The 57671-nt window shown below is 42.8% G+C and carries 48 protein-coding genes, 2 pseudogenes and 1 riboswitch (2 of these 51 cut by a window edge); of the genes and pseudogenes, 34 read left to right on the top strand and 16 right to left on the bottom strand.

The genetic code is table 11. From position 1 onward, the window contains the following. Window positions 1–1378, bottom strand: partial view of an N-acetylglucosamine-binding protein GbpA gene (gene gbpA, locus AC3CIA_RS16660; protein WP_488519299.1) — the 5' portion only. It extends 89 nt beyond the left edge of the window; the window shows 1378 of its 1467 coding nt (coding positions 1–1378); the start codon lies at window positions 1376–1378; the stop codon falls past the left edge of the window. Between the two features lie 72 nt (window positions 1379–1450). Further along, window positions 1451–1540, bottom strand: a riboswitch (cyclic di-GMP riboswitch). Window positions 1541–1862: 322 nt separating this feature from the next. On the opposite strand from gbpA, the gene AC3CIA_RS16655 reads away from it, so the two are divergent. The 7 genes from AC3CIA_RS16655 (at window position 1863) to AC3CIA_RS16625 (ending at window position 8301) form a co-directional block, all read left to right on the top strand. Further along, the gene (locus AC3CIA_RS16655; RefSeq protein WP_017066796.1) at window positions 1863–2216 is read left to right on the top strand and encodes a hypothetical protein; all 354 of its coding nucleotides are present in this window, start codon (window positions 1863–1865) and stop codon (window positions 2214–2216) included. A gap of 314 nt (window positions 2217–2530) precedes the next feature. Further along, entirely contained in the window at window positions 2531–2752 is a 222-nt protein-coding gene (locus tag AC3CIA_RS16650) for a DUF3820 family protein (RefSeq protein WP_488519298.1), read from the top strand. Next, complete coding sequence (locus AC3CIA_RS16645) at window positions 2742–4607, top strand: recombinase family protein (RefSeq protein WP_488519297.1); 1866 nt, start codon at window positions 2742–2744, stop codon at window positions 4605–4607. The genes AC3CIA_RS16650 and AC3CIA_RS16645 overlap by 11 nt, the downstream gene beginning before the upstream one ends. 187 nt (window positions 4608–4794) lie before the next feature. Beyond that, a complete protein-coding gene (locus AC3CIA_RS16640; RefSeq protein WP_488519296.1) occupies window positions 4795–5082 on the top strand; it encodes a hypothetical protein in 288 nt (95 codons plus the stop codon). 173 nt (window positions 5083–5255) lie between these two features. Further along, window positions 5256–6140 carry a hypothetical protein gene (locus tag AC3CIA_RS16635; RefSeq protein WP_488519295.1) on the top strand — a complete coding sequence of 295 codons (885 nt, stop codon included), beginning with the start codon at window positions 5256–5258 and terminating at the stop codon, window positions 6138–6140. 38 nt (window positions 6141–6178) lie between these two features. Continuing rightward, a complete protein-coding gene (locus tag AC3CIA_RS16630; RefSeq protein ID WP_488519294.1) occupies window positions 6179–6454 on the top strand; it encodes a hypothetical protein in 276 nt (91 codons plus the stop codon). A 68-nt stretch (window positions 6455–6522) separates the two neighbouring features. Beyond that, the gene (locus AC3CIA_RS16625) at window positions 6523–8301 is read left to right on the top strand and encodes a DUF7380 domain-containing protein (protein WP_488519293.1); all 1779 of its coding nucleotides are present in this window, start codon (window positions 6523–6525) and stop codon (window positions 8299–8301) included. A gap of 93 nt (window positions 8302–8394) precedes the next feature. Here AC3CIA_RS16625 and AC3CIA_RS16620 read toward each other — a convergent pair whose 3' ends face one another. After that, window positions 8395–9423, bottom strand: coding sequence for an AAA family ATPase (locus AC3CIA_RS16620; protein WP_488519292.1), 1029 nt, complete (start codon window positions 9421–9423; stop codon window positions 8395–8397). A 447-nt stretch (window positions 9424–9870) separates the two neighbouring features. Here AC3CIA_RS16620 and AC3CIA_RS16615 point away from each other — a divergent pair, with 447 nt between their 5' ends. The 4 genes and pseudogenes from AC3CIA_RS16615 (at window position 9871) to aroG (ending at window position 13955) form a co-directional block, all read left to right on the top strand. Beyond that, window positions 9871–10725 carry a hypothetical protein gene (locus AC3CIA_RS16615; protein WP_488519291.1) on the top strand — a complete coding sequence of 285 codons (855 nt, stop codon included), beginning with the start codon at window positions 9871–9873 and terminating at the stop codon, window positions 10723–10725. Between the two features lie 2 nt (window positions 10726–10727). Then, complete coding sequence (locus tag AC3CIA_RS16610) at window positions 10728–12452, top strand: RNA-directed DNA polymerase (protein WP_488519290.1); 1725 nt, start codon at window positions 10728–10730, stop codon at window positions 12450–12452. A gap of 19 nt (window positions 12453–12471) precedes the next feature. After that, window positions 12472–12588, top strand: a pseudogene (locus tag AC3CIA_RS16605) (putative quorum-sensing-regulated virulence factor); the annotation flags it as partial. A gap of 314 nt (window positions 12589–12902) precedes the next feature. Further along, complete coding sequence (aroG, locus tag AC3CIA_RS16600; protein WP_488519289.1) at window positions 12903–13955, top strand: 3-deoxy-7-phosphoheptulonate synthase AroG; 1053 nt, start codon at window positions 12903–12905, stop codon at window positions 13953–13955. A gap of 121 nt (window positions 13956–14076) precedes the next feature. On the opposite strand, the pseudogene AC3CIA_RS16595 reads toward aroG, so the two are convergent. The 3 genes and pseudogenes from AC3CIA_RS16595 to AC3CIA_RS16585 form a co-directional block, all read right to left on the bottom strand. Further along, a pseudogene (locus tag AC3CIA_RS16595) lies at window positions 14077–15500 on the bottom strand (phosphohexomutase domain-containing protein). Window positions 15501–15516: 16 nt separating this feature from the next. Then, window positions 15517–17052: a mannose-1-phosphate guanylyltransferase/mannose-6-phosphate isomerase gene (locus AC3CIA_RS16590; RefSeq protein WP_488519288.1), complete on the bottom strand. Its 1536-nt coding sequence runs from the start codon at window positions 17050–17052 to the stop codon at window positions 15517–15519. Between the two features lie 87 nt (window positions 17053–17139). Then, complete coding sequence (locus AC3CIA_RS16585) at window positions 17140–18309, bottom strand: mechanosensitive ion channel family protein (RefSeq protein WP_061023261.1); 1170 nt, start codon at window positions 18307–18309, stop codon at window positions 17140–17142. A gap of 184 nt (window positions 18310–18493) precedes the next feature. Between AC3CIA_RS16585 and AC3CIA_RS16580 the strand changes: the two genes are divergently transcribed. Together AC3CIA_RS16580 and AC3CIA_RS16575 are read left to right on the top strand one after the other, a co-directional pair. Then, window positions 18494–19150, top strand: coding sequence for a potassium channel family protein (locus AC3CIA_RS16580; protein WP_488519287.1), 657 nt, complete (start codon window positions 18494–18496; stop codon window positions 19148–19150). Window positions 19151–19176: 26 nt separating this feature from the next. Continuing rightward, window positions 19177–20544, top strand: a complete 1368-nt coding sequence (locus AC3CIA_RS16575) for a TrkH family potassium uptake protein (RefSeq protein WP_488519286.1) — start codon at window positions 19177–19179, stop codon at window positions 20542–20544. Window positions 20545–20674: 130 nt separating this feature from the next. Here the strand turns inward: AC3CIA_RS16575 and msrB are convergent, their stop codons facing one another. Next, entirely contained in the window at window positions 20675–21817 is a 1143-nt protein-coding gene (msrB, locus tag AC3CIA_RS16570) for a peptide-methionine (R)-S-oxide reductase MsrB (protein ID WP_488519285.1), read from the bottom strand. A 200-nt stretch (window positions 21818–22017) separates the two neighbouring features. Here msrB and AC3CIA_RS16565 point away from each other — a divergent pair, with 200 nt between their 5' ends. Continuing rightward, entirely contained in the window at window positions 22018–22416 is a 399-nt protein-coding gene (locus tag AC3CIA_RS16565) for an OsmC family protein (RefSeq protein WP_108086995.1), read from the top strand. A gap of 160 nt (window positions 22417–22576) precedes the next feature. Here AC3CIA_RS16565 and AC3CIA_RS16560 read toward each other — a convergent pair whose 3' ends face one another. The 4 genes from AC3CIA_RS16560 to phnW all read right to left on the bottom strand — a co-directional run bounded on the left by AC3CIA_RS16560 (window position 22577) and on the right by phnW (window position 27502). Continuing rightward, a complete protein-coding gene (locus tag AC3CIA_RS16560) occupies window positions 22577–23644 on the bottom strand; it encodes an OmpA family protein (RefSeq protein WP_054547091.1) in 1068 nt (355 codons plus the stop codon). A gap of 351 nt (window positions 23645–23995) precedes the next feature. Next, complete coding sequence (gene phnX / locus AC3CIA_RS16555) at window positions 23996–24814, bottom strand: phosphonoacetaldehyde hydrolase (RefSeq protein ID WP_488519284.1); 819 nt, start codon at window positions 24812–24814, stop codon at window positions 23996–23998. Window positions 24815–24941: 127 nt separating this feature from the next. Then, window positions 24942–26399, bottom strand: coding sequence for an aspartate aminotransferase family protein (locus tag AC3CIA_RS16550; protein WP_372243508.1), 1458 nt, complete (start codon window positions 26397–26399; stop codon window positions 24942–24944). Then, window positions 26399–27502, bottom strand: coding sequence for a 2-aminoethylphosphonate--pyruvate transaminase (gene phnW / locus AC3CIA_RS16545; protein ID WP_488519283.1), 1104 nt, complete (start codon window positions 27500–27502; stop codon window positions 26399–26401). Before phnW ends, AC3CIA_RS16550 begins: the two co-directional genes overlap by 1 nt. A 325-nt stretch (window positions 27503–27827) precedes the next feature. Between phnW and AC3CIA_RS16540 the strand changes: the two genes are divergently transcribed. The 12 genes from AC3CIA_RS16540 to gntR all read left to right on the top strand — a co-directional run bounded on the left by AC3CIA_RS16540 (window position 27828) and on the right by gntR (window position 41746). Beyond that, on the top strand, window positions 27828–28838 hold the full coding sequence (locus AC3CIA_RS16540) for a putative 2-aminoethylphosphonate ABC transporter substrate-binding protein (RefSeq protein ID WP_017094998.1): 1011 nt from the start codon (window positions 27828–27830) through the stop codon (window positions 28836–28838). A 143-nt stretch (window positions 28839–28981) separates the two neighbouring features. Beyond that, window positions 28982–30403, top strand: a complete 1422-nt coding sequence (locus tag AC3CIA_RS16535; RefSeq protein ID WP_488519282.1) for an FAD-dependent oxidoreductase — start codon at window positions 28982–28984, stop codon at window positions 30401–30403. A gap of 227 nt (window positions 30404–30630) precedes the next feature. Continuing rightward, window positions 30631–31740, top strand: a complete 1110-nt coding sequence (locus tag AC3CIA_RS16530) for a putative 2-aminoethylphosphonate ABC transporter ATP-binding protein (protein WP_488519281.1) — start codon at window positions 30631–30633, stop codon at window positions 31738–31740. Window positions 31741–31761: 21 nt separating this feature from the next. Further along, window positions 31762–33471: a putative 2-aminoethylphosphonate ABC transporter permease subunit gene (locus tag AC3CIA_RS16525; RefSeq protein ID WP_488519280.1), complete on the top strand. Its 1710-nt coding sequence runs from the start codon at window positions 31762–31764 to the stop codon at window positions 33469–33471. A gap of 68 nt (window positions 33472–33539) precedes the next feature. After that, window positions 33540–34244, top strand: coding sequence for a phosphonate utilization transcriptional regulator PhnR (phnR, locus tag AC3CIA_RS16520; protein ID WP_017075809.1), 705 nt, complete (start codon window positions 33540–33542; stop codon window positions 34242–34244). Between the two features lie 137 nt (window positions 34245–34381). After that, window positions 34382–35284, top strand: a complete 903-nt coding sequence (locus AC3CIA_RS16515) for an EamA family transporter (protein WP_488519279.1) — start codon at window positions 34382–34384, stop codon at window positions 35282–35284. Window positions 35285–35484: 200 nt separating this feature from the next. Next, window positions 35485–36501: a TRAP transporter substrate-binding protein gene (locus AC3CIA_RS16510; RefSeq protein WP_016797095.1), complete on the top strand. Its 1017-nt coding sequence runs from the start codon at window positions 35485–35487 to the stop codon at window positions 36499–36501. 65 nt (window positions 36502–36566) lie between these two features. Then, the gene (locus AC3CIA_RS16505; RefSeq protein WP_488519278.1) at window positions 36567–37124 is read left to right on the top strand and encodes a TRAP transporter small permease subunit; all 558 of its coding nucleotides are present in this window, start codon (window positions 36567–36569) and stop codon (window positions 37122–37124) included. After that, window positions 37117–38439 carry a TRAP transporter large permease gene (locus tag AC3CIA_RS16500; protein ID WP_010428786.1) on the top strand — a complete coding sequence of 441 codons (1323 nt, stop codon included), beginning with the start codon at window positions 37117–37119 and terminating at the stop codon, window positions 38437–38439. The genes AC3CIA_RS16505 and AC3CIA_RS16500 overlap by 8 nt, the downstream gene beginning before the upstream one ends. Before the next feature lie 118 nt (window positions 38440–38557). Further along, window positions 38558–39055, top strand: coding sequence for a gluconokinase (locus AC3CIA_RS16495; protein WP_473577873.1), 498 nt, complete (start codon window positions 38558–38560; stop codon window positions 39053–39055). A 3-nt stretch (window positions 39056–39058) separates the two neighbouring features. Then, window positions 39059–40567 carry an NADP-dependent phosphogluconate dehydrogenase gene (gene gndA, locus AC3CIA_RS16490; RefSeq protein ID WP_488519277.1) on the top strand — a complete coding sequence of 503 codons (1509 nt, stop codon included), beginning with the start codon at window positions 39059–39061 and terminating at the stop codon, window positions 40565–40567. Between the two features lie 177 nt (window positions 40568–40744). Beyond that, window positions 40745–41746 (top strand): gluconate operon transcriptional repressor GntR, encoded by a 1002-nt coding sequence (gntR, locus tag AC3CIA_RS16485; protein ID WP_488519276.1) that lies wholly within the window; start codon window positions 40745–40747, stop codon window positions 41744–41746. A gap of 96 nt (window positions 41747–41842) precedes the next feature. Here gntR and AC3CIA_RS16480 read toward each other — a convergent pair whose 3' ends face one another. The 3 genes from AC3CIA_RS16480 to AC3CIA_RS16470 form a co-directional block, all read right to left on the bottom strand. Next, entirely contained in the window at window positions 41843–42625 is a 783-nt protein-coding gene (locus AC3CIA_RS16480; RefSeq protein WP_488519275.1) for a siderophore-interacting protein, read from the bottom strand. A gap of 185 nt (window positions 42626–42810) precedes the next feature. After that, complete coding sequence (locus AC3CIA_RS16475; RefSeq protein ID WP_488519274.1) at window positions 42811–44289, bottom strand: peptide MFS transporter; 1479 nt, start codon at window positions 44287–44289, stop codon at window positions 42811–42813. Window positions 44290–44804: 515 nt separating this feature from the next. Beyond that, complete coding sequence (locus AC3CIA_RS16470) at window positions 44805–46175, bottom strand: L-serine ammonia-lyase (RefSeq protein WP_054547076.1); 1371 nt, start codon at window positions 46173–46175, stop codon at window positions 44805–44807. A 311-nt stretch (window positions 46176–46486) separates the two neighbouring features. On the opposite strand from AC3CIA_RS16470, the gene AC3CIA_RS16465 reads away from it, so the two are divergent. Beyond that, a complete protein-coding gene (locus tag AC3CIA_RS16465) occupies window positions 46487–47365 on the top strand; it encodes a YdcF family protein (protein WP_054547075.1) in 879 nt (292 codons plus the stop codon). A gap of 4 nt (window positions 47366–47369) precedes the next feature. Here the strand turns inward: AC3CIA_RS16465 and AC3CIA_RS16460 are convergent, their stop codons facing one another. Both AC3CIA_RS16460 and AC3CIA_RS16455 read right to left on the bottom strand, forming a co-directional pair. Then, window positions 47370–48047, bottom strand: coding sequence for a hypothetical protein (locus tag AC3CIA_RS16460; RefSeq protein WP_054547074.1), 678 nt, complete (start codon window positions 48045–48047; stop codon window positions 47370–47372). Window positions 48048–48277: 230 nt separating this feature from the next. Continuing rightward, window positions 48278–48532 carry a putative hemolysin gene (locus AC3CIA_RS16455; protein ID WP_054547073.1) on the bottom strand — a complete coding sequence of 85 codons (255 nt, stop codon included), beginning with the start codon at window positions 48530–48532 and terminating at the stop codon, window positions 48278–48280. A 370-nt stretch (window positions 48533–48902) separates the two neighbouring features. Here AC3CIA_RS16455 and AC3CIA_RS16450 point away from each other — a divergent pair, with 370 nt between their 5' ends. From AC3CIA_RS16450 to AC3CIA_RS16420, 7 genes are all read left to right on the top strand, one after another. Then, complete coding sequence (locus AC3CIA_RS16450) at window positions 48903–49421, top strand: NUDIX hydrolase (RefSeq protein WP_017059522.1); 519 nt, start codon at window positions 48903–48905, stop codon at window positions 49419–49421. Between the two features lie 520 nt (window positions 49422–49941). Next, window positions 49942–52053, top strand: coding sequence for an LruC domain-containing protein (locus AC3CIA_RS16445; protein ID WP_488519273.1), 2112 nt, complete (start codon window positions 49942–49944; stop codon window positions 52051–52053). Between the two features lie 13 nt (window positions 52054–52066). Next, a complete protein-coding gene (locus tag AC3CIA_RS16440) occupies window positions 52067–52567 on the top strand; it encodes a hypothetical protein (protein ID WP_065205915.1) in 501 nt (166 codons plus the stop codon). A gap of 211 nt (window positions 52568–52778) precedes the next feature. After that, a complete protein-coding gene (locus AC3CIA_RS16435) occupies window positions 52779–54542 on the top strand; it encodes an ABC transporter ATP-binding protein (RefSeq protein WP_488519272.1) in 1764 nt (587 codons plus the stop codon). Continuing rightward, a complete protein-coding gene (locus AC3CIA_RS16430; RefSeq protein WP_054547070.1) occupies window positions 54536–56320 on the top strand; it encodes an ABC transporter ATP-binding protein in 1785 nt (594 codons plus the stop codon). The genes AC3CIA_RS16435 and AC3CIA_RS16430 overlap by 7 nt, the downstream gene beginning before the upstream one ends. 234 nt (window positions 56321–56554) lie before the next feature. Then, window positions 56555–56821: a hypothetical protein gene (locus AC3CIA_RS16425; RefSeq protein ID WP_054547069.1), complete on the top strand. Its 267-nt coding sequence runs from the start codon at window positions 56555–56557 to the stop codon at window positions 56819–56821. A gap of 152 nt (window positions 56822–56973) precedes the next feature. Next, window positions 56974–57405: a hypothetical protein gene (locus AC3CIA_RS16420; protein ID WP_488519271.1), complete on the top strand. Its 432-nt coding sequence runs from the start codon at window positions 56974–56976 to the stop codon at window positions 57403–57405. A gap of 138 nt (window positions 57406–57543) precedes the next feature. On the opposite strand, the gene AC3CIA_RS16415 is transcribed toward AC3CIA_RS16420, so the two are convergent. Next, on the bottom strand, window positions 57544–57671 hold the end of the coding sequence (locus AC3CIA_RS16415) for a cytochrome b (RefSeq protein WP_081008990.1). The gene runs 364 nt beyond the window's last position; the window shows 128 of its 492 coding nt (coding positions 365–492); the start codon falls outside the window, past its right edge; the stop codon is at window positions 57544–57546.

Genomic DNA, 57671 nt, shown 5'->3' with positions numbered 1-57671 from the left:
CAGAGTATGGGAACTCTTTACACTGATAAACGCCGCCGTCGCTGCTCAGAACCTTAGTACCTGCTGTGTAAGACTCAATGCTTTCAGGGAATATGAAGTCATAATCGCCGGCTGGTGGAGGCGTTTGCTCGTCCATTAGATGGAAATCAAGCGTATTTTGATCTACTAGGTTACCTTGGTCATCTTTCGTCACGACTACAAGCATGTGGTGGCCTGCTTCCGACTTAGATAGAGTGAGTTGAACATCTTCAACTTGTCCGTCTGATAACTCAGATTTCTGAGATGCAAGTGCTTCACGGTGATGGTTGTAAACGGTCAGTTCTGCTTGAATATCGCCAGTTGCCGCTAATGTAAGATCAAGCTGTGTAGGTTGGTTCTCATCAATAACATACTCAGACTCTAGGCCTGTGACTTCTAGCTCATGATCTGGCTCTGGAGTATCAATCTTGTAACCGATTTCTACGCTCTTAAAGCCTGAACCTGATTTTAGATAAACAGGGTTAGTGCCGTACACTGGCGCGAAATCGTTTTGATCGTTTAACTGGCCCGCTTTGATTTGCGTTTGCTCTTGATTGATCTTAGAAGCAAGCGCGTAAGACCAGTTGTTCGCTTTACCTTGCTCGTTGTTCTCAATCACTAGCTCTGTACTGTATGAAGCGTTCTCACCAGATTGGTCGAAGACGCGAGTGTAAACAGCGTCACCTACATTCAGGTCTTGCGTTGGGTTGATTTGACCGCCTTGATCCCAATCAGGAATGATAGGGCCGTCGCCATCAAACTTCACATCGATAACATTGTAGAAAGCCGCTGCAGTGTCACCTACATCCCATACCGCAAGGATCACTTGATAACCTTCGCGTTCTGGCACATTACACAAGTGGCTGACTTGCATCGGTGGTTGTTCCATGTTGCCTTCAATAACACAGAATGGCGTTAAGTCGAAAGAGCTGCGCGCCAAAGGTTGGTTCGGGTTCCAGTCGGGTTGCGTAATATAGTATTTCCAGTCGCGAGTTTTGTGGTTCGCTGTGAACGTCCACTCAAAGTATTGAGAACCAGACTTGATCGGGCGTTTAACCCAGCGATCGGCTGTTTGCTCGTCTAGCGCTGCTGCTAAAGAAGATTGCGCACTGGCGATTTTACCATCGGCAGGGCCGCTTTCAGGGAAGCCCTCAGGGCCTTCTACACTTTGTGGTTCATATTGAATACCACCACAGCCTATGTTTTTTTGTTGTGTATCACTCGCTGGGAATTTACACAACGCGACACGGCTTTCTGCTACGCCATTATCGTATGCCGAGACATAACCGTGACCGAAGCTTGCTCCACTGACGCTAAGTAGCGATAGCGCGATGAGCGATTTTTTTGGGAGTTGTTTCATTATTTGTCCTTACTGTATTTGGCCGACAAAAAAGAGAACACTCCGGCATGCATTTACACTTAAATTCTATTAAGTGGCGGCCCCGCTATCATAGACAGAATATATGTCGACAGACCGGTGGCTTTGCGTCCTATTCTTTCAAATAGTTTGCCAGAAGTGAGTTTGAGCAAACGAAATGTAGCCAACAGCTTTTATAAATGCGACACAATAGATTTAAATGTGGAATGCTAATCTCGAACTTATAATTCTTAATACAAATTAACTTGCTATATGTTTAGTTCACCAACGTATAAATTATTGATATAAATAAAGAAAGTATTTACTCTAATTGCTTTTGTGAATGCTTTCGATTGTGATTTTTTGTTCTGTACGACAATTGCGCGCATATCAAAACCAAACCTTTGGTTTCCACTAACCAAACCCTGACATGTTATGTATGAAAAGCCGGACAATTGATTGGTATGAATTATATAAAGGAGTCGGTATGGAATTCACAGAACTAGATAGAGACGCGTTATATCAAACGTGGATGTCACAAAAATCGAGAATGCGTATTACGCAAATGGAGTTTTCAAAAAAGCTTGGAATGAACCAGCTTGATTTCTCTAGAGTGCTAAGAGGCGAGACGCCATTAACGATGTCTTTCGTTAGTCACTTTTGTCGTTTACTTCATTTAGAGCCTAGGAATGTGTTTCCTTCGCTTAAAGAAGGTAATGAGTCAGGGCCGAAAGTGGTCTACCTGAAAAGTAGAATGAGCGTTGATGGTGAGATCCAAAATGCTTATATCGAAGGAAATCAGGTAATCGTAGAGTATGCACACACCGTTCAGCATGACTAATTTTAGAGATAGCTCTGAGTTTTAACCCCTTTTCCTACAACTTTTTCACATAGGGTGCGGCATACTTGTTTAGATTCATAAATTTAACCGAAGTGCGCTATGACACCTTTAAAACTTCTCTTGTTTGTTGCAACCAGCATCTTTTTGTTTGGTTGTGCAGGCGGCCCAATTAAAACCGCAACTAAATTCACCAGTTATGAAGATTTTCAACCATGATTGACTCGCTTGGTGATGCCAAAGATGCGATCAACTATTGGGTTGAACGTTTAGGTGATACTCTACAGAATATCGATGACGCTTAGAAAGAGCCTGTAATGCTAGAGAAAGAGAACCTGATTAAACTTGCTAGAATGCAAATGCCATTTGGTAAATACGCTGGTCGTACGTTGATTGACTTGCCTGAAGAATATTTGCTGTGGTTCGCCAATAAAAAACAGTTTCCTTCGGGAGAGTTGGGTGATTTAATGCAGCTCTGTTTAGCTCTCAAGATTGAGGGCTTAGATTCTGTAGTGAAGCCACTAAAGTATGATAATTAGCCCTAAAATCTATAACTATGCTCGGGTTAGCACCACCAAACAGTTGCAAGGTGTTGGTTTAGAAACACAGCAGCAGAAAAGCGTCCTCGAAAACCTATCGCAAGAATATAACCTTCCTATAAATGATGAGAACTTTGTTGATCATGGGTTAAGCGCATACCATGGCAAACATAAAGAAGGGGCTCTTGGACTTGTGTTATCTCGAATCGAAAGTGGCGAGATATCCTCCGGTAGTATCCTTGTCGTGTTCTCTCTTGATCGTCTCTCACGAGAAACTGTAAACGTTGCTATGGAGCAACTACTAAGTATTATCAATCGTGGTGTGCGTGTATATACGCATATTGATGGAAAAATGTTTGATGCACGGAGTATAAACCTTACCGCAGACCTTATTGTTTCTTTGATCACGATGCAGCGCGCAAATGAAGAATCGTTGACTAAAAGTAAACGAGTTAAGGCTGCAATGAGAGAAGGGTTGAGACGATGGAGGGAAACAGGGCAACCACAAAGTACTTTGGGGCGCGTTCCTTTTTGGATAGATCAAAAAACCAATACATTAAATAGTAATGCTGACGGTGTTCGCAAGGCTATTGAGTTATATCTCAACAGTGTAGGGGTGCTAAAGATCAAAAAACATCTTGACGAATATTATCATTACTCACCAGTAAGGAAAAACAATCGCCAAAACGTAGATATCGATAGGTGGGATTATACAGCAATTAGTGAGCTCTTTAATAAGCCAAGTCTTATAGGAGAAAAACACATTACGATAGATGACACTGTATATCGATTAGAGAATTATTACCCTCCGATTGTTGATGAAATAACGTTCGAAAAATTAAAAAGAATTAAAGCTGCTAAAGGTGGACGAGCACCTGAAACCGGGGCGGTACATTTACTTAAAGGATTGGTTAAATGTAAAACGTGCGGCAGCTCGATGGTATACGTTGATAAAGGACGTGGTAACAGTGCTATCAATTATGTATGTGGTTTTGCTGCGAAAGGTAATCATAGTCGAGAGAATTACAGCACTCAGATGTTAGAGCTTGTCACTCTTGCCGTTTGTAGAGATAAATACCTTGTTTCAACTATTGATTCAGAAGAATTAGAAACTAGAAAAATTAGTCTAGAAAATCAAAAAGAAGAGTTAAATGCTAACTTAGATGATTTAACCACTCGATATAAAAAGAATAGTAGCGCTAGGATTCTAGATTTAATTGAAAATACAGAAGAAAAATTAAATAGAATCCTAATTGAGATGAGTGAATTTGATACGCCTGAAATAGCAAGAGTTTTTGAATTGTTGTCAAAAGATATATTTACAAAAGATATCATGAATGACTATCTGCATCCGACCAGATCAGAGATTAGAAACAATCTTACAAGGGTATTAACAAGTATCGAAATTGGAAGAAATGTAATTAGTTCAAAATATTCAAAAACAGGTCAAGTTACTTGTATTTCGATACGTTTCATATTTAGAAATGGCCAAATTAGAGAATTTGATGTGAAGCCGTTTAGGTATTTAACAGATGAAGGATCTAAGTCTGTTTTTGTTCCATTTACATACAAGTATGATGTTCCTAATAAAGAAATTACACGCTCTTCGGGAATTATTCTAGATATGTTAACCCAACTCCACTCAAATGATCTTTTGAACAAATTATACCCAAGCAAGGGACGATATCAGTGGATGCCATTAAACCTAGATCTTGGTATCGTAGAATCTAAAATCATGAACTACCTTCCCAAACTGGAAGATGTAGAAGGAAGTGAAAGTTGGAATGAGATATTCAAAAAATTTTATTCTAGAGGGATAAAAGAAACTAAGGTTGAACGTAATCGTCTAAAATAATAGGAATACTTCAGTTAAAAAACAAGTGCTTTAGCTTAATTTAATTGTTAATCAAAGGTGAAACTTACACATTAATACTAATTATTGGAAAACGTGCCTTATTATTATGAATTAAATGAATAATACTGGTGTCTCGTCTAATTCTTCTGCTTAATATGCAGGATCATTAACCTAAAGGTGAATTAGAATGTTAAAATTAATCGAATTTAAAGAAGAAACAACAGTTTTTGTTAAAAAGATGACGAGGTTATTAACTATTAGTGATAATTCAAGGGCGGCCATTTTTCTAGCCACAGCTTTTTGTAATTACTATCGCGATGGGGGGGCTCTCTCGGCTGTTCAGCTTTCTGATATCGATTATATTGATGAAGAGTACCAAGAATTATTTTTTAATATGATGCTTTTAAGGAGCTATGGGTTTCGAGGTGATAGCAAATTACATGAGTTGTACTTACAATGTAAGCAGTATATCTAGTTAACTGAATAAGAAGGCGCGAATAGCGCCTTTTTCTTCGGTTGTCAGGGGGGGATGGGGGATGAAGTCCCCCGTCCAAGGCGGCAAATCTTTAGATTTGCCTATCTTGACTAACTTGTACAAATTACTCGATTTGATTCAGTGTTTTAAATTTAGTAAGTTGTCAATAAAGTATGACAATTAACAACTGGACAGTAACGGTAGAATCAATTAAATCAACAGCAGCCCGAGAGCTGTATTTTCAAAACTCTAGTCATAAAAATCACTCCAATACTGAACGTATCATTAATATTTGGGGCAACAACCAAACTAGCCTCAATATTCAATATCAATGTGAAAAACGTAAGCTAGCACAACTTTTGAATCGCAAAGGTGGTAGGCCACCCTCACCTGCGATGGAGTATGTGTTTACTTTGCCTAAAGGAATTAGACCAACAGAACGACAATGGCAATCAATGTTAAAAATCATTGTTGCTAATCTGTCTCGTTCGATGGGATTGGGTTCTAAGGATTTTAATGGAATTGTACGTGCGGTACTGCATCAGCAGCAAAATGACAACATTCGTGGTACAGGTGATCATCTTCATGTTCTTTTTGGCAAGTTCACAAACGATGGTCAATACCTAAGGGATCTGCAAAAGAAAGGAGCCATTCATATAGCTAAACAGGCTTTTAATCTAGCGGTAAAGTCTGAGTTAGGAATTTGCCACACAGACTATGTTGCGCAAAAGAAATACAGTAACTCAGCGAAAAGGCGAGCCCCGCTGTGGCGAGTAAAAGCAGCTCGCCAACAAGAGACTCAAGAGCAAACCCTAGCTTTAATTCGACGAAACTTTGACAACGTACTTAAACAATGTGAGAAGTGGCTTAAGGCGTTTGAACTTGGGGATAAGGTTCAAATAAATCGGCAGTATAATCGTATCTCCAAGTCTTTAGGGCAGTTAGATCAAGCTGGTGTCAGAAGTGATAGGTTTGTCCGTCTTATTGACTCGATGACAACTGTTATCGATGAAAAGTCACAAAAGCAGCGACTGCCCAAACTAATTAAAAAAGATTGAAAAATCATGCTTAAAAAAGTAATTTTTAAATAAAATGCATGAACATATTTAGAAGTTCTCCATCTCTACTAAACATAGTTATAAAAACAAAAGTAAGAAAAGCATTTCTGACAGGTATTGATACTGATTACCAAGTCGACACAAAGTGGTTAGAACATACGATAGATAGGTTGATTTATACACTAAATGCTAGGTTAATAGCTTCAGGTGAAAGTATTGATTTAGAAGATGATGAGTTTATCGATGAATGTATTAATGCAATCGTTATTCAGATTAGTCAGAACATCGAACGAGGCATTAAAAAAGTAACATAGCGCAATTATCGTGCGCGTTTTAAGCTTAATGGCATTTGATTCAGGAATTTAATTAAAAAGGTAAATTAATGACGGTTGATTATAACACTGTCTTCACAGAATTAGACTGGGATAGCTCTTGTCAAATAAAACCTGAGCATGAACATTCGTATGAGTGGCATATACACTCTCTGATGGAAAAGGAAACAGATGAAGAGAAGAGGCATGTTTTACTAATGCTCGGGAAGGCACTAAGCCTAAAGCTTCACCATCCAGAAAGTGTAAATACCCCTTTTACGAAAGGACTATTTACGGGGACATGGGTACCTGAGGCTTTTCTAGAACAAGAGCTTGCATTCTATCAATCGATATTACCTTTAACTGATGATATTTGGTTAAAAGCTAGGATTTCAGATATCCTTTGGCTCTGGACAAAGAGAGGAAAAGATCCAGAGTGGGTAAGACTCGCGGTGGATTGTTATACAAAAGAAGATATTGATGCTGATGCTTGGATATCCTATCAAGATAAACAATGGGAGCGTGCCATTAGGCTCTGTTTACAATTAAGAGATTTCGAGCGTTTAGCGACGATTACAGATAGATTAGAGCATGAGCTTAGCGTTGATCACGGTGAGCATAAATTCATGGTGTTGTGGGTGTCTAAGTTGCTAGTTAAAACTGGATGTACACCTAAAAATCTTGATGCGTTTTTTACTCGGTTAATAACATTAGCGGCAGACCTAAGCCAAAAAAAAGATTACTACGCATCACGCATGTTCATGGAGTTAGCTATTCAGGTTTCATCGAAATTTGAGGATAAATCAAAGTGGCTTGAGTCATTGGTGTTTTTTGCAAATAGTTACAAAGAAGAGGGAGATAATAGGTTGCCGAGCTCGGCAATGATTGCTAATTCTTTTTATGAACAGTCAATGGAAGCCTACAGAAGCATCCCTAATAAGTATCGAGAAAAATTTGCCGTAGATCGACATATAAGTGAACTAAGGCATGACATTTCGCTGACTGGGGCGAAAATGCTTGACGAGCTTAAGACCATATCAATTCCGATACCAGATGTAACAGACTTAATTGAAGCTTCAAAACAGCATGTATCAGGGAAGGTTGATACAAGCAAAGCTTTGCTTTACTTTTGTGGGTTAACTGGAGCAGAACGAGATATGGGGACGATGCGGGCAGAAGCATCGAAAAGCCTTGAGGCATCAGTATTTAAGTCAATGATTAGTTCAGTACATACCTCGCGTGATGGTCGCGTGATTGGTCGCTCTCCAGTACATGACTTTGCGAAAGAAGAAGATTCGTTTTGCGGAGCAATGCAACAACAAATGGTTGAAAATTACCTGTTTAATATGGACTTTACTGCGAAAACTTCAATCATCCCTGCATTAGACCAGTTATTAGAAGAACATCATTTTTCTCGAGAATTTCTAGAGTCACTTTGCTTTCATTCTCCTTTAGTGCCTCATGATCGAGAAAGAAATTTAGGGTTGGCACTATGGTTTGGCTTTGAACATGATTTCTCCGCCGCGATTCATCTTTTAAGCCCACAAATTGAACATATTGTCAGAACAAAGCTTAAAGACGTTGGTGAGCACACTACTACGATAGAGCATGGAATTGAGCATGAAATTGGATTAAGTGCTTTGACTGATAAACTCAAATTTACTGAGATTTTTGGGGAAGAGTGTTCATTTGCGCTTAAAACGATATTTACTGAAAATTTAGGGTGTAACTTTCGAAATGAAGTAGCGCATGGTCTACTTAATGATAATGATGGTCAGAGTTACTATTCAGTGTATGCATGGTGGTATATTCTCCGTATGATATGCCACTCTTTGGTTAAAAATAATTGAAAATAAGCCTAGTGAATATCACTAGGCTTTTATATTTAGTTTATTTAGAACATTCAGTTATTTTAATATTCTTAATAAACTTAATGATCTAAGCTAAATTAAGCTATACATCTTTTGTCGTTTGGTTTTACCACCGAGTTCGTAACAAATTAACTTTTCTTCGAGAAAGGAAATGATGTTACTGCATTTATCTCGTCCATAATCAGTATTATCTTGAAGGTGTTGTCTAAGTACACCTTTTTCAATGCTTTTTTTATTCGATAAGAAAGAGATGATAAGGTTATAAGCATCATCGTATTCCTTAATAAAGTTACTGTAACTTTCTTGTGACTTTCTTCTTTCCTCTTGAATTTGGAATTCTTCATTAGAAATAAAAACGAAAGAGTTTACTAGATCTTTATAAGATGAACCTACTTTTTTTGTATATTTGAAATTTAGTTCAAGTAAGTTATCACCTCGTAATTTTGTGTTATAGAGCCTTAAGGTCTTTTCTTCAGTTGACTCATCTAAAGAGTGTTTATTCAATACATCTAACATATATATGCAGTTACAATCTTCGATTAAGTCTGTTGTGCCAGAATAAATTAGTTCGCCATTAGTGGATCGGTTTTTATTGGTATGACCAAGGCCAATGAGAGTTCCCCCTGTTGAAACAAACTCGCTTAGTAGAATTCCAAATTCTCGCATCATCTTTTTGTCCATTGTATCCGAGAACTTTTTGATCGTATCAAGAATAAAACATACTTTATGTGATTCATCGTTATAAATGATTTTTCTAACCATGCTTTGGAACTTTTTTATTTCAAACTTGTTATACCCGGGTGCTAACATATGGACATTTATTTCATTTAGTAATTTAGTCTTCTCAATTAATCCAGCTCTTGAGTCGTCAGCATTAATGTAAAAAACTTCCAAGCCATTAAGTGTGTTATTGAAATACGCCTTATGTAATTGATTTATTAGGAACAGTGTCTTTCCAGAGTTTGGTGGTGAAAATATTACTGTGGATTGCCCTTGCAGTACAATACCATCAAAAACAAATTTAGAATCTTTTTGAGAAGATTCGAGTTCTTGTAGATCTTTGTTTATAGAAAATGCCATTAATGAAGAAAGTGCTGACATAAAACCTCTAGTTTGTATAAGAATGTAGTTAATGCGCTTAGACTATCTATGTGAAATTTCCTATTCAAGAAGTTTGGTGATAATCATCAAATATGAGTCAAGTATTATTGTATCTAAGAAGTTTCTATTAGTTGGAAGTGGATGGAATGTTATTCGTTTCGAAAATAACCTCAACGATTCTCGATTATGCTCATGCTAAATATTTAATTAAGTGCGTTATAATTGCCCATTACTGGTGGTGACTAGGTCACTATCTGCTTACATAATCTCATGATTTAAATCATAATTTCTGTTTAAACGCATTTACCTTAGGCTCACTTTGTTGCATATTGACTGGTTAATTCATACTTTAAGGAATACAGAGATTTGGGAAGGTTGATCAATAGAGAGTCATTACCGTTGACATTGTGGTGCTCTGCTTCTCGTGCAATGAGGCTTCCTCGTCTTTTGGAAGATACATGGCGAACATTGTTAAATGAAAATGGGTTGATGGATTTGGCGTTACATAAATCAACGACTGGAGCTATTGGTGGGCAGAGTATTGATGAGACGAATCAGCACTTGGCTACTAGGTATAATGGGTCGTGTGCCCGAGTCGTATTGTCTATTTTAGATCCTAAACATGAAATGGACTTAATATCAGATACTTATGCAACTTTGTTTGCAGGGAACAAAGTGTTTCTCGCTGATATCCCCAGTGGGAGCGGCGCTGCAATCATGAGTATCTTATGCACACTTGTAGAGTTGAGAGAAAAATTTGTTATTCCGAGGCATCCTTTGGAGGTGGTCATTGTAGCTGGAGAGATATCTGAGGTTGCAATTGGACATATGGCGAGACAACTTGAGCTAATAAAACCGATGTTAAAAGCCCAAGCGATCACTATCGTAGATATATCTTTGAAGATTTGGGACGTAGAGTGCAAGCAGAGCACCGCTAAGCTGATTCGAGAGATGACAATCAAGAGTATAGATTGTGATAATCGTATGCTTATTTTATGTAACTTCAGTGGGTATCTTGATACTGGGAGGTGGAAGAAGACTAAAAGCACCTTCGAAGAAGTTTTTAGACACAGTACAGATACTAGTAGCGCGGCAATTTGGATTGAGCCTCAGACAAAGAAAGCTGAAACTCTGTTCGAGAATATTCGGAAATGGTTTGATGTTGATTTAAGTTATTTTTTACCCAGTCAGAAGCAGGTTAATTCATTAGCATCAAGGGTTGATTGCAAGCACACTTTTGGAGAAGGTTCTTATAGAGTACAGCTTAAGGTCCATCGATTTGACCTTCCTGATGGAGTCTGAGCATGAAGTCAAAAATCGCTTTGAAAGCGTTAAATCAATACCGTAAGCGTGACGTTAATGCTTATCTTGGTCTTCGTTATTATCTCGAAAATTCAGCTACAAAGAGTGATCATTGGATTGAAAGGGTGTGCTCGAAACTAATATTAGATGGTCGAGATGTTGGATATCTGAGAACAAACCACTACAAGGACTGGATTGACAACTCTTACGTATATAGAGATGTTTTTTTACCAACACCAGTGGAAAGCTTGAGTGAGGCTTTACTCATATCTGAGCTTTCAAAACATAAAGAATTTCATCCTCAAAGCTATGTTTTCAGCTACAAACTGGCCTCAGATAGTGATGTTTCAGGTGTGTTTGTACCTTACTTTAATGGAATACGAGAAAGGCACGAATTAATATCTAAACTATGTTGGGAAAATGAAGGTGCTTCAGTTTTATACACGGATATAAAAAAATTCTATCCAAGCATAAGGTATGAAGACGCTATCAAGGTGTGGAAAGAAAAGTGTTTAGAGTCCGACTTAGACGCGAAGTTTTTCGCTCTCGGCAAGAAGTTACTTGAGAAGCATTATACTGTAAATAAAAAGTGTGAAACTGGAAAAGGCATCCTTACCGGACCAATGTTTAGTCACGTTATCGCTAATTTGTTGTTAGACAGTATCGATAAACAAATGTACCAACTAACGAAAGGGCGATACTGCAGATATGTAGATGACGTTATTTTTGTTGGAAGTGATAATGAATTAGATTTATGGCGAAACGAGCTTGAAAAACGATTTTCAAACTTAGGGCTTGAACTACATGATGGTGACAAAGACTTTTCAGTTACTAACGAAAAGTGGTTAGAAGGCCAAAGCGATTTTAATTCGAGTCTATCTATTGATTGGATGCAGTTGATTGGAGATTTGAAAAAGTTCTTATTTGCGCATCCTAGCAAGAGCTCTGAGTTGAACAATGTGTTCATTGAAAACAGCATACGTATACCTGTTTTAGACTACTCGTCAGTAATGAGGGAGTCTACATCCGTTCAAAAGCTTGCCGATTGGATCGGAAAGTTTCATTTTTCACGTAATCTGATAAGAAGTATAAGTATCAACTCCCTCTTGGCGAAAGCAAATCAATGCAGGGTAAAAATGCTTGATCAGCTTTTTCTCTACGCAGAAGAAATGAAACAAGCTCAAGATTATGAGAAAAAGCGTCTTGTTCCGAAAATACGTTTTTTAGCTGGTAGACTGACAATTCTGTTACCCGTTAATAAGTTACTTGAATGCTCTGAGTTGCTCATGCAATTTGATGAGTTTCATCAAACAGCGGTAACTATGAAAGCTGTTGCGACTCGAAACGTCACAGAGTGCCTCATTATGGGAAGTAACTGTACTCAAGCTGCATCACAACTACTTTCGATTGAAGACTTACCTGTAGAGATTAATATTGAAGATTTAAATGGTGTAAGCCTTAATGTTATCGAGCAATCGTTGGCGGTGTTGGATCTTAACGGTATAACTTATGATATTCCACTTAGACCCGGTGAATTAAGGCGATTCAGTAAAGGTATCGATGTTAGTTCACTAATGGAATCGAATGATCGATACATCAAAGAGCTAGCTTCCTTACATGGCGTTGGCTTGTCGAGGCATGAGCTTATCTTGAGTTCTTGCTTTGATAGGGATGAGGAATTGACACTAGATATATTAAATCAAGTGCATAGCTCTAGAAGTGGTTAGATTGTGGAAGTTTGTTTTTTTATGGTTCGACAAAAAAGGGTTCCCCTCTGGTGAGCTAGGTGACTTATTAAAATTGTGCCTTGCTCTGAAAATTGAAGGGCTTGATAGCGTTGTCAAACCATTGAAAAGAATGTAGTTGAATAGAGAGCTTGCGTTAATCACGTGAGCTTTTTTGTTTTCAAGTGCTACACAATGCTACATGTATGCTGAAGCTTGAAGAATAGCTGCTCTTGTCTTCCTTGAAATTACGCAATCGATAGCGTGTAAATAATTATGTACAGGGTGTTTCTAATATAAAACACAAAAAAAATTGCGTTTATTTTCAATTAGTGATTGAAACTAGAGTTTTTACTAGTTAAGTTACAAGGAACAAGAAGATAAGTGCTGATGGAAAGTTACGTGAGATAACCTACATTCAGCTCAAGGATAGAAAATAGGAAGAAGTAAGCGATGTTCCAGACTGATGATGTAAGAATTAACAAAGTAAAAGAGTTATTACCACCTGTTGCTGTTTTAGAAAAGTTTCCAGCGACAGAAATTGCTTCTTCTACAACCTTTGAAAGCCGTAAAGCGATTCATAATATTTTAGAAGATAGCGACGACCGCTTACTTGTTATCGTAGGCCCATGTTCTATTCATGACACAGAAGCTGCACTTGAATATGGCAAACGCTTGAAAGTGTTACGTGATGAACTAGGCGACAAACTTGAAATCGTAATGCGTGTTTATTTTGAAAAACCACGTACAACTGTTGGTTGGAAAGGTCTGATTAACGACCCATACATGGATGATACGTTCAAGCTAAACGATGGTCTTCGTCTAGGACGTAAGCTACTACTTGACCTAACTGATATGGGAATGCCGACGGCAAGTGAATTCCTAGATATGATCACGCCTCAATACGTGGCTGACCTAATCAGCTGGGGCGCAATTGGCGCACGTACGACTGAATCTCAGGTTCACCGTGAACTTGCTTCAGGTATTTCTTGCCCTGTAGGCTTTAAGAATGGTACTGATGGCAACATTAAGATCGCAACCGACGCGATTCGTTCAGCGAGTGCTTCTCACCACTTTTTGTCTGTAACTAAGTACGGTCACTCCGCTATCATTGAAACTGCAGGTAACCCTGATTGCCATATCATCCTACGTGGTGGTAAAGAGCCAAACTACAGTGAAGAGCATGTAAGCAAGATTAAGGAAGAACTAAAAGCTTCAGGTCTTCCAGAGAAGGTGATGATTGATTTCAGCCATGCGAATAGCTCTAAGCAGTTTAAACGCCAAATTAACGTATCTGATGACGTAAGTGCACAGATTTCAGGTGGTGATAAAGCTATTTTTGGTGTGATGATTGAATCTCACCTTGTTGAAGGTCGCCAAGACTTGGTTGACGGCAAAGCAGCGACATACGGTCAGTCTATTACCGATGCTTGTATTGGTTGGGAAGATACTGAAACAGTACTTCGCCAACTGGCAGATGCTGTTGAAGCTCGTCGCAACAAGTAAACTAATTACAGTCAGCGACTAAGCGACTGAAAATTCAAAGCCCTTATTAGCAATCGCTAGTAAGGGCTTTTTTGTGACTCTTAGTTGAAAATTAGTTAAAAACTGGAAGTGCTTTGTATTCTTAAATGAAAAAAGACAGTAGCTCGTCGACTTTAAGTGACAGTAAAGTTCTATCTTGCTTGGTTTCCACGTTGAGGCGTATCAACGGCTCTGTATTGGACTTTCGTAAGTTGAAGCGCCATGTCCCCATATTCATGCTGAGCCCGTCTGTGTGATCGATCTCAACGGCATCAACTTGATAGTGCGACAACACATAAGCCATGACTTGTTCTGGGTCTGAAACCCTACGATTGATCTCTCCTGAAGAGGAAATCTATCCATACTCGAATTGGTCAATTGGTGAAGAGATTGTTGAGTTTTCGACATCAGTTCTATCACTAAGAGCCAAGGAATCATTCCTGAATCGCAATAACCAAAATCACGAAAATAATGGTGCGCACTCATTTCACCACCGTACACAGCGTTTAATTCTCGCATCTTCTCTTTGATGAGCGCATGCCCAGCTTTGACTGCAACAGCCTTCCCATCAAGCTTATTGGCGACTTCAATCGTGTTCCATGTCATACGCATATCGTGCAACACTGTGGCGTTAGGCTCTTTTAACAAAAATGCTTCAGCGAGCAACCCGACAATATAGTAACCCTCAATGTAATTGCCATTTTCGTCAAAGAAAAAACAACGGTCAAAATCACCATCCCACGCAATGCCAAGGTCGGCAGAATGCTCTAAGACTGCATCTCGAGTCGCTATTTGGTTGTTTTTGATCAATGGGTTGGGAATGCCATTAGGGAATTTCCCGTCAGGGGTATGGTGAACCTTGATGAAAGTGATCGCGACACTGAGTTCGTTAAATTTCTTCTCTAAAGCATCAATGACATGTCCTGCAGCGCCGTTTCCTGAGTTAACCACAATCTTCATGGGTGAAAGTTTAGAAGGTGTTATGTAGGAGAGTAGGTGGTCTACATAAGGGGCGAGAATACTGGTCGATATGCAGGAGTTATTTGATTGAACATGAACGATCGGCAAATCGGCGTTCAGCTCTTGAGTCAGTACTTTAATGCGTCGTTTTATTTTATCTAAACCACTGTTTTTACTGATGGGACTAGCGTCAGCGCCGACCAGTTTCATTCCGTTGTAATTGATTGGGTTATGGCTGGCTGTGATTTGTATTCCGCCAATCGCTTTTAGGTGACGAGTCGCAAAGTAGACTTCTTCAGTGCCAGTCATACCTAGGTCTATGACGGCTATCCCAGACTCGATTAAGCCTTTGGTCATGGCTTGTTGTAATGAAAGGGACGTTTCTCGGTTATCTCGACCAATCACCACTTGAGCCAAGCCATCTAATGAAGTTTCAGGTGTCGTGGATAGGGCGTATTCGCTAAATGCCTTACCGAGCAGGTAGGCGAACTGCTCGGTAATTTGAGTGCCAATAATGCCGCGAATATCGTTGTTCTTAAAGCAGCTAAGATCTAATGTTGGTTTCATTTGATTGTCGCCGCTTCTATTTCGATTTTTTGTTCCGAGACGAAGAAGCTTGTTCGCTTCGAACGTCTCGCCCATAGCTGTCTTGATATCGAATGATATCGTCTTCACTTAAATGGCTGCCGGTTTGAACTTCAATCATTTCAAGAGGTGTCTCGCCAGGGTTCTCTAAGCTGTGGATGTGACCTAAAGGGATGTAAGTCGATTGATCTTCTTCGACGAGATAGGTTTTCTCATCGTTGGTCACCTTCGCAGTGCCAGCTACTACTACCCAATGTTCCGCTCTATGATAATGCATCTGTAGTGAAAGCTGATGACCCGCTTTTACAGTGATACGCTTAACTTTGTCTCGCTTTCCTAAATCAATCACATCGTATTTACCCCAAGGCCTCAATACCTCACGATGATGAATATGCTCCGTTCGACCTGCTTGACTTAGTTGACTAACAATCGATTTTACACCCTGAACCTTGTCTTTATCTGCGACTAATATGGCGTCTTTGGTCTCGACAATAATCAGGTTATCGACACCGACAGTAGCAACTAGCTTGTTTTCAGCATGGATGTAGTTGTGTTGAGAGTCGACGGTTAACACGTCACCTTCAATGACGTTGTTATGCTCATCTTTGTCGCTTACATCCCAGATAGCAGACCATGAGCCAATATCATTCCAACCGACATCCATCGGGATCACAGCTGCGTGCGAGGTTTTCTCCATCACGGCATAATCGATGGAATCGCTTGGGCTACTTTTGAATGCTTCAGCGTCGATACGGATAAAGTCGAGGTCGGTATTTTGCTTTGCAAGAGCGAGTTTACAAGCCGCTAATATATCGGGGTGGTGTTCGGCGAGTTCTTCAAGATAGCGTGATGCCTTAAACATGAACATGCCACTGTTCCATAGGTACTGTTCTGAGCGGATGTATGCTTCTGCGGTTGCTTTATCGGGCTTTTCTACAAAGCACTCAATGTCGTAAGCATAATGGGTTGGTTGGTCTGTAATGTTGGTTTCTAGTTGTAGGCTAGAGATAAGAGGTTGCCCTTGTTTGATGTAGCCATAGCCAGTCTCTGGAGCATTTGGGGTTATACCGAATGTCACCAGTTTGCCTTGTTTTGCGTAATCAACACCACGGTTAATCGATTGTTGAAATTCAGAGGTTTTAGCGATGTGATGGTCGGCAGCAAGCACTAATAAGATTGGGTCAGCCGCTTCTCTTTTAGTCTCATGAGATTTGGTCAAAGCTTGCAAGGCTGCAAGTGCGATGGCTGGCGCAGTATTTCTACCGACAGGTTCTAACAGAATGCCACTGTGCAGGACGTTAGCTGAGCGAATTTGTTCAGCAGCGATAAAACGATGCTCTTCATTACAGATGATGAATGGCGCATCGCAGCTGCTATCCGTTAGGTGTGCGTCGATACCTTGCAGGCGTTGAAGTGTCTGCTGAAGCATCGACTGTTCGCCAGCAATATTCAGGAATTGCTTAGGATAGAGCTCTCGAGACAGTGGCCAGAGGCGGCTTCCAGAGCCGCCAGCTAGGATGACAGGTAAAATCATAGAGTGGTAATTGTGTGCATTAGAATACTGCCATCATATTACCACGCTTCACGCTTATTACTTATCGATAACCAAGAAGGATGCTGACTATCGATGACCTTCCGTAGGAGAGTTCAACATATCTTTGGGATCGCTAACATTCTGATTATCACCTAGGCTCTGAACGCTGTTATGACCTTGAACATTAGAAAAGTCTTGAGGGTCAATCTTGAGTGTCTGTGTTGGGAACGCGATGTCTGCATTGTGTTTATGAATAATCGCCAGAACCTGTAACAGAACGTCTTGCTTCACTTTGTGGTACCTGATCCAGTTGACCGTTTTTGTGAAGGTGTAGATAAAGAAGTTCAGTGTTGATGGCCCAAATTTGTCAAAGTTAACGATCAACGTCTGTTTGGCATCAATATCTGGGTGGGTCTCGAGCATGGTTCTTACATCATCAACAATGAGCGCCAATTTGTCTGCATCTTGATAACGAAGACCAAAGGTTTCATTGATTCTACGATTCAACATTCTCGATGGGTTCTCTACCACAATACTACTGAACACCGAATTTGGAACGTACAAAGGACGCTTATCAAAAGTGCGGATAATCGTCATGCGCCAGCCAATGCGTTCGACAGTACCTTCGATTTGACGGTCGGGAGAGCGTATCCAATCACCGACTTTAAAAGGGCGGTCGAAGTAAATCATCATGCCACCGAAGAAGTTCGACAGTAGATCTTTAGCGGCTAAACCGACGATTAAACCACCGACACCACCAAAGGTAAGCAAACCCGATAGGCTCAGCCCAAACGCCTGCATGATGGTTAAGCCGCCCATCACCATAAAGAACAGTCGAGCCACTTTCGCGATAGCTTGTACTGTGGTTTCGTCTCTGGTTTTTTGCTCTAAGACATATTCTTCAGAGTTACTGATCATTCGCAGCGTAAACCAAACAAACGTAGATATGATCAGTATGTGTTTAAGTGTTCTTAGCCAGTTGATTTCATTACCAAACTGGTCTTGAAGGATCAAGCCAACAGACACGGTAGCAGGCCAGCACCAAAGCAACGTACTGACAGGTGTTTTTAAGGCCTCTAGCAGTAGGTCATCCCAATGAAATTGGGTTTTTTTGACCAAGATTTCCAGGCGATTATGGACAATTCGCCAAGCGACCCAAGCGAAAAAGCTCGCAATAGTGATGAATAGGACGCTATTTGCCCAATCGCTATGGCTCTGGTTGATGTAGGTTTGTACTTGGGTTATGAATTCATTCATTGTGTGTACTGCCGCAGAAATTATGGGTTAGAAATTAGCAGAAATCACTTTTGTTCTCTACCTTTATAAATCAATCGATTAGCTGACAATTGTATCTCTATATGGATATATAGTCGTTTTTTTGTATGAAGACAATTTTGTTATTTGTTTTCGATGCTACGTAGCTTTGTAAGTGGAGTAATAAATGAGTGACAAACAATATGCAGTTATCGGCTTAGGGCGTTTTGGGTTATCTGTATGCAAAGAGCTTCAAGATTCAGGAGCTCAAGTTCTTGCTGTTGATATCGACGAAGATAAAGTGAAAGAGGCTGCTGCTTTTGTGTCGCAAGCGATAGTTGCCAATTGTACCAGTGAAGAAACGGTGGTTGAGCTTAGGTTAGACGATTATGACATGGTCATGGTGTCAATTGGAGCTGATGTTAACGCCAGCATCCTGGCTACATTGGTCGTCAAAGAGGCCGGGGCTAAAACGGTTTGGGTAAAGGCCAATGATAAATTTCACGGTAAAATCCTTTCGAAAATAGGTGCTGATCATATCATCATGCCGGAACGAGATATGGGAATACGTGTCGCTCGAAAAATGTTAGATAAACGCGTCCTGGAATTCATAGATCTCGGTAGCGACCTAGCGATGACGGAAATTGTTATTGGTTCTAATTTTTTGGGTAAGAAACTTGGTGACCTTAAGCTGTGCAAAGAAAATGGTGTTGAGGTACTTGGTTTCAAGCGAGGCCCGAACCTAACTAAAGCACCTGAACTGGATGTGAGTTTAGAAATTGGGGATGTGGTGATCATCGCAGGGCCGAAAGAGACCTTATCTAGAAAGCTACGCAATTGGTAACTGGCAATCGGAAATAAGGTAACAGTATGAATTCGTTAAAACGAAAAGGTACTTTCTACACGCTTAAGAGTGATAAAAAGCCACGTAAAGGATCTGAACCTAAGATTATCCTTACGAGTTTCTTAGGCGTACTTATCCCTTCTGCAATATTGTTGACGCTACCCGTGTTCTCTGTGACAGGTCTAAGCTTTACGGACGCACTGTTTACTGCCACGTCGGCGATCAGTGTGACAGGCTTAGGTGTTGTTGATACCGGTCAGCATTTCACCTTGGCAGGTAAAATCTTACTGATGTTCTTGATGCAAGTCGGTGGGTTAGGGCAGATGACCCTTTCTGCGGTGCTGCTCTATATGTTTGGTGTTCGGCTAAGTTTGAAACAGCAAGCATTAGCGAAAGAAGCATTGGGGCAAGATCGTAAGATTAACCTCAGGAAGTTAGTGAAGAAGATCATCATTTTTGCATTGGTGGCGGAATTTATAGGTTTCGTATTGCTCTGTTTTCGCTGGGTTCCTGAAATGGGATTGGCAACAGGGAGCTTTTACGCGTTATTTCACGCGATTTCGGCATTCAATAACGCAGGGTTTGCGTTGTTCTCAGATAGTATGGTGAGCTTTGTTGACGATCCACTGGTGATCTTTACCTTAGCAGGCTTGTTCATTTTCGGCGGATTAGGCTTTACAGTCGTGGGCGACCTATCGACTAACTGGCGGAAAGGCTTCCAACATCTGCACTTACACACCAAGATTATGCTAACGGCGACACCGACGTTATTGGCGGTGGGCACGGTGATGTTTTGGTTATTGGAGAGAAATAACTCAGCGACGATGGAGGGCTTGTCGACACAAGGGCAATGGCTGGCGGCATTTTTCCAGTCAGCGAGTGCTCGTACTGCTGGTTTTAATAGTGTGGATTTGTCTCAGTACACTCAGCCTGCATTGTTGGTGATGATAGTACTAATGTTGATTGGTGCTGGTTCAACTTCCACTGGTGGTGGTATTAAGGTTTCGACCTTTGCGGTCGCTTTTGTAGCAACGTGGACCTTCTTACGTCAGAAAAAGCATGTAGTGATGTTTAAACGTACTGTGACCTGGCAAGCGGTAACAAAGTCATTGGCCATTATTGTGGTAAGTGGAGCACTGTTAACCACCGCAATGTTTTTGTTAATGCTTACTGAAAAGGCCGCGTTTGATCGAGTCATGTTTGAGGTGATTTCGGCCTTTGCAACGGTTGGCTTAACAGCTGGTTTAACTGCAAACCTGACTGAGCCCGGTAAGTACATCATGATTGTCGTTATGGTAATCGGGCGTATTGGTCCTTTGACTTTGGCGTACATGCTGGCTCGTCCAGAACCTTCCTTGTTGAAATACCCTGAAGATACAGTGTTGACGGGCTAATAATGTTAACGGGTTAAAAAAGTTAACAGGCTAAGGTTAACCCTTCTTGTTAGTGCGTTAGAAAAACAAAGCCAGCGTTATGCTGGCTTTGTTGGTATAGGTGTAGCACTAATTTCTTAGTACTTAAGCTTTAGCCTTCGAACATTTCCATATATTCTTCGTAGCCTTCTTCGGCCAATTTATCTGCTGGGATAAAGCGCATAGCGGCTGAGTTCATGCAGTAGCGTAAACCTGTTGGCTTTGGACCATCTTCAAAAACATGTCCTAGGTGAGAGTCACCAAACTTACTGCGAACCTCTGTTCTTGGGTAAAGCAGTTTGTAGTCAGTAGTCGTTACGACATAAGCCTCGCTGATTGGCTGTGTAAAGCTCGGCCAACCTGTACCTGATTTGTATTTGTCTTTTGAAGAAAACAAAGGCTCACCCGTTACGACATCAACGTAAATACCTTCTTGCTTGTTATCCCAGTATTTGTTGTCAAATGGGCGCTCTGTCGCGTCGTCTTGTGTGACATCGTATTGCAGTGAAGTTAGAGAAGCTTTGATCTCTGCATCAGACGGCTTGCTGTATGTCTTAGTATTGGCTGTCGCATTCTTACCATCGATGATCTGACGGATCGTTTGCGGGTTTTCATTTCTATCATCGCCGAAGACTTTATCTAGGTACTGATCACGACCAGAAGCGTAGCGGTAGTAGTTATAACGAACTTTGCTCTTCTTGTAATAATCTTGGTGGTAATCTTCTGCTGGCCAGAATTTCTCAAACTTAATCAGTTCTGTTTTTAGTGGTTCACCAAAGATCTGAGCCTTGTCGATTTCCATCATGAAGTTCTGAGCGACGTCTTTTTGTTCTTGGTTATGATAGAAAACAGCAGGTCGATATTGTGGACCTCGATCAACGAATGAACCTTTGTCATCAGTTGGGTCGATGTGTCTGAAGAATTGGTCAAGCACCTGTTCGTAGCTAACCACATCAGGGTTATAAGTCACGTTGATCACTTCGATGTGACCAGACTTACCTGATGAAACTTGTTTATAGGTTGGGTTTTCTAATTCACCACCAGAATACCCAGAGATAACGTCTGTCACGCCTGTCAGTTTTTCTAGATCGGATTCTGTACACCAAAAACAACCACCAGCCAGTGTCGCGATTTCAGTTTTACCTGAATTAGCCGTTTTATCCATTGTATTGGCAGTGCCAGTCTGGCTTACAAACAGCGAAATCAGTGGTAGTGCAACCACGAGTGATACCAATATTTTAGATAATTTATTCATAGATACCTCATCTTGACGTTTTTCTCATTCGATTTTGAATGTACGAATAGAGACAGGTTTTAGATGGAAAAAATTACACTATTCATGAAAAAAATATCTCAAATAGAAAATCTTGCTCATAAATGCTGCCAGTAGTAGGGTGTAGGCATTGATATAAAACACTAGATAATGATGACGTTTTCGTACATCTAAGGAACAACATGCAAGCAGAAGTTAAATGGGTCGAAGGCTTTAAATTTCTAGGTCAATCTCAATCAGGTCATTCTATTGTTATGGATGGAAGCGGTGGTGCTACCGCGCCAAGCCCTATGGAGATGGTGCTCATGGCCGCTGGTGGTTGTAGCTCTGTTGATGTAGTGGACGGTTTGAAATCTGCGGGTCAAAGCATCACGGGTTGTAATGCAAAACTAGAAACAACACGTCGTGAAACAGCGCCGAAAATCTTTACTGTGATTAATATTCACTTTGAAGTGTCTGGTGACAACCTTGATCCTGAGCAGGTTGCTAAGGTGTGTGCGGATTCATTAGAAAAGTACTGTTCTGTATGTCTAATGTTGGGTGCTGGCGTAGAGATGACTCATAGTTGGGAAATCGTCTAGTCTTCTGATTGTACAGCTTGGCGGTAGGCTGATTTTTACGGCTTACGGCTTACGGCTTACGGCTTATCGCTTACGGTTTATAGGCATAGCCAGATAAAGAAAAGGGCGGAACACTTTACAGTGTTCCGCCCTTAATTATTCTAGTTAGAGTAGAGTGCTATTATTCAGCCGTTTCTACAATAACTTCTTCCATTTGCGCTTCTTCTTGGTATTCGAAGCTTGGGATTGTTGCGTCGACACGACGGTTTTGCGCGCGACCTTCAGCTGTAGCGTTTGATGCAATTGGATTCTCTTCGCCTTCACCTGAAGCTGTAATACGGTCTGCTTCAATGCCTTGCTCTTCAATGTACGCGGCTACAGCAGCAGCACGCTTCTTAGAGATCATCATGTTGTACTCAGCCGCACCTGTTGAATCCGTGTGACCAACAACATTAACGGATGATTGAGGATGAGCTTGCAGCACTTCAACTAATGGCATTAGCGCAGTTTTACCGTCTGAAGATAATTTAGTGCTATTTGTCTCAAACATACCTTGAGAGAAGCTTTCAGTCTGAGCTTTAGTAACAACAACTGCTTCTTCTTCAACAACAACGGTTTCTGGCTCGGCAATAGGCTCCGCAGGAGCTTGTGTTACTGCTGCCGCAGAAGCTACTGTTGCGGCTGATGCCGTTGTGTTACCTGTACCGAAATTGTAGCTTAGGCCGACAGTAACAAGGTTAGAGTTAAGATCTTGAATAATCTTATCGTCAAAATCATCAAAGTATTGGTATTCAACTCTAAGCGCCCAGTCGTCTGATAGTTGTTTCTCTGCGCCGATACCTAAGGCTAATACAACGTCGTCTTCGTCATCGTGCATGATGTAAGCAGGACCAGCTTTGAAGAAGATATCAAACTCTTGTTTAATCGCTAGTCGATACATTGGGCTCAAAGAAATGGCTACGATAGAATCGCTGTATCTTTGAGTCGCTCCGTTGTTGTTAAAGCTCGTGTCATAATCACCTAAGTAATCCGCATTTAATTCAAGAGCAATGTTATCGGTAAAATTGTAACCACCGTAAACACCACCCGCAACTGAATCATCTTCACAGTCAACGTTGTCGACACAAGCGCTATCTAGCCACCCCATTCCGACTTTCGCACCCACATAAGTGGTTGCGGCAATTGAGGGAGCAGCAGCGAAGCCTGAAGCTGCGATCACAGCACACATGATTTTTGAAAGTTTTTTCATAATCTTATCCTTGGATTAATTTTTATTGTTATCTGAACTGGCCTTTAAAGCGAAAACTTACCGGGTGGGACACTGCAAAAGTAAGTAAATCAAGGCGTTGATTCAGGCAGAACCTTTTCAAGAACTGTTAATACATTGTTAGTCTGATTGCTTATGAGAGTCAATGTGATTGTTGGGATTTATATTTTTCAAGGTGCTATTTATAACTTTTTTGTCGAACAATTGCTGTCTCAAATGTTGGAAACGACGAAACCTCGTATCATTTTTACGTGATACGAGGTTTCATTTTTTATGTGCTCGGATTATTTGGTTATATAGCCTGAATTGCAGGCGTTAGAGGAGGTATAGCCGTTATGGGCGTTCACCGGCTAACAAACGTTTTTCAATATCTGCAATCACTCTAGGTAAGTCTGCAATAGTATCGATCAAATAGTGCGGGTTTGACCTATTTAGCTTCACACTTGCTTTCTCTCGTGCTGTTTGAAGTGTTGCTTCTTCTGCATCCAAATATTCTTGGTACGTCAAGCCAGCTTCGTTACCTGATAGAACAAGGCCAACTGTCCACATGCCTGCGTTGTGGCCTTCATCGATACCAGGTGCTGCGTCATCCACTTTCACACACGCTGCAACGTTAGTTACGCCCAAATCAATCACGTTTTTAAGTGCCATGAATGGAGCAGGGCGACCGCCTTGAGGTAGGTCATCGGTTGCTACGATGTTGTCTGGGTGGTAACCGTAATCTGCAGCAGCAGGGATTAAAACATCCATCACTTCGCGCGGATAACCTGAACAAGAACCGATCTTCACGTTCTTCTCTTTTAGGTTATTGACCACTTCTATCGCATTCAAAATCGGTGCTGCATGATCGGCTACTTTCGCTTTTTGAAGAGGCATGAATGCCGCGTAGATCGCATCAACGTCTTCACTGGTCATCGAGCGTCCGAATTGAGCATTCCAACGAGCGTCAACAGCTGGAATTCGACCAACCGCTTGGATGTGGTCCCATTTGCCTATACCCATAGGTTCACGCGCTTCTGCTAAGTCGATATCAAAGTCGAAACCTTGTCTGAATGCTTCAACGAAAATGCTGGTTGGAGCAAACGACCCAAAATCAACGATAGTGCCAGCCCAGTCAAAGATAACCGCTTGGATAGGTGATGTTGTGTTCATAATAGTGTCCTATTGTGTGTCACTTCCCGCCTGTTTAAAACTTAAAGGTTCAGTCGGGAGGTTACTGATTGTTTTAGGTTATTGGTTGCTTGAAATTATTTCTTCAAGACGTACTTTAAAAGGTGATTTAAAGGTATTCGAAGTCTTTGCAGACTTTTGCTATCGCTTTTTCGAAGACAGACAGAGCGACTTCTAGTTCGCTACGGCTGATGATCAATGGTGGACTTAACTGAATCACGTTACCTTGTGACACCTTAAAGCTCAGGCCATCGTTCAGACATTGATAAAGTACCGCTTCTGCTTCATCGAAAGCCCGGGTTTTGGTGATATGGTCAGTGACTAACTCAACCCCCCAAAGCAGACCGATGCCGCGAACGTCACCAATGACTGGGTACTTCTCTTTCATTTGAAGCAGCTGCTCACGCACGAATGCGCTGTCTGCTTGCACTTTTTCAAGTAGGTTTTCTTGCTCAATCACTTCCATGGTCGCCAGTGCTGCCGCGCAACCAATTGGGCTTTTTTCGTGGGTGTAGTGACCAAGAGATACTTGCGCTGCCGTGTTGTATTTGTCTTTAGTGATCATGGCTGCGATTGGTACTAAGCCGCCGCCAAAACCTTTACCGATACAAAGAATGTCAGGTTCGATATCAAAGGCTTGGTGAGTGAACCATTCGCCACTGCGACCCATTCCGTTTGGAATGTCGTCGATGATCAACATGACGTTATGCTTATCGCAGATCTCACGGATGCGCTTCCAGTAAGCTTTGCTTGGTACTTGAACGTCTGTGTTACGCACTGCTTCCGCAATGAAGGCACCAATGCCACCTTCTTTTTCAATGACGTACTCAAGGTAATCGGCATAGTGCACATCACATGCAGTCTCATTGTTATCGCCTGCGCTACTCCCACTTAACGGAAAACTATCGCGAGGCGAAAAAGAGTCTCTAAGCGGAAAAGCACCACGATAGGAAACTGCTGGTGGAATGCGTTCTACGCCAGCCATTAACGGCCCCATGCCTTCACGAAAACAAGCTTCACCGCCGACAGAGATCGCATCAAGTGACGCACCGTGGAATGAATCCCACAATGAAACGACTTTGAAGTTGTTGGTGACATGTCGCGCTAATTTGAGTGCCATGCCAATAACCGATGTACCACCGGGAGCAAACAACACGCGATTCAAATCACCACCGCAGATCTGCGTGAGTTTCTCAGCACACTGAACGGCCGTCTCATTGGTAAAGCGACGCGGTGAAAACGGCAATGATGCCATTTGTTGAGTCACTTTATTAATGATGTGTGGGTGGCCATAACCTAGCTGGTGAACATTATTCCCGTGAAAGTCCATATACTTCTTGCCAGTCGCATCTTGAATGTAGATGCCTTCTGCAGCTTCAAGTGTGTCTAGGCAAGGCGTTGACATCGCTTGATGAAGAAATACGTCAGAGTCACGTTTCAACATCACTTGTGTCGCATCATCGTTTAGCGATTCGTTCCATTTCTCACGCGCTGGCGTGGTGTTCACATCGCCTTCGCTTCGAAAGTGCGTCGCCTTCAGAACTTGCTCTGGATTGGTCGTCGTCATTATTTGATGTCCCAGTACATAGCGTTTTTCACTGCGCCAATGAGGGCTTCAATGTCTGACGGGTAAACTTCACCGATGTTACCGATGCGGAAGCAGTCTGCGTTTGAAACCTTGCCCGGGTAGATCACAAACCCTTGCTCTTTCAAACGGTCATAGAATTCCTTGAACTGGTAATCGCTATGAATTGGAGAGTAGAAAGAGGTGATGATAGGTGAGTGAAGGTCATCGTTAAGCAGTGGTTCAAAACCAAGAGAGCGCATGCCAGCAACCAATGTGGTTTGGTTGGTTCGGTAGCGATTGTGACGAGCTTCAATGCCGCCTTCTTGTTCCAATTCAAGCAGGGCTTGGTAGAACGCACGCACCGTGTGAGTCGGGGAGGTGAAGCGCCATTTACCATGGTTGCTTTCCATACAGTGCCATTGGTCAAACAGGTCAAGGCTTAATGAACGAGCTTGGCCTTTGCATTTTTCCAGTTCCGATTGCTTCGCAATAACAAAGCCGAATCCAGGTACACCTTGAATACACTTGTTTGCCGAGCTGATCATGTAATCGATACCTAAGTCAGCAATATCCATAGGAATGCCACCAAAGCTCGACATCGCATCTAGAATGACGGTTTTGTTGTGCTGTTTTGCAAATTTGGCAATCTCTTCAATTGGATTCAGCATGCCAGTGGTGGTTTCACAGTGCACAATCGCCACGTGAGTAATGTCTGAATCTATGGCCAATGCCGTTTCCATTTCGTTCAAGTCAGGCTGTGATGTTTCACCTGGGGAAACGACATGGCATGGAATGTTTAAATATTCTGCGATTTGAGCAATGCGAGCACCATACGCACCGTTATCGACAACAAGAAGCTTACCGCTGTTAGATATAACACTACCAATCGTTGCTTCAACTGAAGCGGTACCGCTGCCTTGCATTAATACGCTTGTGTATCCCGACTGCTTAGTGGCTAAAGTCACTAGCTTGCTACGAATCACTTCAACAACGTCTTTGTTGTATTCATCATCCCAAGTACACCAATCTTTTAGCATCGCTTGGCGAACGGTTTCAGAAGTAGATAGAGGGCCCGGTGTCAGTAGTAAGTATTCGTTTCTCATGTTCAATTCTCGTGATTGTCATTTTGGACTATACCAGTGTTTATAGCTACTTTAACAACCAATTTAAACGGTCGTAAATAGCCCAAACATCATTTTCACAAAAGCTTCACATTCAAATCTGTCACTTATCTTGAGAAAGCTTTTGATCTTGAAACTGCCATTTTTTGTTCATTTAATCGTCATAAAAGTCGATTAGGTTAATAATCGCTATCTGGTGCATACCAAATAAAAGTGTGTGCTCACAACCTAAATGAATTTATGGATATAGAAGCCTCTAGATGGAGCTTCTAACTTCTAACCTTGGCATCGGGCCTGACTGGAGAAAATGATGAAAAACCGTTTTATGAAAGGATCACTTGCAGCATTAGTTACTCTACTAGCTGGCAATGCTTATGCAGCACAGGAAGTGACGGTTTACACCGCTTTTGAAACTGACATTTTAGCGAAATACAAGAACGCATTTGAAAGTGAAAACCCAGACATCAACATCAAGTGGGTACGTGATTCAACTGGGATCATGACGGCAAAATTATTGGCCGAGAAAAACAACCCTCGCGCAGAGGTAGTTTGGGGACTTGCTGGTTCTTCAATGGCACTGCTTAAAGAAGAGGGCATTCTCAAGCCTTACACTCCTCAAGGTGTAGAAGCTCTGCGTTCAAACCTCAACGATCCGCAATCTACTCAAGCTTGGTATGGCAATGACGCATTCTTTAATGCCGTTTGCTTTAACGAAGTGGTGGCTAAGCAATTGAACCTACCGGCACCTAAGTCTTGGGATGACCTAACGAAGCCTATCTACAAGGGCCACATTGCTATGCCAAACCCAGCATCTTCTGGTACGGGCTACATGCAGGTTTCGGCTTGGTTACAAAACATGGGTGAAGACCAAGGTTGGAACTACATGCAGAAGCTAGACCAAAATATTGCTCACTACACGCACTCAGGTTCGAAGCCATGTGTTCAAGCCGGTATGGGTGAAGTCGCTATCGGTATTTCTATGGCGAGCCGTGGCGCTAAGCTGAAAACTCAAGGCGCTCCCCTTTCAGTTATTACGCCTGAAGGCATCGGCTGGGAATCTGAAGCGGTAGGCCTTGTTAAGCCTTCTGATGCAGCACAACGTGTTATCGATTGGTCTATTTCTAAAGCGGCAAACGAGCTTTACATCGAAATGTACCCAGTTGTTGGTCACCAAGATGTGACAGGCAAAGCAGAGAACTTCCCTAATGTAGAAAAGAACATGGCAAAAATGGACTTCGCTCGCATGGGCAGCGAACGTGCCGACGTTCTTAAAACATGGTCTGAGAAGTTTGACGCTAAATCAGAGCCAAAATCTTAATCTACTGAGCTTATTAGACACATACTTTATTAGACACGTAGTCCAATAGATATGCAGCTCATTAGAAGTTAGGAATCAGTAAAGGAAGGCTTCGGTCTTCCTTTTTAGTTTTACGCCTTTAGGTTTTTAGTAAGGTACAACAAATGAAAAAGCACTACTCATATTGGTTCAAGCAAGCATTGGAGCAGGAATTTGGTAGCATCAAGGTGGGACTAGAGTCCTCTAAACCGCTTCAAAAAGACGTTAACTGTGATATCGCCATTGTTGGCGGTGGTTACACCGGTTTATGGACGGCGATTTTAATCAAACAACAACAGCCTCAAAAGCACGTTGTGGTGATTGAAAAAGGTTTGTGTGGTAGCGGTGCTTCTGGTGCGAACGGCGGATGTATGTTGACGTGGTCAACGAAGTATCCAACGCTGAAAAAGCTCTACGGAAAACAACAAGCGAAATGGTTGGTTAAGGAATCGGAAAAGGTTATATACGAGATCGAAGCCTTCTGTAACGAACACAAGATTGACGCGCATCTATATCGCAGCGGAACTTACTACACGGCAACCAATGAAGCGCAAGAAGGTGGAATGGAACCTGTCGTTAATGAGTTGATCAAGCAGGGTATCAATAGTTGGAAGAAGTGCGATAATTCTTTGGCTGATAAAGCGGGATCTGAACGCCACATTGAGGGTTATTACTCAGAAGCTGCAGGCAGTGTGCAACCCGCTTTATTGGCTCGAGGCTTACGCCGAGTGGCTATTGATCTAGGTGTCGAAATTCATGAAAACACAGAGATGACTTCGCTCGATTATGGCTCTCCGGCTCGGATCCAAACTAAGGGCGGATCTGTCTTTGCCGATAAAGTTATTTTGGCGCTCAACGCGTGGATGTTCGATCACTTCAAAGAGTTCAAACGCAGTATTGTGGTTGTCTCGTCAGATATGGTTGTAACCAAGCCAATCCCAGAAAAACTCAAGCAGTTTGGCCCCGAAAAAGGAGCTGCAGTGGTGGATTCTCGAATCTTTGTTCATTACTACCGAGACACCCAAGATGGACGACTCATGTTGGGCAAAGGCGGCAATAAATTCTCATTTGCGAATAAAGTCGAAAGCATGTTCAACCAAACCACCAATTATCTGCCGATTCTCAATCAATCCTTCCAAAAATTGTTCCCTAAACTTGAGCAAAGTGAATTCGATTACAATTGGTCTGGCGGCTCAGATCGTTCGGTCACCGGTCTGTCATTTTTCGGTAATCTAAAAGGCCAAGGCAACATCTATTATGGGCTTGGTTATTCAGGCAATGGCGTTGCTCAAACCCGTATGGGCGGAAAGATTTTGTCAGCAATGGTACTCGATATCGACAATGCATGGACACGAAGCGGTTTAACCAAAGGCCCATTAGGACACTTCCCACCAGAGCCATTTCGTTGGGTAGGTGCGATGATGGTGCGTGATGCGGTGCGAAGAAAAGAGAACGCGGAAGATTCGGGTAGCCCGCCATTGTGGCTAGATAAACAGTTATCCAAACTCGCAGGTGCGGCGGGCAAAGCCGACAAGGTTGAATCATAGATTAATCTAACGTTTAAATTAGAAGTTTACATTTAGGCTCTCAGTGATTTATGGGCAAGTCACTGAGGGCTTTCAACGTTGAACGAACTTTTAATGCTGAACAAATAGCAATCTTTAATGCTTATTATATCTGCAATATAACTGTCATTTAGCTACTATAAATTTGTCACTCAACTGCAATATTCTCAGTTTAAATTTGGTATATACCATGTAGAGAGTGCTGTAGTATGAGCAACCAAACTTATTTGAATATTGAAAACGTTGTAAAGCAATTTGGCCAATTTACAGCGTTAAAAGACATCTCCCTATCGATAGATAAAGGCGAGTTCGTCTGTTTTCTTGGCCCGTCCGGCTGTGGAAAAACCACCTTATTACGTGCGATTGCAGGTCTAGACTTGCCAACTTCAGGTTCTATTGAGCAGAACGGTAATGATACGACCTTCTTGCCACCAGAAAAGCGCGACTTTGGCATCGTGTTCCAATCTTACGCTTTGTTTCCAAATCTCACTGTGGAAGAAAACATTGCGATTGGTCTAAAAAACCAAGGCATGTCGACCAAAGAAGCCCTTGAGACGGTTGAGTCTTGGTTAGAGACTATCGGCTTACCAACGTCTGGTCAGAAATTCCCAAATCAGCTATCTGGTGGACAGCAGCAGCGTGTTGCTCTGGCTCGCGCGTTAGCGTTGTCTCCAGGCTTGTTGCTACTCGATGAGCCTCTTTCTGCGTTGGATGCGAAGGTAAGAACACATTTGCGTGACGAGATCTGCCAACTGCAACGCAAGCTAGGTATCACCACTATTATGGTGACGCACGACCAAGATGAAGCCTTGACGATGGCAGACCGAATTGTGGTGATGAACCATGGTGTCATTGAGCAAGTAGGTGCTCCACAAGAGATCTACCAAAAACCCGTCAGTCGTTTTGTTGCTGAGTTTGTTGGCAGCATGAACTTCATTCAAGCTTCTGTTGCGGCGCAAGGCAAGATACGTATTGCTGAGTCGATGTTACCGTTGCCGGGTTTAGATAACCTCACTCCAAAACTTGGTGATGTTTTCGATATTGCCGTTCGTCCAGAGCAAATCCAGTTTGTGGATCGTTTTAGTGAGTCATTACCCGTGAGAATCGTATCAAGCGAATTCTTAGGGGCGTTTTATCGTGTTGAATGTCAATTGCAACATGACTCAACGGCGAAAGAGATCATCGTTGATGTATCAGTCAAAGAGTTCAATCGATTGAAGCTCCGCCGCAGTGATATTCGTTATGTCGCGTTTGATCAAGATGGCCTGAGAGCTTACCCAACGAAAAGCCTGCAAGTGATGGAAGACGAGGCGGCGTAAACAATCATGGAATCGACTCAAATGATGCAATCTAAACTGTTAATTCAGCGACGAGTACAACCTTTCCTTGCTCGGTTAAGTAAAGACAACGTAATTCTATTTGGGCTGTTGGCATTTTTGTCTGTAGTCATGACACTGTTTATTCTGATGCCATTGTGGGCAATGTTGAAAAAAAGCGTTCAGAACGCAGACGGTGAATTTGTAGGTTTACAGAATTTCGCCACGTACTTCGCTTCTCAAAGCCTTTGGCAATCTGTAGGGAACACTTTTACTTTGGGTCTGCTAGTCACGGTCGTAGTTGGTGTATTAGCGTTTGGTTATGCTTATGCTCTGACCCGTTCATGCATGCCTTTTAAGGGGCTTTTTCAAGTGCTAGGTTCAGCGCCGATTCTTGCTCCGTCATTGCTTCCCGCGATTAGTCTTATCTTCCTGTTTGGTAACCAAGGTATTGCTAAGGAAGTATTAGGGGGTAATTCGATCTATGGTTTGATTGGCATATCATTGGGCTTGATATTCTGGACGTTTCCACATGCCTTAATGATTTTAACTACTTCATTGAGAACCTCTGACGCTCGTCTTTATGAAGCGGCACGAGCCTTAAATACTTCACCTTTGAAAACCTTCTTTATGGTGACGTTACCAGCAGCAAAGTATGGTTTGATCAGCACTTTGATCGTTGTGTTTACATTGGTCGTTTGTGACTTTGGCGTACCGAAGGTGATTGGTGGTAGTTACAACGTGTTATCGACCGACATATTTAAACAGGTGGTCGGGCAACAGAATTTCTCGATGGGTGCAGTGACCAGTATCATCTTGCTGTTGCCTGCATTATTGGCGTTTACCGTTGATCGCTGGGTTCAAAAGAAGCAGAAGAGTCTATTTGATACTCGCTCTGTCGCGTACCAACCAGAACCAAGCACTCTACGTGATGGGTTGTGCTTTCTTTATTGCGCCATCATATCGGCGGCTGTGATTATTGTGTTGGGTATGGCGATATACGGGTCAATGGTCACGTTCTGGCCTTGGAACAAGGCGTTAACACTAAATAACTATAATTTTTCTGAGATGAGTACTTACGGTTGGACGCCATTCTTCAACTCTTTAACGCTAGGCGCATGGACAGCAATTGTCGGCACGGTATTGATTTTCTTGGGTGCTTATTGCATTGAGAAAGGCAGAGCATTCGGCCCTATTCGTCAAGCAATGCAAATGCTCAGTGTGGTACCGATGGCGGTTCCAGGCATGGTACTTGGTTTAGGGTATATTTTTTATTTCAACGATTTAAGTAACCCTTTAAATTTCCTATACGGAACAATGGCGTTCTTGGTTATTAACACCGTAGTTCACTACTACACAGTCGGTCACATGACGGCGTTGACTGCATTAAAACAACTACCTGATGAAATTGAAGCGACCGCAGCCTCGGTGAACTTACCGCAATACAAGCTGTTCTTTAAGGTGACGGTGCCAGTTTGTCTGCCTGCGATTTTAGATATTGCGACATACCTGTTTATTAATGCACTTACCACGACATCTGCGGTAGTATTCTTGTATTCTACCGATACGATACCTGCGTCAGTTTCAGTACTGAATATGGACGATGCAGGGCAAACGGGTGCAGCAGCTGCCATGGCGGTGATGATCATGATATCGGCAGCGAGCGCGAAGTTGATTCATATGTTAATCAATAAGTTATTCGAGAAGCGCACCCAAGCTTGGCGTAAGCGCTAGCAAATCATTTTATATTGCAGTTGGCCAAGGAGTGGCTGACGACAAGAACAAGAATAAAAGGAAATGAAGTGCAGTACGTAAAAATCAAAGATGTCATCGTAGAGCAGATAGAGTCGGGGATGTTAACGCCGCGACAGAAACTGCCTGCTGAGCGTAAACTGGCTGAATCGTTCGATACCACACGTGTTACGTTACGCGAAGCCTTGTCTTCACTTGAAGCGGAAGGGCGTATTTATCGAGAAGACCGACGTGGTTGGTTTATCTCTCCTGATCCGCTTCGTTACGATCCTACGCAAACGTTGAACTTCACTAACATGGCTTTGTCTCAGAACCGTAAGCCGAAAACAGAGTTGGTGTCGGCGAAAGGGATGTTAGCAACCAAGGAAGCGACAAAGCTTCTTAATCTTCAACCGTTCTCAGATGTTTATCGAGTGGACAGAGTTCGCTACCTTGAAGACAGACCGGTTGTGTATGTGACGAACTACATTCGACCTGAGCTGTTCCCTAACTTGCTTGACTACGACTTGTCTAAATCGTTGACTGACATCTACCGAGAGCACTTTGGTGTTGTGTATCAGAAGATCCGTTACCGCGTGAGTACAACGTCTTTGCTTGGCGAAACAGCACAAGCACTGCGTGCGACCTCAGGGTCTCCGGCTATGGTGGTCGAGCGTGTTAACTATAATCAAGATGGTGATTTGATTGATTGCGATATTGAATATTGGCGTCATGACGCGATCAGCATTGAGTCGATCGCACAGCTAGAGCGCTAGTCATACGTTATAACGTTGGCATACCTGCAATTATGCAGGATTGCCCAATTGAAACGCTCAAAGGTCTCTTATTCGGAGGCCTTTTTTATCACCTGTTGTCAGCCGTTGTGCTAATTCATCAATAATTTAGGAATGAAATGGAATTCTCTGCGATTGTAATCGTGATCATTTCGGCTTTACTTCACGCGGGTTGGAATGTTCTAGGTAAATCCAATCAAGGCTCGGGCTCGTCTTTCTTCTTAGCCTCTGGCTTTGCCGCTGCCGCGATATTGACGCCTTACTTGATCTGGTATGTTCACAGTGTTGGACTGTCAAATATCTTACTTCCATTTTGGCAACTGGTTTTCTTGAGTGGGATTTGCCAAATCATCTATTTGATCGGCTTGGGGGCAGCCTATAAACAGGCTGATATCGGCGTGATTTACCCAATGGCAAGAGCACTGCCCGTGTTGATGGTGGGTTTAGGCACGGTGTTGATAGGCTATGAATTGTCGGCGAACCAATGGACTGGGTTCACTTTAATAACCTTAGGCTGCTTGTTTGTACCACTTAAGCAGTTTTCAGATCTTAGGTTAAAAGCGTATCTGAACCTTGGCGTGCTGTGGGCGTTAATCGCCGCTATTGGTACCACGGGCTATTCCATCATTGATAAAGAGGCGCTTCTATTATTAGAGCCTCTAAGCACACAAATCATTACTAACAAACACACTGCGATTTTCTACCTAGGCATTCAGTTTTGGGCGATTGTGATTCCGCTGGGTGTTTGGTTATTCGTAACCAACCAAAGAATCGAATTTCATAATGCTTGGTTATTGCGTAAAAGAGCAACACTTGCTGGCATCATGATGGCTTCGACTTATGGTTTGGTGTTATTTGCAATGACTATGACAGAGAACGTCAGCTTGGTTGTGGCACTTAGGCAAGTAAGTATCATCTTCGGCGTAGTGATGGGGATCTACTTTTTAAAGGAAAAGTGGCACGTTACACGTGGTGTAGGCGTCATGTTTATCATTGCTGGCTTAGTTATCTCACTGACTTAAAAAGAAATTAAATCCTACCTCCAACCTATAATGTGACTTTTCAGTCGCATTTTTCTTATTGATAGCAAACGTTTTACTAATGTTAAAGATGTGATCCTTCTCATAGACAAGGCTGTAAAGTTACCGGTAACATTCATCTCAACGTTACCGGTAACATATAATTACAAACCGGACTCTGTGAAACTCATAAGGATACCCAAATGAAAGCTCTGACTAAAACGCTGATTGCTGCCTCCCTCACTGGTCTATTTGCTACTTCAGCAATGGCTGCAGACTTTAAACTTAAAATTCAATCTTCAGATCCTTCTGGCGACTTGAACTTCAAAGTTCAGCAGAAGTGGGCTGAGCGCGTAGAGACGATGTCTAACGGACGTATTGATATCGATCTTCTGCCTGTAGGCGCTGTGGTTAAGCACACAGAAACGCTAGGCGCGATCAAAATGGGCATCCTAGATGGTCACATCACAGCAACAGGTTACTTCTCAGGTAAAGATCCAGCATTTGGTCTTATCGGTAACATGGTTGGCGCATGGTCAGACACAACACAACTGCTTCAGTACATGAACTACGGTGGTGGTAATGAGCTAATGACCGAACTGTACAAGCCTTACGGAGTTCAGTTTGTTGGTGCTTCTACGACAGGTGTTGAATCTTTCATTTCTAAAAAGCCAATCGATGGTGTTGCGGATCTTAAAGGCCTGAAATTACGTGCGCCTGAAGGCTTAGTTCAACAAGTATTTGCAGCCGCGGGTGCTACTCCAGTAAACCTGCCGGGTTCTGAAGTATTTACTGGCCTAAGCAAAGGCGTAATTGATGCCGCGGACTACACGGTATTCTCTACCAACCAAAAAGCGGGCATGAACGATATCGCTACTCATCCAGTTCAACCGGGCTTCCACTCACTGCCTCTTATCGATATCTCTGTATCTCAGAAGAAGTGGGACAAGATGCCAGCTGATCTACAAACAATTCTGCAAACATCAGTGCGTGACTTCTCTTACGACATGACAACTCAGCTGAAAATGGCTGATCAAGCAGCACTGAAAGAAGCTCAAGCGAACCCAGAAATCACTATCCATGACTGGTCTCAAGAAGAGCGTAAGAAGTTCCGTGAAATCGCGAAAGGCCAATGGAAGGTATTTGCAGAGCGTTCTGATAACGCAGGAAAAGTTTATACCTCAGTGACTGTGTTCCTAGAAGAAAACGGCTTACTGTAATTTAAACTTAGTTTACTGACGGGGGAGGGCATTGCTCTCCCGTATTCTCCCAGGATATTTGGCCCATGACAGACAAAACTCCCCATGCCCCAGCTGAAAACGACGAGCAACCAAGAAATGTGCTTGATCGTTTTGTTATAAAGTTCAGTAATCTCGTGAGCTGGTTTTTTATTTTTACTGTATTGATTTCATTTTATGAAGTTGTGATGCGTTACGCATTCGATGCCCCGACCACATGGGTACATGAAACAGCTTCTTTCATCGGCGGTTCTTTATTCATTATTGGTGGTATCTACGCGTTTGCCGCAAATAAACATGTACGTGTTGTTCTTATCTACGATTCAGTTTCTAACCAAGCACGTAAATATTTAAACCTTGTTCATCACATTGTTGGTTTAGCCTTCGCTGGCATGCTCGCTTACGCGGCTTACTTCACTGCAGAAGAATCATGGTTTGCACCATGGGGTGAATTCCGCCTTGAAACATCAGGTTCAGTGTTAAACGCGCCTTATCCTGCGCTGCTGAAAGGCCTGATTTTTGTCGTTTTGTGTGTTCTTGTTGTCCAGTTTGCATTGCACCTAATCCAAGAGTTGATGGGTCTAAGGAAGAATGACGATGTTTGATTTATCTTCTATTGGTATCGCATGGGGCAGCTTGCTCATGCTGGTTATGATGATTGGCTTGCTACTGACCGGTATGCAGCTAGCGTTCGTAACAGGCTTTGTCGCGATTTTCTTCACTCTATGCTGGTTTGGCCCTGATGCCTTACCTTTGATCGCAAGTCGTACCTACAGTTTTGCTTCTGGTTATGTGTTCTTAGCAGTACCGATGTTCGTTTTGATGGCGGCTTTATTAGACCGTTCGGGCATTGCTCGCGATTTGTTTGATGCAATGAAATCTGTCGGCCGTAAAGTTCGTGGTGGTGTGGCAGTTCAAACGCTATTAGTTGCGGTTCTTTTGGCTTCGATGTCGGGCGTTATCGGTGGTGAAACGGTACTACTAGGTATTCTTGCTCTACCACAAATGCTTCGTTTAGGTTACGACCGTAAGCTTGCTATCGGCACAACCTGTGCGGGTGGCGCACTTGGTACCATGCTTCCACCAAGTATCGTACTGATCATCTACGGTATGACTGCCAGCGTATCAATTGGCGATTTGTTTAAAGCGTCATTCTTACCCGCGTTTATTCTTGCTGGCTGTTACATCGGCTACGTGCTGATTCGCTGTAAGCTAAACCCTTCTCTTGCGCCTATTCCAAGTGATGATGAGACAGAAGAAGACATCGCCAATCAGCCAAGCTACTTCAAAGCTCTGTTCTTCCCATTGCTTTCTGTCGCAACGGTTTTGGGCAGTATCTACACAGGCATTGCTTCAGTAACAGAAGCGTCTGCATTGGGTGTAGTTGGTATCATGATCAGTGCGCTAATCCGTGGTGAACTGAACTTCAGCATGTTGAAAGAGAGTGCCATCGCAACCATGCGTACCTGCGGCATGATCATGTGGATTGGTATCGGTGCAAGTGCATTGGTTGGTATCTACAACCTGATGGGCGGCATTGATTTTGTTGAAGAAACCATCCTTGCGCTCAGTGGCGGTAACGCGACAGTAACGCTACTAATAATGATGGCTATCTTGTTGGTACTAGGCATGTTCCTTGACTGGGTAGGTGTGGCACTTCTAACAATGCCAATCTTCGTTCCAATCATCACTGGTCTTGGTTTTGACCCTGTGTGGTTCGGCGTTGTGTTCTGCCTAAACATGCAGGTGTCGTTCTTGTCACCGCCGTTTGGTCCTGCGGCATTTTACTTGAAATCAGTAGCACCAAAAGACATCAGCTTAGGTGAGATTTTCTCTTCACTACTGCCGTTCATTGCACTTCAAGTATTGGTTCTGGCACTGGTTATTATCTTCCCTCAGCTCGCGCTTTGGTGGCAATAACAGCGAAGGTTCCTGAGTGAGTTTAACGTTCAGGAACCTATCAACAGCAACACAAGTTTAACTATTAGATTCGATTGTCAGCCCCTGTTTTGGTTGGGGCTTAGGGAAGGCTTGCCTTATGAAAAGCAAAAAAATACTCGTGATGGGCGTATCTGGATGCGGAAAAAGCCTGATTGGTAGCCGTATCGCGCAGGCTTTAGATCTCCAATTCTTTGATGGTGATGACTTCCATCCGCAAAGCAACGTTGAAAAAATGCGCCAAGGTATTCCGCTGACTGACGAAGATCGTCAAGGATGGTTAGAAACACTAAACAAACAATACCTTGAGCAGCCAAGTGCCGTAATTGCTTGCTCGGCATTGAAGCCGAAGTACCGAGATATTCTTCGTAGGAGCAACGAAGGCTTAGTTATCGTGTACCTACAAGGTAGCTTCGACACCATTTGGAACCGCCATAAAGCGCGCGAGAACCATTACTTCAATGGTCAAGAAATGCTAATGAGCCAATTCGCAACCTTGGTTGAGCCGAATGAAGGCGAAGCGTTGTTTGTCGATATCTCACAAGATGTTGAGCAAGTAGTAGAAAGCGCACTTAAACAAATTAAGCAGATAGGCTAAACCATGACTCAGATAAAAAATGACATCGCGATGATTGGTTTAGGAGTTATGGGTAAAAGCCTTGCGCTCAACCTACTTGATAATGGATTCAACGTAGCAGGTTTTGATTTGAACGCCGACAACATTGAGCGCGCCAGTTCAGAAGCAAAGCTGCTTAATGAATCGTTTACTGGTAAAGGTCAGTTCACACAAGGGACTAGCCTTGAGCATGTGCTGCAAGGGCTAGCGAAGCCACGTGTAATCGCTTTGTCGGTTCCTGCTGGGAAACCTGTCGATATCGTCGTGAATAGCTTGCTTGATGCTGGCTTAGAAAATGACGACATTGTTATCGATACAGGTAATAGCCTTTGGACAGATACCGAGGCGCGTGAAGTGAGCTACAAAGGCAAACTGCGCTTCTTTAGCACCGCCGTTTCTGGTGGTGAAGAAGGCGCTCGTGTTGGCCCTGCGCTCATGGCGAGTGGCGACCAATCGGCTTGGCAATATGTGAAACCGATGTGGGAAGCGATTGCTGCAAAAGTGGATGCTAATGGACTACCGGTTGCTCAGTTTGAAGCGGGTGAAGCGTGCGCGGCGTATGTTGGCCCTTCAGGGGCTGGGCACTATGTGAAAATGGTGCACAACGGTATTGAATACGCCGACATGCAGCTTATCTGTGAAGTTTATCAGTTCATGCGTGATGTACTTGAAATGCCAGCTCAAGAGATTGGGCAAATTTTTGAACAATGGAACAGCGGTGTACTTAATAGTTACCTAATGGAGATCAGTGCCGATATTCTGCAGCAAGAAGATGTTGTAACGGGTAAACCATTTGTTGATGTTGTGCTTGATAAAGCAGGGCAGAAAGGCACAGGCTTGTGGACAGCAGTAAATAGTTTACAAGAAGGTTGCCCTACACCAACCATCGCACAGGCGGTTTATGCACGTGCGATGAGCGGTCAAAAATCACAGCGTATTCAAGGGAGCAAACTGCTAAAAGGCAACGTTGCTGATGCAAGTCAGTTGGATAAGACAGAGGTTGTCTCTGAACTTCATGATGCTTTGTATTGCGCCAAACTGTCTGTTTATGCGCAAGGTTTTGATTTATTAAAGACAGCGTCAGACAAAGAGGGGTGGAATCTCGATTTCACTCAAATAGCTAAGATCTGGCGAGCAGGTTGTATTATTCGTGCAGCATTCTTACAAGGTATTACATCGGCTTATCAACAAAATGGTGAGCTGGCGAACCTGTTGTTTGACGAGGTTTTCATCAAACAAGTGGAAGAGCGTGAGCTTGCTTGGCGCATCGCGGTAGCGAACTCAGCTCTATATGGTGTACCGATGCCGGGGATCAGTTCTGCATTAAGCTACTTTGACTCATTACGTTGCGAGGTGTTGCCTGCGAATTTACTGCAAGCACAACGTGACTATTTTGGTTCTCATACCTATTCGCGCGTGGATAGAGAGGAAGCCGAAAAGTTTCACGTAACTTGGAGTCAGTCTCCAAGAACTGAAGTAAAAGTTAACGCTTAAATGATGTATAACGCCCTCGCAATGAGGGCGTTATTGTTTGAACTGTAAGCAGCATTAAGTATATCTGTTTTTATGTTCTTGTCGCGGTATCAACCTTTTGTTAGATAAGGCTTCAAATTCCAATTCAGTTGGATACACTGTTACCAGTAACATAACCAAAAATAATAACTACTAATTATGTCGAATAAGAAAAAACGTCCCACATTACAAGATGTTGCCAACTTAGTTGGTGTCACTAAAATGACCGTCAGTCGCTGTCTGAGAGATTCTTCTCAAGTATCAGAAGCACTACGAGACAAGATCAACGCTGCAGTCGATGAACTGGGTTATATCCCTAATCGTGCTCCAGACATTCTTTCTAACGCAAAAAGCAATGCTATCGGTGTTCTTGTTCCCTCGTTAACTAACCAAGTTTTTGCTGAGGTTATCCGTGGTATCGAGCAAGTTACCGCACCTGCGGGTTATCAAACCATGATTGCTCACTATGGCTATAGCGCTGAACTGGAAGAACAAAGCATTGCTTCGCTGCTCTCGTACAATGTTGATGCGATTATCCTTTCAGAAAACGTGCATACCGACAGAGCGCGTAAAATGCTCCAAACCGTTTCTATCCCTGTGATTGAGATTATGGATTCAGTGTCGCCAAGAATTGAACAAGCCGTCGGCTTTGATAACTTCGAAGCGGCTAGAGCGATGACCAAAACCATGCTCGACAGAGGACGAACCGATATTGCTTACTTAGCGGCTCGTATGGATGAGCGTACTCGCTTGAAAATGGCGGGCTACGAGCATGCAATGCAAGAAGCCGATAAAACGCCAGTGACGCTGCAAACGGAAGACGCTTCCTCGTTTACTCTTGGTGCAAAACTGATTGGTGAGTTACTTGAGAAACACCCACAAGTGAATGGCATTTTCTGTACTAACGATGATTTAGCGATTGGTGCTTTTTACGAGTGTGTACGACGTGGTATTCAAGTACCCGAGCAGATGGCGATTGCAGGTTTCCACGGACACGACATCACAGTGGCGATGACGCCGCGTTTAGCGACTGTCGTAACACCTAGGGAGCAGATCGGTAAAGTCGCTGCAGAGCAAGTTGTAGCGCGTTTACAAGGCAACAATGAATGGGTGGCGAAGCTCGATCTTGGCTACGAGATTGAAGTTGGTGAGAGTATTTAATCTGATAGTTCGGTTTTGCTCTTCATTGGATTCATACCAAAACGCCCTTAACGAGATGAACTTCGTTAAGGACGTTTTAGTATTCGATAACCAGCTTTAACCAGCGAGCGCCTGAGCATCCTGTTGTTTTAGCGCTTTGTGGCCATCTTCAGTGACGCCACGCTTCCAGTAACTGCTGATATAGATATTTTCTTTGGCGACTTCTTTTTCGTTGCGGAAGTACTGTCTTAGTTCACGCATGCTTTCAAATTCACACGCTGTCCAAACCGCAACCTGACCCTCTAACCACTCTGTGTTACGCACTGTTTGTGACAGTGATTCTGAGGTTCCATCTTCAATCAGCCACGTTATGTTGATGCCTTGAGGTACTTCAAGTGTTTGCTTATCTGCTGCTGAATTAATCTGAATGACAGCGTGACCCGTTGCTGTTTCTGGAAGTGTTTTCACTTTTGCAGAAAGTGCAGGCAGTGACGTCATGTCTGCAACCAAGAAGAACCAATCGGATTCAAGGTTCAGCCCTTGAATTAAGCCTGGTCCTGCCACTGAAATCGTGTCTCCGACTTCTGCATTCATTGCCCACCTTGCGGCAAAACCACATTGCAAATCTGTGGTGATGTGGCGAACGAAATCAACCTCTATCCATTTTTTTACAGGGTTGTACTGACGAATGGTGTAAGTGCGCATGGTTGGGCGCTCACCTTCGTTCAGTTGGCTTAAATCAGTGGTGCCGAGTGGCGAGAACAAAAGCTTGATGTAGCCGCCGGCACATTCGGTTGGGTATTTACTTAACCCTTCACCGCTCAGCGTTATACGCTGCATATTCGGTGTAATTGTTGAGGTTTGAGTAACGGTTAATGTGATAGGGCTAGGCTTGCTCATATAAGGCTCTCTTAGATTTTGATTTTTACATCATAATCCTGAATAAGAAAACACTCAATACTAATAGTTATCATTTACCTTTATTTACACAAGCGCAGCGTCAGTCAAATTTCTTATCTATATGGCTAATAAAAAAGCCCTTTAGAAAACTAAAGGGCTTGATGTATCAGATTATTAGAACGTGATTAGCTGTTTGCTTGCTTTAGTTCAATCGTTTCTTCAGCCGCTTTCGCTGCTTCTAGCATCTTGCGAATGATGAACGATGCAGCCATTGCGATACCTACCATCACTACCGCTAAAACGGTTAGCATTTGGAAGTAATCGCCGTAAACCGTCTGTACGATTTCTTGCGTGATTTGTTGACCTTTCTCTAGTGCAATAGACGTTGAGAATACCGCGCCAACAATGCCTGATAGTGCGATTGCAACAGAGAACAAGCTTACTGAGAAGTTCTCGATGTGCTTAGGTGCTACAGACAGGATGAAGGCTACAACCATTGAACCAACAATAACTTCACCAAACGCTAGGAAGAAGTGAATAGCTAGGAACACTTCTGGGCGAATCAGTACATCGTCACCAACGGTAGTCACAGCCATTGTTAGAATACCGAAAGCAATCGCAGTAAGGATGAATGAGAAACCTACTTTCGTTGCGGTAGAAAAGTTAATGTTTTTCTTTTCTAGGTTAGAGAAGGTACCCGCGATGATAGGGCCAGCAACCATACACCAAAGTGGGTTCATTGCCATTGATGCTTCAGGAGCTACAGGGATGAAGCCGAATAGGTCACCACGCATTGTGTTGATCGCTACCATTGTCATCGAAGTCATCATCTGTCCGTAGTACACGAAGAAACATGTCGTCAGGAATGTGATGATTAAGATAGTGCCCATTTTCAGCATGTCTGACTTCTTCGATTTCATCATCAAAGAGACAAAGTAGATGATCGCTGCACCACCAATTGCGTACACGATGTTCTGGCCGATATCCATGTTAGAAAACATGAAGAATACCAAACCAATCATTGCAGCTGAAAGGCCAAGGAATGCAGCCCAGTGTTTAGTGCTTACTGGTTTTTGGTCGATTTCAGCACTTGCTTCAACAAGGCCTTTGCGAACAAAGAGCATCATCAGAAGTGCGGCACCTGCTAGAGCAGCTGAAAGAAGGAAGCCACCGTGGAAACCAACAACAAGCACTAGCATCGGGAACAAGTACTGACCTAAAAGCGCACCAATATTGTTGACTGAGTAGTTGATAGGGTAGCAGTTTTCGAAATCTTCCTGAGTTTTGAACGTGCGTTTGTAAAGACTTGGGTAAGAAGGGGACATCAAACCACGCGCATAACTCGCTAAAGCAATACCACATAATGCCATTGGAACATTGGTCGCCGCGGCACCGAGTACCAGTAGAGCATAACCACTTGCGAACCCTAGAAAGGCAATGGTCAACGATCGGTATGCGCCTAAAAATTTGTCGGCGATAAAGCCACCTGCAATAGCAAATAGCGGTCCGATTGCAGAGAAAGCACCAACAACCATCATTGTGTCGGCTTCATTGTAGTTAAGATCTTCAAGGAAGAAACGAGTCAAGATCACCATGACGCCATAGAACGAAAGTCCAAACATCATTTGGCAGAACATCATTGATTTGTTTAATCTATTCCACATTATTTTATTCTCACATTAGTATTAAGATGTAGTGTAATAACCTAATTATAATACCATCACTAGCAATACATAAAATGAAACATGCATCCCAAACAGAACTTTACTCGATATACCTTTTCTTATGAGTGCATTGATATTTCTCATGAATGAAATTTGCAATGTTAGATTTTGATAATGGATACATAACTGTGAGAAGTTCAACTACCTTCATTTGTGGCTAAGTAATGAACGGATAAAGGAAAAGTTAACATTGGTCATCTTGTAAAATGTTCAAGTGAGTGTCACTTTTTATTGGCTGTTGGATTTTAGCCAATAAAAAAGCCAGCTTGGTGGCTGGCTTTTGTTTGGATATCGAAAACTAAGTTTACAATAACGGTTCTGAGTGAGGCGATTTCTCGTCGTGCGTATCAACGATGTATTGCGTTTCAACTATTCTCTGTATCTCGACTATTCACCGCATCTAATTGGTCACCGCATCTAACTGGTCACTACATCTAATTGGTCACCGCAACTAGCTATTCACACGGTGGCGCCATGTGGATCACCGCTAAACCACCTAAAGACGTTTCACGGTACTTCTTGTTCATGTCTTTACCTGTTTGGTACATGGTTGCGATAACCTTGTCTAACGAGATAAGGCACTTGCTGGTACGTTTTAGCGCCATACGTGATGCGTTGATGGCTTTCATTGCGCCCATTGCATTACGCTCGATACATGGCACCTGAACAAGCCCGCCGATCGGATCGCATGTCATGCCTAGAGAGTGCTCCATTGCGATTTCAGCTGCGATACAGATTTGCTCGTTGCTGCCACCGCGCAAAGCGGTTAAGCCAGCAGCAGCCATTGATGAAGATACGCCGACCTCACCCTGACAACCTACTTCAGCTCCAGAAATTGAAGCATTGGTTTTGTACAAGATGCCAATAGCGCCAGAGACTGCTAAAAAGTCTTTCAGCTGCTTGGTGTCTAGCTCTTTAATGAAACGATGGTAGTACATTAATACCGCAGGAATAACGCCAGCCGCACCATTCGTTGGAGATGTTACCACTTGGCCACCCGCTGCGTTTTCTTCACTTACAGCAAAGGCAAATAGGTTAATCCAATCCATGATCTCCATTGGATCGTTTTCAATCGAAGCATTGGCCTCAAGCTTTTTCAAAAGAGCTGGTGCTCGACGGGTGACTTCTAGTCCGCCATCAAGAATACCTTCGGTGTCAAAGCCACGCTGCATGCACAGAGACATCACCTTCCAAATTTGGTCAGCTTTTTGGTCAATCACGTCCATGCCTTGAAAAGACACTTCATTGCGCAGGATTAAGCCACCAAGGCTAAGTCCTTGTTGTTCAGATAATTCAAGCAATTGATCGGCAGAAGTAAAAGGGAATTCAACTTGTGTTTCTGACTCTGACTTGCCGTTTTGCAGTTCATCAGCGGTCGCGATAAAGCCACCACCAATGGAGTAGTACGTTTCCATATCTAGAAGACTACCGCTTGCGTCAAAGGCAGAGATGGTCATGCCGTTTTCATGAAGTGGAAGATTGGTTTTGTGGAAGAGTAGGTCGCTTTCTACATCGAAATGAATTTCGTGGTTACCGCTAACCATTAAAGATTTATCTTCAATCGCTTTACGCATTGCTTGGTTAGCACTAGTAATCTTAATAGTGTCGGGGCGGTTACCGAGCAAACCTAACAAAGTTGCTCTGTCTGTGTGATGACCAATACCCGTCAATGATAACGAGCCGTATAAGTCGATTTGAATACGCTTCACTTGCTTAAGCTGAGCATCAATTTTTTGGGTAAAGTTAAACCCAGCGATCATTGGTCCATTTGTGTGGGAGCTGGACGGGCCAACCCCAATTTTGTAGATATCAAAAATAGACAGCATAGTAACTTCCTGTGAAGACGGTTCGATGAACGAACTCTGGTTAAAGTATATCTTTTGTTAACCTCACTTCTTTGAGTGAGCGTATTCTTTCAATGAGATTAGTGTTAACAAGCGTGTAGTTCGATGAAATACAAGACCGTGCTATTTTTGCTTTATATAGCTGCACGTTGATTCTTGTGTACCATAAGATGTTGCTATCAATAGTGAGCATTATTGCGAGCTACATTTAGGAATTTAAAAATACTTTTGTTAAGAACTATTGTATACATAATTCACTCCATCTAATCACTAAAACGAGACTTGAACATAAAATGAGCATTAATCACCTCCTTATTGTGCTAGGTAAGCGACTTAATGGGAATAAATTGACTGATGAAGGCATCAGTCGAGTTGATGCTTTGGTGGAGTATCTGGCGGGGCCTGTGGCAGAAGAGTCGAACCAGCAAACTGTAGTTGCGTTTTGTGGTGGGGTAACAAAAGGGCAAGCCAACTCAGAAGCGGATGCAATGCACCAGTATTTTAGAATTATGGAAAGCCAGCGAGAATATCCGTTTTCCTTGGGGGCGATTTTGCTTGAGCAGAAATCGACAAATACGGTTGAGAACATTCAGAACTTAGCTTCAGAGATGATTGAAAGTGGACTGTTTACCCGTGGGCAGAATGTGAAGGTGACGTTCGTTTCGAATGACTACCATTTACAACGTATTTTCGAGGTCCAATCGCTCATGGACGAACAAGGCTTGCTTAAGGTTTTGGTCGAGAAGTGCTCTGCACTTGGGGTGGAACTACAAATCGATCCTCAACTAGAAGCTCATGTTGCGGTGCCATATCCTCATCAAAATACTCAAGGGCAATTGTTTCTATTGATGGATGTGCTGACAACCTATCGAGTTTATCTTGAAGGTGTTTCTGCGGGCACATTCAAGCGAGATTTGGAGTTAGTTAGGGGGGAGCCTAAAAGGCTGTCGTTGGAGGCACTGATAGCGGTAAAGGCGTTAGTAGAGGGGGCGCCTCATTTTGACATCGTCGACAGCTTACTCCCAGTATTGGAGCGCTGTATCCAGCAGACTTCAGTGGGTACCGACATAAAAAAAGTCAGGGAGTACCTAGCATTACTCGATACTAACCTGACTTTATTGAATCGTTATTTAGACCCGGAATCGGATCACACACATCGCTGGTGGCGATAGATGTTTATTTCTTTCTCGTGATGCCAATAACGGTCTTTAAGCTCGCAAACGCAATCAGGCAGTAAGCCAAAAGTTCAGTGCCTTCTTCTGCGATGTTTTTAACCACGCGAACATAATCATCGCCCATAACATTGTGCCAAAAGCTGCCCATGCCAAATAGACGAGAGAACACCAACAGTAGCATTACGCCAGTAACGAGTAAGTTCATGTGTGGGGAAGCAAGAATAAGCGCAAGCTGATCAATGGTTCTTTTACCATTCTTAATCGCATAGAAAATTGCACCGCCAGCAACCAATAGGGCAGGGACAACCCATGCACCATGTACGATCTTGTCGAACCAAAAATCCATTTCACGAATGAACAACACTGCGAAGAATGCGCTGATAAGAAGAGCTGCGTGCTTAACTTCGCGCTTCTCTCTTGCTAAATAAGCAAAAGAACCAGATGTCACGATAAGCAGTAACTGTTGCAGCATCTCGGTCGCCGAGACCTCACCAACATTGCCATTTAGCAATACAAAATCAATTCGAAGTGCAAGGTTTGCGACAATGCCTATCGCTAAAACAACGAGAGCTGTTTGGCATCGTTTGTAGATCACTTGAGATGTCGATTGGGAAAGGGTGAACTCTGGCAGTTCAAACGACATTGGAGTTTGTTCATTGGTTTTAGATTGGCTTTTCATAGTAATTCAATGTGTAAATATTTGTAACGGGCAGGCATTCTATCGGCCTCGGTTAGGCTAATGTCAGAACTACGTCAGAAATAAAACGGTGTTCAATTGGTGTGGGAATACGGTAAACTGCCGCTTGGTAGCGGTCAGTCTACGTAATGTAATGGGATTTGATTAGGTGGGATTCGTGACAGAATAACGCCGTTCACAGGTGCGGCGTCATCAGTTCACGATGTCGCAGTTTAGCTTTCTTCTTTTTGCTCATGGTTGTTGCGGTAGTATTCCCATTGCTCGATACGTTCACCGTCATCAAACACACAATAAGTGGTGCGTTGATTGTTTTCAGTTACGGTTTCTAATTCACCATCTTGTTGAACACAATAAACCGCGGCTGGGTTAGCGACTGAAACACGTTGGCCTTCGCTATATTCTGCATAGTCGTTTGTACAACCGCCCAACACAACGGCAAATACAGCCATCAAACCAAGTTTCTTCATGTTTATCTCCTATGTGATAACTCTATAATCGAATGCGTTAAGTTCTACAGAACCAGATTAGAAGCTCTATGAAATTAGTATATTTTAGATTTCAGAAAAGGTTGTCCTAATTTGGTCAAGATATTGAAATAGGTTGATATTTCGCTATTTTTAAGTGCTTTTTGAGTGTTTGATCAAGGTGACATAGCTGATGTTATAACAGGAACGGCCTCCGTCAATAAGGTGCTACTTGATGGTTACTTTGACTCGATAGCCGTGGGAGAACTGCGATCAAAAGCAGAGGATATGTGTTCTTGTGGGGTACGGAGAACCTCGAATCTATTGATGATTATGATATGATGCCGCCAAATTCAGTAGAGCAGTCAGAATCATGAGACACCTAAAAACCACCATCCACCCTGATATCGATCATCTAGACAATAAAACGGTATACAAGCGTAATGCTGCCCGCGCCATTGTATTAGATGGTGAAGACATTCTGATGCTCTATACAGAGCGTTATCACGACTACACCATTCCTGGTGGTGGTTTGGATGAAGGTGAAGATGTGATTGCTGGTATGGTGCGTGAACTCGAAGAAGAGACAGGCGCGAAGAATATCCATAGCATTAAGCCGTTTGGCATTTTTGAAGAGTTCCGTCCTTGGTATAAAGACGATGCAGATATGATGCATATGATCTCTTACTGCTACTCATGCAAGATCGATCGTGAGCTTGGTGAAACGGCTTACGAAGACTATGAAGTAAAAAACGGTATGAAACCGGTTTGGATGAATATCCATGAAGCAATCGCTCATAATGAAAAGACCATGGCTGAGAGTCCGAAAAAGGGCATGAGTATTGAGCGTGAAACCTTTTTGTTACATCTCATCGCAAAAGAAATGCTGTAACCCTTTTAATAAATCGAGACTGTTTAAAAGTAGAATATTTTTAAACAGTTTTGCTAACCATGAACGAACAATAATACCTACCCCTTTACTTGACCAAACACATCGTAGTTTGAGTTTTAAGCAAAACGCCTCCAGCCCTTAAACAACTTATCCGGTTTCCAAACCGCATAGAACGTTGCTGTATCTAACAGACTTTCAAGTTGACTAATCTCTTATCAAGTTGACTAACCTTTCTTCAAATTGATTCTTATTTTGAAGAACAGACCGTTTTATCCTGACTGTAATTTGAAATTAGATTAATAAGTCTTATTTTTCAATGTAATAAGATAGTTTTTAAATGGTTAGAAACTTGGCTTCTCTTTTGCTTATTAGTATTAAGCAGCTCGCTTTATCGGCACTAAAACAATAAACAAAGATGTGGATTGTTTTGAGTTAACTAAGACGTTTCTTTAATTTGCCGTTCAGAGTTTACGTACTTTTCAAGGAAATCGCAGAAGCGAAGAAGAAGTCGAGGTTTACTATGAAATACAAGCAAATTATTTATCTTGTGACGGCAGCAATCAGTGTCCCTATCTACGCAACGACGGTGGATTTGGACTTTTCAAACCATGTAGAGGCGACGAACAGTAGCAGTTCGTGGGCTGGGCCCACCTACGATGGGGCATCAATGCATTTTCTGAACGTCGGAACACATGATGGAAAAACAATAGACGCCAAAGTGTCTAGTAGTGTGTTTGGTGATGCGACATTTTTGTTTCATGCTCCTAACTACAAAGTTGGCGCGACGCAGCCTTCAGGAGATATTGGTTTTCTTTACCAAACTAACTCAGCGGGCTCTGCAGGCTTAATCTATACCTTTGAATTTTATGATGGTACAGATGGCCTCTCAGGTACGTTCTCAGTGCCTTATACACTTCCCGAATTTGACATGATTGGTTATGACATTGATGGCGAACCCGTGCAGTCGGAACAAGTCAGAGTGTTTAAAAGCGAAGGTTTCTACAGTTACCAGCTTGGTAGTGCTAGCGCGAGTTTGACGGCGGAAGAGAGTGCCGATGGAACGTCGGTGCTATTCACCGGGCCAGGTACGAACTATTCCGAAACTGACACATCCGGTGCCGTAAAATTCACCTACAAGAACACCTCAATCGTTACTCTACAATTTGAAACGGTTACAAGTAGTAGCAGTAGTTTCCCTAACCCGATTTTCTCGGCATTTGACGGTAATTGGGATTTATCTGGATTTACAACGCCAATAGAAAGCTCAGACGAATCTGATTTTGGTGACGCGCCTGATAGCTATGGGACATTACAGACGAGCAACGGTGCTGAGCATGCGATTTCTTCCACGCTGTACCTAGGCGCTAGCATTGATGCCGATATTGATGGCCAACCTGGCGCATCATCAAACGGTGATGATTTGGATGTTGGCGGAAATGATGATGACGGTGTTGCATTGCTGACGAACCTTGAAATCGGCCTAGACAGTTTAATTAACGTCAATGTTGTTGGTAGTGGTTATCTGCAAGCTTGGGCTGACTGGGATATGAATGGGTCTTTTGAGGATGACGAGCAGATATTGAAAAACCATTCTGTTGTCGATGGAAGCCAAGTTGTCCCTATTCGAGTGGGAGACTATGCTACCGTTGGTGGAGTACAAACTCGATTCCGTTTAGCGAGTAGCCCTAACATCCCTAGTGACGGTTATGTTGGTGATGGTGAAGTTGAGGACTACGTGTTCAACGTTACGGATCCTGGCACAACGGTTCAACATTCTAATTACTATACAGCGGCCTTCGAAGATAATTGGCCAGAAGTTGGTGACTTTGACTTAAATGACGTCGTGGTTTACTACCGCACTACCATTTTAAGTAAAGATGAAGCAGTGCTTCGAATGGATATTACGGGAACCATAATGGCCTACGGTGCTTCTTATGGTAATGGACTAGGATGGAAGCTTGATGGCTTCGATGAGTCAGATGTTGATCTTCAAACGGCTCGAGTGCAAAAGAATGGCGCGACTCGAGTAAATATCTCGCCGTTTACAGGTGAGGACAAAAATGTTGCATCGCCAGGAGGAGACCTCGTTGTTGTCGCTTCGTTGAACCTAAAAAATGATCTTCCGATTCACGGTGAGTGCATGTTCCACCGCACTAATCCTTCTTGTAGCCCGACGTTAGAAGCTGACCAAATGACGTTCAGCATTTCTCTACCGTTTGCTTCTGGAAGCGAGCCGACAGTGAGTTCACTGATGCCATTAAGTGGCTTTGACCCATTCATCTTTGGAGCAGGAGAAGGTCAATACCATGGTGATAGCTTCGTTACATCTCCGGGTAAAGACTTAGAAATACACACGGCAGACCTACCACCAACGTCTCGTGGCACGTTAGTGAGTGATTTCTATGGCATCGCGCAAGACGATTCAGACCCATCTAGTGATAAATACTATCGAACTACGCAAAATATGCCTTGGGGTATCTTAATTTCATCGCCATGGAATCATCCATCAGAGTACATCGATATCAGCGAGGCATACCCAGACTTTGCTGAATGGGCGACCTCAGGAGGTTCTTCAAAACCAACCTGGTACTTGGACCCTAACGCCAACAAAACGTGGTCTACTGAAGATTAATCAAGGAGGATTTATGAATACAACTAAACTAATGCTGAGTAGTGTAACTTTGGTCTTTCTTACTGCTTGTGGCGGCGGAGGTGGTGGTGGCGGTTCAACCACTTCAACGCCAAGTTCAGTCGCCCCACCAAGTAGCGCTCCTGCTGGGGTCAGTAACGCGGTTACCTCTAGCGTTGCACCTGTACAACAAGCGCTGAAATCGGTAGAGCTATCCGTACCGGAAGGTTTTGATTTCTCTACCGAGAGAGAGGTTGTTGTGAGCGTTGACGTAGCAAGTTCACAAAGCTCTCGAGGCTTTATGAGTATCTACACTGATTTTAATGGAGATGTTGTCGATTACACCTCACAAGTGTTGAGAACGCCGATCAATGAGGATATTGATTTTTCAACGACACTGCTTCTTCCAAATCATGTTGATAAGGTTTGGGTAGAAGTATGGTATCCATCAGCAATGGGAAGTGAAGTAAAGCGTTTAGTGGACATCAACAATGGGCAGGTAGACGTCGTCCTTTAAAGTTCATCATTTAACAAACCTAAAATATTTGCTGCCATTTTGGCGGCAAATTTTCTTTTTGTAGCCTTGAAAAACAACGGAACGATTAAAATATAAATTTGGTTGATATTGTCAACTATGTCTTTTTGGTGTATCTTTAAACCTGAGAATGTACCAAGCTCCTGATGAATCCATGGTACAGCCGCGAACCCGTCCTCAAAGAAAGAATTCCATGAATAAAAGACAGTTTATTGCCCACTATTTGCGTATGAATCGCACTTCTTATTTGTTGGCGATAGTTTTCATTTTTCTCGTAAATTGGCTTCAAGTTGAAATACCACGCTATATCCAATTGGCGATAGATCTGATTGATGATGCTTCCTCAAGCGGTCATCAGCAGCTTCAAACCTATGTTTGGATTGTGGTTGGCATGTCAGTCGCCATGGTTGTGGTGAGAATTCTGTCTCGTATCTATGCGCTTAATCCGGGGCGAATTACTGAAGCAGCACTAAAGAGTACACTTCTACAAAAGCTGAATCGCTTACCGAGCAGCTTTCATGAACGTTTTGCTTCAGGTCGATTGATCTCCATCATCAATAATGACCTCAGTGGCATTCGTTTGCTGTTTGGTGTCGGCTTCTTGCAGTTCTTCAATGCTTTGCTTGCGTTGTCGTTGACTCCTCTTTACATGTGGCGCATATCGCCAGAACTCACACTGTATTCGATCATTCCTATCTCAATCGCTTTTGTGATTTTTCGTGTGGGCTTCAAGCGTATGAAAATACTGCATTTAGAGCACATGAAACGTTTACAAAACTTGTCTGCTCAGCTAATGAGTTACCTGTCTGGGATTGATTTGATTAAGAGTCAGCAGATGTCACCTTGGGTGAAAGCCGAAACTGAAAAGCTTAACCAGTTATTGCTTGAGTGCCGCCTTAAAATTACACGTATTCAGGTGTTCTTTATGCCAGTACTCGATTACGCCAATGACTTGATGAAAATCATCATTCTTGGGCTTGGTGGCTACATGTTAATGAGACAAGAGCTAACCCTCGGTGAGATCACTGCTTTCCTAACTTACTCGGTTTTACTCGCTATGCCATTGATGCAGCTTGGCAGAATCGCGACCATTTATCAGCGTGGCATGGTAGGTATTCAGAGCGCACAGACTATTCTTAATGCCAAAGTTCCCGAGCTTGATGAAGATAAGCTCACGGAGTTAGATGTTGAATCGCTAAGGGGAAAAACGTTTTCCGTTCGCAATTTCAGCTTCAGCTATTCGGGTGAAGAGCGTGTGATTCTTGATGACATCAGTTTTGATATTCCTGCTGGTAAGAAAGTGGGTGTGCTAGGTGGAATCGGAGCGGGTAAAACGACATTAGTGAACTGCTTGAATCATCATTTGGATGTACCAGAAGGCTCGGTTTTCCTTGGCGAAAGGGATATCACTAGCTTCTCACGCAGTGACTTGCGCCGTTATGTAAAAACCGTGACTCAAGACCCTTTCCTGTTTTCAGCAACCGTCGAGGATAATATTCGTTTTGGTAGCTTAGATACTGACTTGTCAAAGAATCAGGTTGATGAAGTACTTGAGCTCAGCCAGTTGGCGAGTGACGTTACTCGTTTTGAGCATGGTGACCAAACCTTAGTCGGTGAGAAAGGGATCATGCTGTCAGGCGGCCAGAAGCAGCGCTTAAGTATTGCGCGTGCTTTATTGCAACCCACAGACCTGATCATCATGGATAACGTTCTATCGGCTGTCGACTATGAAACAGAACGTAAGATTTTGGAAGGCCTGTTTAAGCGCTTGGAAAATCAATCGGTACTTGTGGTTTCACACCGTGTTAATGCCCTTGAATATATGGACGAAATCATCGTGTTGAATGAAGGTAAAGTGATCGCGAAGGGTGACCATGCGACGTTATTGAAAACATGTGATTACTATTACGATACATGGCAGTTACAGCAGAATGAAACGGAGGCAGCAGCATGTTAAAAGGTGTTGATCTTAAGTACCTCAAGCACTTTTTTAAGTTTGCTAAGAAATACAAACGCTCTGCGATTCTGGGCATCGCTATGCTTCCGCTCTCTGTCATTACAAGCTTATTGTTTCCTTGGCTGATCATTCAAGTGATTGATGTACATCTGAGCCATGGGGATATGGATGGACTGCTCGAGTACGTCTTCTATCTAGTCGCAGTTCTGGTGGCGAGCTATGTGGTGGATACTATCTATTCATATAACCTGCGTAAAACGGGTCAATATACGATAACCGACATGCGTTCAGTGTTGTTTGCTCGCGTGCTTAAATTGCCACGCAGCTATTTTGATAACACACCGATTGGCGTCACGCTTTCACGATTAACCAGTGACTTGGAAACCATCGGCGAGACATTTGTTCAGTCGGTTGTAGGTCTAGTTAAAGACAGCATCAATACCATTGCTCTGTTGGTGATGATGTTCTTCATTGATTGGCAGTTAACGATGATTGTGTTGATTATCATGCCGCCAGTGATGTACTTGACGGTGTATGTGAGAAACCGACTTCGCGCTTTGTATAAGGTGACTCGTTCTTCGTTGGCTCGCGGTATTGGCTTCCTACAAGAAGTCTTATTTGGCATGAAAACGGTTCAGATGTACCGAGCCGAAGAACAAGTCGAACAACGCTACCAAGGCTATACTGATGAGTTTCTGAGAGCACAGAAGAAAATCAATAAATACGATGCGATTTTGTTCTCGTTTATCTCGGGCATTACCTCAATCACGATCGCAATTATGATCTGGTATGGCTCTGAGCAAGTGATAGAAGGGGCACTCACCTTGGGTGTGCTGATTGCGTTCATCAACACCTTAGAAAAAGTGTTTGTTCCGATCCGTGACTTTACTTCACAGATTGCTTCGATTCAGAGTTCATTTGCAGCGTTTGACCATATTGAAGAGCTGTTTGTTGAGCCGACTGAAGAGGAAGGGCGCAACCTGCTGCCATCTAACAAGGTTGAAAAACAGCTCGAACAGTTTGTGAGCCTGGAGTTTAAGAACGTGAGCTTCCGTTACAAAGACGACTCTCCCTGCGTTCTAAAGAATGTTTCGTTTGTATTGGAGAAAGGGCATCAAATCGCGCTTGTGGGTTCTACGGGATCGGGCAAGTCGACAATTCTGCGTCTAATCTCTAAAACCTACCAAGACTATGAAGGCAGCATTCTACTGAATGGAATAGAGCTGTCGCAGATCTCTAGTGAAGACTCTGCTCATTTGTTCTCAATGATGATGCAAGACGTGCACTTATTTGAAGAGACAATCCAATTCAATATCGCGCTGGGTAAAACGCATTTATCTAGAACTGAGGTTGAGCAGGCAGCGCGCTATGTTTATGCCGATAAGTTTATTGAACAATTGCCACAAGGTTATGACTTCCACTTGGAAAAGAACGGCTCCAATTTGTCTGTGGGGCAAACGCAGCTTATTTCGTTCGCACGAGCGGTTGCACAGGGTGGTCAATTGATGATGCTTGATGAGGCGACCAGTTCGGTAGATTCAATCACCGAAGACCTCATCCAAAAAGCGATGCAGCGTCTGTTTAAGGAAAAAACCGTGATTGCGATTGCGCACCGTTTGAGTACCGTTCGTCACTCGGATACGATTCTGGTATTGGAAAAGGGTGAAATTGTTGAGCAAGGTAATCATCAACAGCTGGTGGCATACAATGGAATTTACGCAGGGTTGTTGAATGAATCGATTGTCGAAACGGGCGATTCCCAAGTTACGGTAGCCTGATTGCCTCAAATTTAGGCTGTTGCTTTCGATGAGATAAATTGGCCTTGTCTATGCTTCACCAGTTTCTATTGTTTTCTAATACTCCCAAGAGGTTAGGGAAATTAAACATATTTTTCGATTATTAATATGTTATGATCTCCCTACTACTAAAGGGGTGTCTTCGTACATCGGGATGTATGCGAGCAAAACGTAAGTGCTTGTGTCAGTCACTTTCTGGCGAATATGGAATCGAAAATGTTGTTGGAAGAAGTTGTAGAAATTATCGAATTAACCGACTCAGACCATTTATCTCAAGCAATGGAACTGTTTAACGAGCATGGTTTTGTTGATGCTGAGTCTTTACCTTTTATGGATGTTGTTTTTGAAACAGCACCGGATCACCTTGCGAAGAAGTTGTCGCAGGTTGGTTTTAAAGGTTTAGTGCAAGTCGAAAAGAATGAAGATGCATCGGGCTTCACCATTATTGATGCTGACCGCGTTCTGCTAAAAGACTCTGCTTAGCTGCAAGACTTTGCTTAGATACAAGACTTTGCTTAGATACAAGACTCTGCTTAACTGTAAGATTCTTCTTAATTACAAGAATAAGATTCAGCGTAATGAAAAGGCTCTATCCAGTTTAGTAACACCCGTTATGATTATTTGAGGTTAACACAGTGACAACAGCAACCGCTTCATCACCAGAGCAACACATTTCCAATGAACATGCGCTTTTAGGGGCATCGTTATTAGCGTCTCAAAAAGTTGAGTTGGCTCTGTTCAGTGTTATCTCTAAATTAGCTAAAGCACTGCCAAAGGAACAACAGTCACTAGGTTTGGATTTGGATACCTTTTTAAGGGAAAAGCCAAGTGAGCAAGCCTCTATGCTGAGCCTATACGAACAGACGTTTGGTGAGCAACTTCCTTTGAAGGCCAATGAACTTAACGATTTTATTTACCACCGAAACTTGGTAACTCGTTGCTTTTGGCGAGTGACTGGGGCTGATGTTAAAGGCGGTGAGAAGCTTGCGAATCCAGAGCTATATTTAAAAGAGTTCTTGGCCAAATGTGAATACTGGCAAGTGATGCTTGATACCCAAACCAAGTAATCAAATTGAAATAAGAAAGCCATAGCGAAACATGCTATGGCTTTTTTGTTTGTGTAAACCATGCTGAATTTTTTAAAGCAGATGATTACCTCGAATACTGAGAACATCACTTATATTACTTAAATATCCCTCCAAAAGTTAAATCATCATCTTCAATACATAGTTCCTAGAGACAAAGTGGTGTTTAAGTGCAGCACAAACATGAAGAACAACTAAACAGGCTAGGGCAATACAACTGGCACGATGTAAATAGAAAAAGAAGCCGT

It is taken from the genome of Vibrio sp. QJM3NY_27 (assembly GCF_057785955.1).
Note: the sequence above shows the minus strand (reverse complement) of the source record. Positions and strands in the feature narration are given on the sequence as shown.

Excerpts from the sequence above, each read along its gene's own strand:
- AC3CIA_RS16470 (WP_054547076.1), bottom strand. The coding sequence starts at position 46,175 with ATGCTGTCTATTTTTGATATCTACAAAATTGGGGTTGGCCCGTCCAGC.
- AC3CIA_RS16510 (WP_016797095.1), top strand. The coding sequence starts at position 35,485 with ATGAAAGCTCTGACTAAAACGCTGATTGCTGCCTCCCTCACTGGTCTA.
- phnX (WP_488519284.1), bottom strand. The coding sequence starts at position 24,814 with ATGAACACAACATCACCTATCCAAGCGGTTATCTTTGACTGGGCTGGC.
- gndA (WP_488519277.1), top strand. The coding sequence starts at position 39,059 with ATGACTCAGATAAAAAATGACATCGCGATGATTGGTTTAGGAGTTATG.
- AC3CIA_RS16430 (WP_054547070.1), top strand. The coding sequence starts at position 54,536 with ATGTTAAAAGGTGTTGATCTTAAGTACCTCAAGCACTTTTTTAAGTTT.
- AC3CIA_RS16465 (WP_054547075.1), top strand. The coding sequence starts at position 46,487 with ATGAGCATTAATCACCTCCTTATTGTGCTAGGTAAGCGACTTAATGGG.
- AC3CIA_RS16585 (WP_061023261.1), bottom strand. The coding sequence starts at position 18,309 with ATGAATGAATTCATAACCCAAGTACAAACCTACATCAACCAGAGCCAT.
- AC3CIA_RS16610 (WP_488519290.1), top strand. The coding sequence starts at position 10,728 with ATGAAGTCAAAAATCGCTTTGAAAGCGTTAAATCAATACCGTAAGCGT.
- AC3CIA_RS16440 (WP_065205915.1), top strand. The coding sequence starts at position 52,067 with ATGAATACAACTAAACTAATGCTGAGTAGTGTAACTTTGGTCTTTCTT.
- AC3CIA_RS16460 (WP_054547074.1), bottom strand. The coding sequence starts at position 48,047 with ATGAAAAGCCAATCTAAAACCAATGAACAAACTCCAATGTCGTTTGAA.
- AC3CIA_RS16550 (WP_372243508.1), bottom strand. The coding sequence starts at position 26,399 with ATGACGACGACCAATCCAGAGCAAGTTCTGAAGGCGACGCACTTTCGA.
- msrB (WP_488519285.1), bottom strand. The coding sequence starts at position 21,817 with ATGAATAAATTATCTAAAATATTGGTATCACTCGTGGTTGCACTACCA.
- AC3CIA_RS16655 (WP_017066796.1), top strand. The coding sequence starts at position 1,863 with ATGGAATTCACAGAACTAGATAGAGACGCGTTATATCAAACGTGGATG.
- AC3CIA_RS16500 (WP_010428786.1), top strand. The coding sequence starts at position 37,117 with ATGTTTGATTTATCTTCTATTGGTATCGCATGGGGCAGCTTGCTCATG.
- AC3CIA_RS16435 (WP_488519272.1), top strand. The coding sequence starts at position 52,779 with ATGAATAAAAGACAGTTTATTGCCCACTATTTGCGTATGAATCGCACT.
- AC3CIA_RS16495 (WP_473577873.1), top strand. The coding sequence starts at position 38,558 with ATGAAAAGCAAAAAAATACTCGTGATGGGCGTATCTGGATGCGGAAAA.
- gntR (WP_488519276.1), top strand. The coding sequence starts at position 40,745 with ATGTCGAATAAGAAAAAACGTCCCACATTACAAGATGTTGCCAACTTA.
- phnW (WP_488519283.1), bottom strand. The coding sequence starts at position 27,502 with ATGAGAAACGAATACTTACTACTGACACCGGGCCCTCTATCTACTTCT.
- AC3CIA_RS16525 (WP_488519280.1), top strand. The coding sequence starts at position 31,762 with ATGATGCAATCTAAACTGTTAATTCAGCGACGAGTACAACCTTTCCTT.
- AC3CIA_RS16450 (WP_017059522.1), top strand. The coding sequence starts at position 48,903 with ATGAGACACCTAAAAACCACCATCCACCCTGATATCGATCATCTAGAC.
- AC3CIA_RS16540 (WP_017094998.1), top strand. The coding sequence starts at position 27,828 with ATGATGAAAAACCGTTTTATGAAAGGATCACTTGCAGCATTAGTTACT.
- AC3CIA_RS16530 (WP_488519281.1), top strand. The coding sequence starts at position 30,631 with ATGAGCAACCAAACTTATTTGAATATTGAAAACGTTGTAAAGCAATTT.
- AC3CIA_RS16635 (WP_488519295.1), top strand. The coding sequence starts at position 5,256 with ATGACAATTAACAACTGGACAGTAACGGTAGAATCAATTAAATCAACA.
- AC3CIA_RS16620 (WP_488519292.1), bottom strand. The coding sequence starts at position 9,423 with ATGTCAGCACTTTCTTCATTAATGGCATTTTCTATAAACAAAGATCTA.
- AC3CIA_RS16480 (WP_488519275.1), bottom strand. The coding sequence starts at position 42,625 with ATGAGCAAGCCTAGCCCTATCACATTAACCGTTACTCAAACCTCAACA.
- AC3CIA_RS16640 (WP_488519296.1), top strand. The coding sequence starts at position 4,795 with ATGTTAAAATTAATCGAATTTAAAGAAGAAACAACAGTTTTTGTTAAA.
- AC3CIA_RS16455 (WP_054547073.1), bottom strand. The coding sequence starts at position 48,532 with ATGAAGAAACTTGGTTTGATGGCTGTATTTGCCGTTGTGTTGGGCGGT.
- AC3CIA_RS16630 (WP_488519294.1), top strand. The coding sequence starts at position 6,179 with ATGAACATATTTAGAAGTTCTCCATCTCTACTAAACATAGTTATAAAA.
- AC3CIA_RS16515 (WP_488519279.1), top strand. The coding sequence starts at position 34,382 with ATGGAATTCTCTGCGATTGTAATCGTGATCATTTCGGCTTTACTTCAC.
- AC3CIA_RS16425 (WP_054547069.1), top strand. The coding sequence starts at position 56,555 with ATGTTGTTGGAAGAAGTTGTAGAAATTATCGAATTAACCGACTCAGAC.
- AC3CIA_RS16650 (WP_488519298.1), top strand. The coding sequence starts at position 2,531 with ATGCTAGAGAAAGAGAACCTGATTAAACTTGCTAGAATGCAAATGCCA.
- AC3CIA_RS16645 (WP_488519297.1), top strand. The coding sequence starts at position 2,742 with ATGATAATTAGCCCTAAAATCTATAACTATGCTCGGGTTAGCACCACC.
- AC3CIA_RS16505 (WP_488519278.1), top strand. The coding sequence starts at position 36,567 with ATGACAGACAAAACTCCCCATGCCCCAGCTGAAAACGACGAGCAACCA.
- AC3CIA_RS16590 (WP_488519288.1), bottom strand. The coding sequence starts at position 17,052 with ATGATTTTACCTGTCATCCTAGCTGGCGGCTCTGGAAGCCGCCTCTGG.
- AC3CIA_RS16445 (WP_488519273.1), top strand. The coding sequence starts at position 49,942 with ATGAAATACAAGCAAATTATTTATCTTGTGACGGCAGCAATCAGTGTC.
- AC3CIA_RS16560 (WP_054547091.1), bottom strand. The coding sequence starts at position 23,644 with ATGAAAAAACTTTCAAAAATCATGTGTGCTGTGATCGCAGCTTCAGGC.
- AC3CIA_RS16580 (WP_488519287.1), top strand. The coding sequence starts at position 18,494 with ATGAGTGACAAACAATATGCAGTTATCGGCTTAGGGCGTTTTGGGTTA.
- AC3CIA_RS16535 (WP_488519282.1), top strand. The coding sequence starts at position 28,982 with ATGAAAAAGCACTACTCATATTGGTTCAAGCAAGCATTGGAGCAGGAA.
- AC3CIA_RS16565 (WP_108086995.1), top strand. The coding sequence starts at position 22,018 with ATGCAAGCAGAAGTTAAATGGGTCGAAGGCTTTAAATTTCTAGGTCAA.
- AC3CIA_RS16575 (WP_488519286.1), top strand. The coding sequence starts at position 19,177 with ATGAATTCGTTAAAACGAAAAGGTACTTTCTACACGCTTAAGAGTGAT.
- AC3CIA_RS16475 (WP_488519274.1), bottom strand. The coding sequence starts at position 44,289 with ATGTGGAATAGATTAAACAAATCAATGATGTTCTGCCAAATGATGTTT.
- aroG (WP_488519289.1), top strand. The coding sequence starts at position 12,903 with ATGTTCCAGACTGATGATGTAAGAATTAACAAAGTAAAAGAGTTATTA.
- AC3CIA_RS16625 (WP_488519293.1), top strand. The coding sequence starts at position 6,523 with ATGACGGTTGATTATAACACTGTCTTCACAGAATTAGACTGGGATAGC.